Genomic DNA, 47,679 nt, shown 5'->3' with positions numbered 1-47,679 from the left:
ATAAAGGAAATATATGTAATAGAGTCCAATAAGGTGGCTCTGAATTACCGGAATATATGGCTCCCATTCTCCGGAATGGTGGCTCTCAAAGTCCGGACAGGTGGCTCAGAGAGCCCCGGAATAATCAAAACCACATGAATCCGAACGCAGCAGTCACCAGAAAAGAGTTAGTTGTATCAGGCAGTTCGCTCTTTATCTGATATCATCAGGATATGAAGCTTATATACCTATAAATCTTGAATATATCCAACATAGAAAATCAAAATATTCGGCATATATATTCTCCCACGAAGAAATATCTCGGATCTTTAATGCCAGCAATCAGGTTTATCCAAACAGACAGTCAACTATGCATCTGGTAATGCCAGTTTTGATCAGGCTCTTATATTGTACAGGATTGCGAGTAATGGAAGCATTGAAACTTCAACTTAAGAATGTAAATCTGACCGAAGGAACACTGCTTATTGAAAGTGCTAAATTTAACAAAGACAGATTGATCCCTGTTTCCGAAAGCATGCGGGAGATCCTGATACAATACTGTTCTGTGATGCACCCACTATATTCACCGGAAGACTATCTGTTTGTTGGGGTAACAAGAGAGCCTTGTTCGCATCATAACATATATTTACGCTTCCGCGAAATTCTGGTAAGCGCCGGGATTAATCATGCTGGAAGGGGATATGGGCCAAGAATTCATGACATACGGCACACTCATTGTTGTCATGTTTTACAGGCTGCATCTCATAATAAAACAGATCTTACAAATATGCTTCCGGCTTTATCGGTATATATGGGACATGAATCTGTGCTTGCAACCAGTCAGTATTTAAAAATGACAGCTGAGATTTATCCGGATATCCTTCATGCCGTAGAGAGCCTATGTTCACAGGTAATACCAGAGGTACTGTCATGAAACCAACAAATTTTGCCCAATATATGAGCACATATCTTACAGTGTTTTTACCTGGAGTTAAAGGAGTTAGTTATAATACGATTGCATCTAAGCGAGATACATATATGCTTTTGTTTAAATATTTGAAAGAATGTCAGAATCTCAAACCTGAGGCTGTTGACATACCACAGTTAAGTATGGAAGTGATTAATGCTTTCTTAGAGTGGCTTGAGACAACACGTAATTCAAGTGTTTCTACGCGTAATATCAGGTTAGCAGCTATTAAATCACTCTTTTCTTATATACAGATGCAGACACCGGACTATATATACCAATGCCAGCAGATACTATCTATACCTCGCAAGAAAGAGCCGGAACATAACATAGAGTATCTGACAGTAGATGGAATAAAAGCAGTTCTTGATGCCGTAGATACATCCACAAAGCAAGGATTACGAGATCTTGCTTTATTGAGCATTATGTATGACAGTGCTGCACGTGTACAGGAAATAGCAGACTTATGTGTTAATGATTTTCGGATAGAAAAACCGTCAACGCTTCGCCTTACTGGAAAAGGACAAAAAACACGAATTATACCATTGATGGATAACACAGCAGCACTTTTGATAAAATACATTAATCTTTTTCATCCGCATTACAAGGGTGCACATGGTATACCGCTTTTTTCAAACCGCAACGGCAAAAAACTTACCAGAGCAGGTATTTCTTATATACTGAACAAATATGTAGACCTTGCGAAAGAAAAACATCCATCTCTGATACCAGAAACTGTATCACCACACGGTCTACGTCATAGCAAAAGCATGCACATGCTACAAGCAGGAGTTCCATTGATATATATCCGTGACTTTCTCGGACATTCTGAGATTTCTACAACAGAGATTTACGCTCGCTGTGACAGTGAACAAAAAAGAAAAGCTATCGAAGCAGCCTGTCCAAGCATAACCAAAGCAGATGTGCCTCTGTGGCATTCTGATAGTACTCTGATGGAGTGGCTTCAGTCACTGTGATAAAGCAGAATAAAATGTAAAGTCATAGAGACATTATTTTACGTTACAACTTAATGTTTGACTGTGACTTTACATTTTGCCTAACTTTCCATTTCACATATCTGTGGACGGAATGCTATACTCAGTTCCTTATGAATACATCAAAAAGAAAGTTGATGTAAAAGTAACAGATACCACCATTGAAATTTTTTACAACCATAACCGCATTGCATCCCACCGCCGTCTGAAAGGACGGCCTGGAAAGTACAGCACTGTCACGGAACATATGCCGGAAGACCATCAGAAATATCTGGAATGGAACGGCGACCGATTCTGTAAATGGGCAGAGCGGATTGGCATAAATACGTACACTGTGGTCAATGCGATACTGACCTCCAAACGTGTGGAACAACAGACTTATAGGAGTTGCATGGGACTTCTGAAACTTACTGATAAATACTCAGAAGCTTTGCTTGAAGCAGCCTGCAAAAAGGCGTTATCCTAGTAAACGGTAGAACATAAGTACCTTGACAAATAAGGATGGTCACTTTTTTGACCATCCTATTTTTCAGTTCTTTTAACAGGTTTCCGGATATGCTCCGGCAATGTTGCCGACCATGGCAACAAGGCTTCCAGGAAATCTGTGTTTGTATCATCTTCGTGTTTTGGAATCTCTGTAAGCAGATATTCAAAATAATCATACGGTTTCAGATTATTCGCTTTGGCTGTTTCTGCAATACTATAGATGATTGCAGAACTCGTTGCACCGTTAATTGTATCAATCATTTCCCAGTTCTTCTTTCCGATACAGAATCCCCGGATTGCCCGTTCACTGGCATTATTATCTATCGGGACATCTCCGTCTTCCAAAAAGACTCTTAAATACCGCTCATGATTTAGCGCATAGGTGAACGCCTCTTTCACTTTCCCGTTCTGTGGAGTTTTGGAACTGATCTGTTTCAGGTACGCAAAGAAAGCATCTACAAGTGGTTTGACCACTAATTGACGCTGTGTAAGCCGGTCTTCTGATGAAAGATCCGAAAGTTTTCCTTCTTCCCGATAGATTGCACGTATCTGATTCATGATCAAATATAATACGGACTCCTTTTGATGTGCTTTCGGCACCATCTCCAGTGCGTCATGGAACCGTCTCCGACAATGAACCCAACAGCCGGCAATTCTCAGGTCTTCGCGTTCCTTTTCCAAAGTATGATATACCTGATAACCATCTGTAACACAGATTCCGGTATAATCTTTCAAAAATTTCCGCGGATGTGATGCGTTACGGGTTTTCTGATATTCATAAAGAATAATCTGACGTTCCTGTTGCATGAATCCAGAACGATAAACCCACATCCAGCTTTGGCTTCCGGCCGGACGTCCATCTTTGTTGACAAGTACTGGTGTTTCGTCTGCTTGGATTACATGATATTCATACAAAAGACTGTGAAGATAATCGTACATGATTCCCAGATACCCTTCGCCCAGACGAATCATCCAGTTCGCCATGTTCTGTCTTGGAATCGCAAGTCCATATCTCTCAAACTCTTTTTCAAGACGATAGAGCGGAACCGCATTTACATACTTTCCATTTATGATTGCTGCTGCAAGTGAAGGGGATACCAGACTTCCGCGAAGCAGATTCCGCGGATGTGGTGCTTTTACCATATGTTCATCTACTTTGCTGGAATAAACGCCAATGTGATGTTCTTCCACTTCAACCTTTGCCGGAATGAATTGATAGCAGCGGGAAATCATATCCGGGAGTTGTTTCCACCCATTTTTTCCAAACTCTGCTGTCAATTCTTCTTCGGTCAGATAATGTTCAACTCTCTGCACTGGTAGATCTGATAAATCAGCGGTTCGTTTTCCTGCCTGCTTCTTAGGTCTAACCTTTTTTAATTCCAGTTCTTCCGGTTCCGGAGCCTCAAGATCACACACTGCTTCTGCTTCATTGAAAAACACAATCGTTCCATTTACTTCCATAAAACGAATCTGATTTGGATCTTCCAGCTTTTCACTTGACCTGCCAAATCGGTTTTTCTTTGAAAGAATCAATTGTTCCATCATCAGCTGCATCTTTTCATTTAATGCTTCTGTTTGTTTTGTCAGTTCTTCCATCTGATCCTGCATTCCAAGAAAAAGAGAAATCAACAATTCCTTATCAAGTTTATTCAGTTGTTCTTCTGTGTACTTAAATGCCATAATAACCAGAACTCCTGTCTTCATTCTGATTTTAATTATAGCAGATTCGTTGTATTATCGCTAATCCGTGGCATATATCCTTTCGGCATAATGACGGTGGATCATACATCTGGAAAGTCGTATTTTACAACCTTTCAGATCTATTATTCACTTTTCTCAGCCGACCAATTTATTTAGAAACATCAGCTGGCTGAGAGGATTAAGAACGTTTTGAAAGACATGGTATGTACCTGTTTATTCGTCTGCTTTTCTATTTTTATTTTCAGCATTCTGCACAATAACTTTTACATCATGCTTGGAGTTTCCTTTAATTCAGAAATAGGATTCCTTGCGACGATTTCGAACTCCTGCATCAGCATACGATATTGGTCTTCCGTAATAGACAGTGCTTCATCCGTTGACCAGGGCCATCGGAATGCTCCTTTATCCAAGCGTTTATACATTAAAAGAAATCCATCACCTTCCCAAAGTAATGCTTTGATTCGGTCATTCCTCCGTCCACAGAACAGAAACAATGTATTTTTGTCATAAGGATCCAGTTTAAACTGAAAGCGGATAATATTTGCTAATCCATCAATTCCGCGTCTAAGATCTGTAAAGCCGGTTGCCAGATAAACTTTTTTGAATCCGGAAGCGTTTGCATCATTCAGCCTGCGTAATCACCTTTATGAGATATTTCAGTACTTCAGTGGAAGCATTCGAAAATACTTCAAAAGAAACTCCTTCTTTTGTTTTAATACGGATTGCCGGAACAGGATCCGAAACATTCTCAGTATCTACAGCTGTATTTTCTTCTGATGGTATTGGCAGTTCGATAAAATTTGATTGTTCTGTCTGTATTTGATCTAAACATGCTTTTCGAACACGCCGGAGTCGATAATAATAATTGGCTTTTGTAATATTGTTTTGATTACACCATGTTTCAACGTCCATTCCACTCGGACGATTCTTACAATCCCGCACCTGTTCTGCCCACTGTTGGAGCCTGACCTGTTCCGCCATAAGACTGGTTTGTGTAGTCATAACTTACCTCCTGAGTATAGCCGGTCAAAAAAGTTGAGTACTTAACTTTTTTGACTGACTATCTTTGATGAGTGTAATTATGCCATAATAGATTTGAGTATGAAAGGTACTTATGTTTTACCGTTTACTTATCCTATACAGCATCGCCAAGTTACAAGAGCATCAAAAACATCCTTGTAACAGGTTCTGTAAAACAGGAATCAGAAACATCAGATTCCAAGACTACACACAAAGCACACGGCATCACAAGAGGTGCCGACTACTATCGGAGGTAATCATATATGACAAATCAGAGTACAATAGATAAATTAATTGAGCTGCGTCTTACATCAATGGCAGATGCATTCCGCAACCAGCTCAATGATTCTGAATTTAAGGAAGTACCATTTGAAGACCGTTTTGGTATGCTGGTAGATATCGAATACAGCAATCGGAAAAATAACCGTTTGAAACGTTTGATTCATAACGCTGGATTTGATCAGCCAGATGCAAATATCATGGATATCAATTATACTTCCGGACGCAAGCTCAACAAAAATCTCATCAACAGACTTGCTACTTGCGAATATATATCTGAACATCGGAATCTCTTTATTACTGGTGCAACAGGCTGTGGGAAGACCTACATGGCTTGTGCTTTTGGTATGGAAGCGTGTAAACGTTATTTCACTACCAGATATATCCGTCTCCCAGATCTGCTTATTGATCTAGAGATTGCAAGGACGGAAGGAAACTACCGAAAAGTCATGGCTAAATATGCAAATCCACTGATGCTCATTCTCGATGAATGGCTTCTTTTAAAACCAACTGAGATCGAGCAGAAAGACATTTTTGAGCTCCTACATCGGAGACGTAAGAAATCATCTACGATTTTCTGCTCTCAGTATAGATTCGAAGAATGGTATGATCAGCTTGGTGGTGACGACAGTCCATTGGCTGACGCGATTATTGATCGAATCGCACATGACAGCTACCGGATCAATATCACAAGCATTGATGCTGAGCATGATATCTCTATGATAGAGATCTATGGCTTGGATAAAATGTTACGCGAGTAAACTCGCATAAGCGGTTCCCGCATTACCGGACAGACGGTTTCCCGTCTGCCGGATTTGCGGTGTTACCGCACAGGAATATTCAATTATGTATTTTTATAATGATCCCGTTTTTAATACAAGCAATTATAATCATTTTTCCCTATACTTCCTCAAAAAACGTATCCGGTCTTTCAGGATTAAACACCTCATTACAAGTCATCACCGTAACAAGATCCTCCGTATCACTCAGATTAATAATATTATGCGTCCATCCCGGAATCATATGAATTGCCTCAATCTTCTCCCCAGACACTTCAAACTCTACTTTCTCACCCGTATTAATATTACGCTCCTGAATCAGCCCATGTCCAGCAACCACGATAAAAAGTTCCCACTTAGAATTATGCCAGTGCTGTCCCTTCGTAATTCCAGGTTTGCTGATATTAATAGATACCTGTCCACAATCCTCCGTATGTACAAGTTCTGTAAATGAACCTCTGTTATCCACATTCATCTTCAAAGCATATTTGAACTTATCCGTTGGTAAATAGGTAAGATATAAGCTATATAACTTTTTAGCAAATGATCCTTCCGGCATCTTAGGCATCATCAAAGTTGTTGGTTGCTCTTTGAACTGCTGTAATAAATCAACAATCTCACCTAATGTAACCTTATGTGTAACCGGAACATAACAGTAGCGTCCATCTTCTTTTGCAACAGTCTCCACTCCATCGAATTCACAGTGTTGCTCTTTTCCTTCCAGAAGCTCAAACATTCCTTCTACTAAATCATCAATATATAATAATTCCAATTCTGTAGTCGGATCATTCACGATAAATTCTTCGTCATTCGCTACAGCCCAGCAAAATGTAGATACTGCAGAATTATATTTTGGTCTGGAATGTCCCATTAAATTTGGGAAACGATATACTGCAACCTTTGCCCCTGTTTCTTTCGCATAATCAAAGAATAACTCTTCACCAGCCTTTTTAGAACGACCATACTCCGAATTACCAAAACGTCCAGCTAATGTAGCCTGAATAGACGAAGACAGCATAATCGTCGCCTTATTATTATACTTTTTCAGATTATTAAGAAGATCTGAAGCAAAGCCAAAATTTCCTTTCATAAAATCTTCCGGATTCTCAGGACGATTAACACCTGCAAGATTAAATACAAAATCCGCAGTTTCACAATACTTATCCAATTCTTCTGGTGTTGAATTCAGATCATATTCATAAATCTCTCCGATAGAAATATTCGGTCTTGTCCGATTCTTATTGTCTCTGATATTCTTTAAATTATTCACCAGTGCGGTTCCTACCATGCCTTTTGCGCCTGTTACTAAAATATTCATAACTATCTACTCTCTTTCATGTTTTATATAAAAATACTTCCCCTACCTAAATCATCCACTAAAATCTTTTTATAACAAAAGATTTTAGCAAAACAACGCAGCACTACCTGGTACTGCGTTGTCCCTCAAATTAAATATCTTTTCTCCAAACCATCTTGTTAACTACACCAGTGTAACTCTGGATAATCTTAACAACCTTCGTACTTACATTCTCTTCCACATAATCCGGTACTGGAATTCCGTACTCTCCGGCTTTATTCAATTCAACTGCTGTATCTACTGACTGAAGAAGCCCCTTCTCATCAATACCAGACAAGATAAAGCATGCTTTTTCCATAGCTTCCGGACGTTCTGTTGATGTACGAATACATACAGCCGGGAATGGATGTCCAACTGATGTAAAGAAACTACTCTCTTCCGGCAATGTTCCTGAATCAGATACTACTGCAAATGCATTCATCTGCAGGCAGTTATAATCATGGAATCCTAATGGTTCATGTTGAATGACTCTTGGATCTAATTTAAATCCTGTAGCTTCAATTCTTTTCTTACTACGTGGATGGCAAGAATATAAAATAGGCATATTATATTTCTCTGCCATCTTATTAATTGCATTAAACAGAGATAAGAAATTCTTCTCTGTATCAATATTTTCCTCACGATGAGCAGAAAGAAGGATATACTTTCCTTTTTCAAGTCCAAGTCTTTCGTGAATATCAGATGCTTCAATCTCTGCCAAATTATTATGAAGAACTTCTGCCATTGGAGAACCAGTAACATAAGTTCTTTCCTTTGGAAGACCACAATCTGCAAGGTAACGGCGAGCATGTTCTGAATAAGCCATATTCACATCCGAAATAATATCTACAATACGTCTGTTTGTCTCTTCCGGCAGGCACTCATCTTTACAGCGATTTCCTGCTTCCATATGGAAGATTGGAATATGAAGTCTCTTTGCTCCAATAACTGACAGACAACTATTCGTATCACCAAGTACTAATACTGCATCCGGTTTAATCTCTGCCATTAATTTATAGCTCTGAGCAATAATATTACCACAAGTTTCTCCAAGATCAGATCCAACAGCATTCAGATAAACTTCTGGATCATCCAATTTCAGATCTTTAAAGAATACTCCGTTCAAGTTATAGTCATAATTCTGACCTGTATGAGCAAGAACCACATCAAAGTACTGTCGTGTCTTATTAATTACTGCAGCCAGACGAATAATCTCTGGTCTGGTTCCTACAATAATCAAAAGCTTTAACTTTCCATTTTCTTTCCATTTCACATTATCATATGTTCCCATTATTATTTCCCTTTCATATTGCAACTCACTGACATTCCATCTAGAAGGTCTTCGTCTACATCAACTATGCTTTCATTGCAAATTGTAACATTACTTCCGATTCGTACTCTTTTTCCTACTTTTGCATAGGTTCTTACTACAGAATTCGTATAAACAAGTACATAATCGTCTACTGTACTATCATGATGGATTTCAACACCTGGATTCAATAAAACACCATTCCCTATCGATGCTCCATTTTGAATCACTGAATTTTGCAATAATACACATCCCCATCCCATATGGGAATATGGACTGACATATGCGCTTTCACATACAATATTAGGGAAAGTATATCCCAGCTCCATGGCATTTTCATAAATTCGTTCACGTAATTTATTATTGCCAATTGTCACAATTAGTAATGAATACTCTTTGCGAAGTTCTTTTAAATCCGAAATATGCCCTACCACTGGAACATCACAAATATTAGTGCCCACATCAAATCCGTCATCTACAAATGCACATTCATACTTCTGTCTTGCCTGTTCCGAAACGACTCTTCCGAAACCTCCAGATCCAATCAAAAGTAATTTTTCTTTTTTTATCTCTTCGTCCATTTTACATTTCCTTTAATGCCTGCTGTACATAATCTGTTGTCAGAATTTTCTTAACTGTTCCTTCTACATCCAATCTTTCTGTATTATGGCTTGTATAAGATTCATCTGCCATTGTATGTACTTCACCTTTTACAACAAATTTGTCGTAGTTCAAATCACGATTATCTGCTGCAACACGGAAATAATGTCCCATATCTTCGCTACGTAACCGTTCTTCTCGAGTCATTAACGTCTCAAAAAGCTTTTCTCCATGACGTGTTCCAATAATATTAGTACCTGTATCTCCAAACAACTGCTGTACTGCTTTTGCTAAATCTCCAATTGTAGATGCATCCGCTTTCTGAATGAAGAGATCTCCTGGATTCGCATGCTGGAATGCAAACATAACCAAATCAACGGCTTCGTCTAAGTTCATCAAAAAACGTGTCATATTCGGATCTGTAATTGTAATAGGATTACCTGATTTAATTTGGTCAATAAAGAGCGGAATAACACTTCCTCGGCTACACATTACATTACCATAACGTGTACAACAAATGGTTGTCCCACCACGTTCTGCTGCAACACGAGCGTTAGCATAAATAACATGTTCCATCATTGCTTTTGAAATTCCCATAGCGTTAATTGGATAAGCTGCCTTATCTGTTGATAAACACACAACTCTTTTAACACCTGCATCAATCGCTGCATGTAATACATTGTCCGTACCAATTACATTAGTCTGTACTGCCTGCATCGGGAAAAATTCACATGATGGTACCTGTTTTAATGCTGCCGCATGAAAAATATAATCTACCCCTGGCATTGCATCTTTTATTGACTGTGGATTTCGCACATCACCAATATAGAATTTTACTTTATTAGCATGTTCTGGATGTTGCGCCTGTAACTCGTGACGCATATCATCCTGTTTCTTCTCATCACGTGAAAAAATTCTAATTTCCTTTAAATCAGAATCTAAAAAATGTTTCAGAACTGTAGATCCAAAAGATCCTGTCCCTCCTGTAATCATCAATGTTGCGTTATTAAATGCAGACATAATATATTCTCCTTTATTCTTGATGTATTTAAATTATAATTTATTATATATCCTAATTCTTATATGTACACTTATCTTTATCTATATTTTTACACAATAACCATTTATCTACTTCTTCTTATTTTCCATCCAACTAACTATCGGCATTTCAACATATTTAATTCTCAACTGATCAATCACCGTACAAACCACATAGATTCCTAAAACGGATCCCACAGCATGTATAATCAAAAATGATGACTCGAAATATGCTGTATTTTTCAAAAAATCCACCCACAGCCACTGTCGCATCGTATCACTATTGGCATGGATTAACAAAACACCTAACGTAGACGCTGCAACTTTATTAATAAAGTTGCTTTGTAGAATATAAACATTCTTAAAAAACATAAAAGCAAATACGGCCGTCGTTAATGCTAAAATTTTGTTGCAATCATTAACGAAAAAATATGAGAGCCCCTGATATCCTAAACGCTTTCCTAAATAAGTGAGTATTATTACACTCATCCACGATAAAACTAGTGAACCGATTGTCAACCACATCCACAATTTTGTATTTTTAAACCAATGTTTTTCATAAATTCGTAAATAAGCGGCCAATAAATATAAAATGATAAACCAAGTAACATAGTTAAATGAAACCTTTGCCAAAACAAATGACGGTAAAAAAGTGTAAATAAACAAAAATAATCCAACTAGAAGCAAATGCTCTTTTTCAGTTAACGCACCAATTAATTTATTAAGAAATGGAATAAACAAATAAAACAACAAATAACATGCCATAAAATTGTCCTAAACAATAAAAAATGGAAATATCATTTTCAAAAAACTTATTCCTGAAAATTTTGCATATCCAGTTATCAAAAAAACAGCAAACAATATTATTGCATAAAAGTATCTTTCAAAAACTAATTTTAAAAATTTTTTCAGTGTTATGTGGGATTTACACATGAAATATCCTGTTATTAATACAAAACAATTTATTCCCGTCTTTCCTCCCCATCCAAAAAGCAATATAAAAATTAATCTAAAATCTAATTTATCACTATCCATTACTAATTGCATCATCCCTGAATTAACAACATAATGATGCGCTACAATACAAACCATCGTTATAATTCGAAATAATTCGAGGTTAGAAGCCCTCTGCTCCCCCTATTTTTCTGATTTTTTTTACCATCTCACTCATTTTTTTGTTTTTTCCCCCTCTATTTGGCACATTTTAAAACAATTTCACATATCCTATCTACATCTCCCATTGGCAAATCTGCATACAATGGTAATGTCAGTACTCTCTTACTAATATGTAATGCAACAGGTGTCTTATTTGAATCATATTTCCCATGGAAGCAATCGAACGAATTAGTCAATGGGTAAAAATACTTTCTGGCACCTATCCCATGAGCTGCAAGTGCCTCAAAAACTTCATTTCGACTAGCTCCAAATACTTTTTCATCAAAAATTACTGGGAAATACGCATAATTAGGTTCCACATCCTTTTGTTCTGGATTCAATTGAATACCTTCCACTCCTGAAAGATGTTCCACATAACGTTCTACAACAGATTTTCTCTTTGCAATCTCTTCATCTACATGACGCAAATTACAAAGTCCCATAGCTGCACAAAATTCGTTCATTTTTGCATTGGCACCTACACCATCTACTTTTTCTTGACTTCGAATTCCAAAATTTTTCAAACGATACAATTCCAATCCAAAATCTTCATCTTTATAGCAAGCCGCACCACCTTCTACTGTGTTGAACACTTTTGTTGCATGAAAGCTAAAACAAGATACATCTCCATATGCTCCTATTCCTTGTTGTTTATATTTCACACCAAATGTATGAGCTGCATCATAAATCACTTTTAGTCCATATTTATTTGCGATCTTTTGGATTTCCTCAATTTTACAAATGTTTCCATATACATGTACTGGCATAATTGCCACCGTTCGATCTGTAATTAATTCTTCAATCTTTTCCACATCAATTGTAAAATCAATAGGATTAATATCACAAAAAATGGGTTCTAATCCATTTCTTACTATTGCATGAGTTGTTGATGCAAAAGTAAATGGTGTTGTAATCACCTCACTACCTTTTGGAAAACCTAAGGCTTGCAAAGAAAGTTCCAAAGCCATATGTCCATTTGTAAATAAGTCAATCTTACCAACTCCAAGATACTCTATTAATTCTTTCTGAAGCTGTTTATGCTTTGTTCCCATATTAGTAAGCCAATGTGTATCCCATATATCTCTTATCTCTTCTATGTATTCCTCCATACTTGGCATAGAAGAACGTGTAACTAAAATCTGATTCATCAACTTTATCCTCTTTTCTCTTGTTCCATCTCTGCTTTTATATCTTTCAGCATCGAAATGTAATCATATTTAGGCTCATACCCCAATTCCTCTCTAGCTGGTGTTATATCCATAATATACTGAGGTGCATTAGGCTTATCTGGGCGCAAAACAATTGAAGATTTTTTATCATCCTTGCCAAACACCTCTATCATCCCCTTAATTTGGTCAAGTAAACTTGTTCCAACACCTGTTCCAACATTATAATATCCTTTTTCTCGATTGACAAAAAGTGCTTTATACATCATTTGACAAAAGTCTTTGACATAAACCATATCCTTAACTCTTGAAGCGTCTCCCCATACTTCTATTGGTTCTCCTGCTATCGCCTGATCTATTAATAATCGATAACCGATCTTTCTTTTTATTCCATCAACATAATAACAATCTATTGGTGAATATAAATATATTGTCGGTAAGCGAAACACGAATTTCTTTAACCCATACATTTCGTAATAATTTTCCATCATGTCAACCATAAAATTCTTAGTCATTACATATATTGTATGATCAGATTTGAAACTAAAATTGCGGGGCATATCAGCCTTTAATACGAGTTTAGTCTCGCCATAATCTTTTATATCTCCAAAACTCTGTGCAAACAAAATTCTATCTGCTCCATTTTTTCTACAATATTCCAAAATATTTAAATTACCCGTAATATTTACATCAATATAATATTGCGGATCATATCCCTTCATTCTTGCTGGCATAGCCCCCGCCAAATTTACAACCGCATATACATCTTTTGGTAATTTATCAAATTCATCTTTTTTAGTAATATCAACTTGAAAATATTTTACTCCCATTTTTTCAAATTTATCAGTCTGTCGAGTCCCAACCGCTATAACTTCATACTCTCCCCCTTGATAATTCTCCAAAAAATATTTTATAAAATATGTTCCTGTATTTCCACTTGCTCCAAATACTAAAATTTTCATTCTTCTCACTCCAATCAATTAGCAATTATAAATTCTCTAGCAACTTCACTTTGCACCATTCTTCAGAATAATCCATCATATGCAACATTTGTTCCATATTATCAAACTTCATTATCAAACATCCTAAAGTAGTATTCGCTCCTGTAAAAGCCTTAACCTTATCTCCTGCTTTTTTTATTAAATGATTTTCAATAATATGTTTACTTCCTTCTTCTGTAAAGGCTATTTCGTTTAATATCCCATCTTCTAAACTATGTACAGCGAAATAAGAATAATACCCTCTCGGATTTACATCTTTTAATTCAATTTTTTCGCCCATTGCTGCCTTTACTGAACATTCTACCAAATCTATTCCTGTAGCATACTTAATAACATCCGGAATATAATTTCCTCCATCTCGAGGTGCAACTTCCATTAAATATACATTGTAGTCTTTATCAATCCTCATATCAAAATTATAAGTTGTTGTCTGCATATGAAGTAAATCTAATAAGCGTTGAATTTCGCCTTGAATTTTGTCCTGTACTTCTCTTGGCATATTATATGGGAAACTAGCAGATATTGGAACAAATGGATTTACACATTTAGTATTAAAATGATCATTTGCAAAATATCTGAATACCAATTTTCCATCTATCGATAATCCATCACCTGCAATCTGATAGCCAAATTTTTCTACAAATTCTTCAATAATAATCTTTCTCCCTCTTGAGAATGACATTGCATATTCCAATTTAGCATTAGCCTCATCAAAAGTATCAATTCTACTAACACCTTTACTTCCGGATGAATCAACTGGTTTCACAATAATTGGATACTTGAAAATACCATTCTTCAAATCATTTTGTGCCTCTGCAATATCACTGTAACCTTTAGCCTTTGGAGTACAAAAACCATTTTCAGCCAAAAATTCTCTAAATTGATCTTTATTGCACAAAATTTCAACTGATTTATATGGACTCCCTGGTAAGTCTAATCTTTCTGCAACATAGGCCGCTGTTGGCGCAGCTGGATCAGACGCATATGCTAATACTCCGTCAACACTTTCTTTTTCTGCTACTTTTAATACTTCACTTTTATCCGTTGTACTCACTAAATAAAATTTATCTGCGACATATTGTCCCGGATTGTCTGGAAGAAAATCACAAAGTATAGTATAATATCCTAATTTTTTTGCCGTTTTTATCGCTACAATCTGTTGCGCAGATCCACCCAATAAAAGAATTCTTTTTTTTCTCATTTTTTCACCCTCATCTACTTATGTAATATTTTAAGAACATATGGCCGCACCATATTCCACACATAATTGAAAGATTCTAACTTTAATAATACTGAACCTATAATATATACAAACGCTCCCAGCACAACTTGTATACATAAGATAATACTATCTGAAAGACCTATCCATTGTACCGGATAAACACATACTCCCATTACTACGGCTAATACAATTCCTGGTAGAATATCTTTTAACTGTTCTAAATATCCATAATCTAATAACTTACGGTTTGGCCAAGAATTAATAATTTGACTCAAAACACTGCTAACGAGCAAACTATACGCCATCGCCATAACTCCAAACCACATAGTAGAAAGTAAAAGAATTATACCAACTATTTTTTTTAAAATTTCTAATTTTAAAAACAAATCACTTCTTCCCAAAGCCTTTATTGCATTTAAATTTGCAGTATGTATTGGGTAAAACATACTTGTAATACAAAATATTTGCATAAACGGAACACACGCCAGCCATTTTTCCGTTAAAACCAAACGAACAATCGGTATCCCACAAAATGCCAATCCCATCATTAGTGGTGCCATAATATATGTACTCGTTTTGATAGCTCGTCTTGTCATAGCCTTAACTCTTACTTTATCATCTTGTTCTTGTGACATTGTAGGCAAAAGTACACTGTCTATTGAAGTATTTATATTATTGATAATCAAATCCGGAAATTGTTTTCCTCTATTATAAAATGCCAAATCCGAAGATGAATACATCTTACCTATTATTAGCTGCCTGATATTATTATAAACAGTGTCTAACAATGTGGATGCTAATAATTTCCATCCATACGAAAACAATCCTTTTAAGCGCTTAAAGGAAAACTCCCTCGTCGGTCTCCACTTCACCGTAATCCATAATATCAGCGTATCCATCGTTGTATTAAAAATCTGTTGTGCAACTAATGCCCAAACACCATAACCTCTATAGGCCATCCACACACCAATAACTGCTGCTCCAATAGTTCCACCTAATGTAGAAAAGAAAAACCTTTTAAACTGCATTGTCTTAGAAACATATGCTTGTTGAATATTCTTTACTCCAGAGATTACTATTGTTAATCCCAAAACACGAATAACAGGTACTAACGATAGATTTTTATAAAAGCCAGCAATCCACGGTGCACAAATAAACAATCCACTGTATAACAGCACACATACTGCGATATTAAAATAAAAAACCGTTGAAAAATCCAATGTATCTGCATTTTTTTTCTGTATTAATGCATTCCCCATCCCACTATCAACAAAAACATTTAATATAGTTGTAATTACTGTAACAAGAGCAATTGTTCCATAAACTTCTGGCGCTAATAGTCGTGCTAATACGACCGATACTACAAATTGTACGGCCTGTGCACCACACCGCTCAGCAAAACGCCATATAAAATTTGATATTACTTTATTATTTGACATCTTTTCTCCAATCATAAGTAATTGAATTCCATGTATATTCTTCTATGTTTTACATTTTCCTTTTTGAAATCAATCTATTTAATTTTCTTCCATATTACTTTAACCATATAACTCAAACATCCTTTTTGGTGCAACATGACAGAAATTGCATTTTTCAAATTTTCTAATGTTCGTTTATGAAAAAAATCCGAAACAGTTGTTACGGCAGCCATAACTTTTCTATTGTTTAAAGATATTTTTTTTTCATATTTTTCACAAAAAATCTTTTCTAATTCTTGATATGCCATCCAATCTCGATACCCCTTAGCAACTCCAATATTTCTAGATGACCATGAATTACCACCTTTTTTAACTATAAATCTATACGCTGAATATGTCTGTGGTAAACGATAAACCGATCCATGTGCAAGAAGATACAAATATAATTTTATATCCCCTTGTATCTTTACTGTAATAAATTCTTCAGGATACCCTTTTTGAGAATCCATAAAAATATTTCTGCACACAAGACTAGCTAACTGACTTGGTAATTCTTTCATCTCAAAGTCTTCTAATGAATAACGTTCTTCTTTTTCATAGTAACCAAAAGTTTTTATGTTTTGAATCTTTTCATCCTCATCTACAACAATATATTTATGAACACATGCTACATCTTCCAAATGTGACTCTAACCATTCTACCTGGAATTGCAACTTATTTTCATCAATCCAATAATCATCCCCTTCGCAAAACGCAATATACTTTCCCTTTGCTCTGGGATATTGATACGTTTGATTAACATTAATTCCCTTACTCATCTGATTTTCTGATTGTAATATTGGTTTTATAATATCTGGATGTTTTTCTGCGTATCTTTTAATAATATCTGGGGTCGAATCTGTAGATGCATCATCATAAATCAAAATTTCGAACGCAAAGTTTGTTTTTTGCATCAAAAAACTTTCTATTGCATGTGCAACATATCTTTCATGATTGTATGTACTGCAAAGTACACTTACCATTATATTATTTCCCATATATTTATTCATAAGTATCTCTTTCCTTATTCTGATTACTCCAGTTATTTTTAAAGCGAATGTATCTGATTCGAAAATAGCACCCCACTTTTAACTGTCTTTTTATATCTTTCAATTTAAATTGACACACTTTCCTTATTGTCAATTAACTTTCTAGAATAACGTTTTTCATCTTATCATCTATACAAAATTTTCTGATTCAAACCCTCAAACTATATTCTTCATCATTTTATGTATTTTCTACCATAATACCTTGCTTAACATTTCTCATTTTTAATAATTTCTTCATATAGCGTCACATACTTTTGATATGCATCTTCTCTACAATAAAGTTGTGCTCTCTTCTGACATGCTGCCTCCATATTTTTTTTGGCATTTTTCATTTCAATTATCGTTTTTTTCAATGCTTCATAATCTTTATAAGGAACAACTCTTCCACATTCTTTCGTTATGCTTTCAGAGCTTCCACCTGTTTGATATGTGATTACCGGTGTTCCACAAGCTAAAGCCTCCAAATTAACAGTCGGAAAATTATCTTCTAACGTTGGATTAATAAACAAATCAGCCGCTGAGTAAATCTCAGCTAACTCTTCTTGACTTTGTGTACAAGCAATAGGAATTATACGTTCAGGTAACTCCTTAGCAACTGTTTCTGAAACACCTACCAATACAATTGCAAATTCTTTTGGCAATTCTTTAGCTAATCGTTTAAACTCATTAATTCCTTTACGTGGTCCCCAATCAAATGCAACTCCTAATAATATAATCTTATTATTAAGTTTATATTTACCTCGAAATTCACTTAATACAAATTTAAATTTTCCCAAATCAATGCCATTATTAATCACAACTGTCCTATATTTATTTAAATATGACTGATTAGCCAAATTTGCTAACCACTGTGAAGGTGTAACAATAACCATATTAGGAATACCTGTAAAATACCGTTTTTTTATAGTATATTGTTTCTTCGAATCATCTATAAAGCAACCAGGATACAGTTTATACAATGGACATTTGAAACATCCGTTCTTCCACTTTTCACAATTTATCGCCATGAAATGCGGACAGTGTCCAGTAAAGCTCCAACAATCATGTAATGTCCAAACTATTGGTTTTCCCGATGTTTTTAAATACTGAAACAACATCTTCCAATTTAGATACCAACCATGAATATTATGAAGATGAATTATATCAGGATTTACTTCTTTTATTTTTTGAATTAATTTATATGTTGCGAAATGTGAATAACATCCATGATATCCTGTTACTTTAGCTAAAACAATATGCTCTAATTTGCCAATCGGTCCACCAATTCTATAAAATGTATTTGGGAAAATCTCCCCTCTTGGTTTTGTATAGGAAGCCGATGTATATACAGTATCTCCTTTTTTTTCTAAAGTCTCTGCAATCTGGAACATAATTCTTCCTGTACTACCATACGGGACTGAATTAATTTCAAAAATTACCATCTTATTATTTTTATGATAATTAATAATTAATTATCATATTTCTCCTTTCTTTCAATACATTTTATCTTCATACTTTTAGTTAATAACAAAAACTAACAATACGTTATCATCATATATTCTGGAAGCGAAATTCTCAAAACAAATATCAGTCCACAAACTATACTTAATACCATTACTAATTGACGCCACGTATTTATCCTTTTATCATTTCCACACACACTATATAAAACAGGTGTTGAAAGAACACCTAGTACATATAACGGTCTTAATATCATCTCTAAGTAACCCAAATTAAAAACCGAACTTATCACCATCATAATCAAAAAACTTTGTACAGCCACAATTTCCTTCGAATTTTCTATATTGTTTTTTTTCTCTATTAAAAGTGAAATCATTATTCCTATAAGTACAATATAAGCGCCTATTAAATAGTAATTTATTCCACTGCTTCGCTTTTCAGTATAAATTGCAAAACTGCTTGACATTTTACTCAATATTTCATACTTCGAATTTCTAAATGTTCCTGCAATATACGGAATAATATTTGTTCCGAAAAACAGAAGGACTACTGCCAATTTTGTATGTCGCATTTTCGATAATAAGTAAATTATCACAACATATATTACCGAAAAATGAACTGTAAAAGCAAAAAAGAAAAGTATAACAAATTCAATAAATGAATGCTTTTTAATCATATTATTGTATATTGCTAATGCTAAAATTGCTGCTGCCGTCGTATTTCGAAGTCCAGAATTAACAAAAATGAATGGCATAAAAACATTACAGAGCATCATCGAAATAACAATATCATTTCCTGACATATAATGTTCTTTATTCCAATCTATTGTTATATAACACCATATACCATAAGTTATAAACGTCATTATAAAAGGTAACATTCTATTATTTTTCAGTATCACAACAAGATAGCGAATTATATTATAAAAAAATAGTTGTACATAATCCGTCCCACCAATTCTCAATTTATTATTAAAGAGTAAATCTATAAAATCAATACCACTATTTTTTATTTCATTCAAAGCTGCATACTGCCGATATAAATCCCAATATTTCGTTGGATTAACACACATTGTTATTATCGACAACGCAAGTGCAATTATAATAAGTGTTCTTTTATGTATCACATTTGAATATTTTATAAGTACAACTCCACCTATTACTATAACTTCTACAGATAGTAATAAGACCACATTTAATATAAATGCTCCCATTTCCCCCTCACTTTCATTATTGTTTTATTAAGTTTATAATACTCTCAGCCACTGCTGATTGAGATTTTGTTTTTTGCATATAATCAAACATTTTCTCAATCCTTTTTTCATCGTCATCCTTCTTAAGATTCAAAGCTTTTTCTATTGCTAATGCAAGATCTTCAATGCTGTCCGATTCTGGAATAACAAAAAAATTTCTATATATTTCTGGTATTCCATCCAACATATATGCAACAACTGCATTTCCCGTCATCAAATATTCAATATTCTTAGATGGAAACGAATACTTTGTATATTCATCATCATTCTGTCTTGGATTCACGACTACATCCGCTTCAGATAATATTTTATTCGCTTCTTCTGCTGAAACCATACCATAATAATGTATTCGAGTATCTCTTCTACTCATTTCTTTTATATACTCTTTGAGTTCTCCCCCACCACAAATATGAAGAGATGCTTCTGAATCTTCAATTTGTTCAAAAGCTTCAACTAAACGCTTTGCCCCGAAAGCTTCAACCAACTTTCCTGCATAAGCAACTTTTTTTTCATTTTTTTTACTTCTATTATAATTAAAGCTTTTAGTATCTGCAATTCCTTCTACAACTATATATGGTCGATTTTGCACTTTCAATTTTTCTGCCATATAATTTGTCAGGAGCGTAAAAGAATCCACTTCCTTTATAAGCTTTTCCATCTTATAAATATCAATTTTCTTAAAAAAATCATAAATTGGATGCGCTTTTTTACTTAAATTCATATACTGTGGAAGATCCGGCACTATCATATGGATATGAATAGAACTATCCATTTTTTTCCCAAAAACCGCTGCTTCTAAAAAGGGTGTATGCGGACAATATACAATGATTGCTTTTTTTTCTTCCTTTGAATTTTCCACAAATTTTTTCACACATTTCTTCAATGCTATTGTTCTACTAATATTACGATATCCCCATGTATTATCAAAAAATATATACTCGATATTTTCGTCACTCTCTCCTGCTTCAAAGCCTTTAAAAACTCTATCCTTATAAGCTGTAGGCCATGGTCCGATAAAAGGTGCAGACACAACTTTTAAATTATTTTTTTTGTTTTTCAACCCCCAAATTACTCTCTGCTGAAATGTATTTGCTGCATTTTCAACCCATGTTTTTGTTTTCCTTGAAATTTCATCTTGATATTTGGGTTCAAAATAACCACAAAGAAATAATATATTCATAAACACTCTCCAATTATATTATTTTAAATTTCTATATTTCATCAAACTCTTCATTATATAACAGCATTCATAAAAAAAAGTTTCACAAAGACTCAACCCAATGTATTGATATGTATTCCAATTCATTTTAGCTGCTTTTATTTTGTTTCCCGATTTTGATGATTTTGAAATGCGATAAATTAGTAGGGGTTCATCCAATCCGTATGCTTTTCTTCCTTCTTTCAAGATTCTTAACCAAATTGCAAAATCTTCATGCATTTTATCACCCATTACATAATATCTTTCATACAGTTCTTTACGAACCAAAGCTGATGAATTAGAAATCACATTTTGTTTCAGTAATTGGCGATATGTAATCTCTTCCGGAACATGCAAATTCCAATTTATTCGCTTCCCATTTGAATCCATAAATGCCGATCCAGTAAAAATCAAATCTGCATTCCTTCTTCGTTGAAGCGCAATTTGCTTTTCCAATTTTTCTGGCAACCACTCATCATCACTATCCAAAATTGCAATCCACTTTCCCTTAGCTTCATCCAAACCATGTTTCCGAGTGAATGATACTCCTTTATTTTCCTTATTTACCAACAGTCTAACACGACTATCTTTTATCATAAAAGCTTTTATCAACTCTACTGTTCTATCAGTTGAACAATCATCAATAACCAAAAGTTCAAAATTTGAAAACGTCTGATTTAATACAGATTCTATAGCTTGTGCTAACGTTTTCTCAGCATTATATGTTGCCATAATAATACTTACCATTCCAAATTCTTCATGTAGCATTTTATATCCTCATTTTTTATTTTAACTCACGAAAGCATCTTATTTATTAATTAAACATTTTTATTATCTTTTCTAAATTTTAGTTCTTCTTTCCCTTCTCCAACACCTTCCGTACTTTCCTTGCTCGTCAAGATTTTAACCGTAGCAAGCATAATCGTCAAATCCTCCAATATACTCGGATTAGAAATATACATTAAATCCATAAGCAATTTATCATAAAAAGTAGTATTATACTTTCCATATACCTGCGCATATCCTGTAAGTCCAGCCTTCGTCTGTAATCTCAGTCCAAATTCCGGAACTTCCTTCTCAATCTCTTTCTGCAATTCCGGTCTTTCCGGTCTAGGTCCTACCAGACTCATATCACCTTTTAAGATATTGAATAGCTGTGGCAGTTCATCCAATCGACATGCACGAATTACTCTACCAACTTTTGTTATTCGAGGATCGTTTTCACCTGAAGATAATACTGCCCCACTGAATTTTTCAGCATCTACTCGCATACTTCTGAATTTAATAATCTCAAATACTTTTCCATCCTTTGTCAGACGTTTCTGTTTGTAAAAGGCTGGTCCACCATCTGATTTAACAACAATTGCAGTGATTAAAATAATAGGAGAAAGAATCACCAACGCAACACCTGATATAATAATATCCAGTGCTCGTTTTGTAACAATATATTCTGCTGATGGTTTATATCTCTGATTCTTCATAATAGGCAGATGCAACATATGTATCTGTTCTGATCCACGCATCATGACATCTGATATTCTCGGAATCATGAATAACTTTATTCCTTTAAACGTACAATATTTCAAGATAATATTTCTTTGTGTTGAATGAATACCACATAAAAATACTGCATCCATATTATCAATTTTATCTAAATGATCAATAATCTCTTCTATTGCAAATGTACCCTTGATTCGGAATCTTTTCTGAAGACCATATGTGTGAATCAAATTCTCCATTCCAACACGCTCATCATATATAACTATCGTCTTCAAAGGTGGATGATTCGAAAAGTAAGACTTATGCATAACAACTGCCCATATTCCACCTACAATACATTGTACAACCCACGCTACCAGTCCCGGAAGGATATTAGGCAAATGAATGGATAACATCCAGATTAATATGTACATAATTGCATCAGTCACCATAAGCGCTATAACTTGCCCAAAGATTATATCTCGAATCTGTAAGATAGAAACTCTAAAACAATCCAAGCGCTGGCAAAACCAATAACACAAAAAGAAAAACGTAAGCAGTACAAGTACTGTAACTTGTTTTGATCCTACCGTTGAAGTTCTAGGCTCATAATATAATCCCCAACATGCAATGAATGGAATTAAAAGTAATATAATATTAAGCATTTTCACGACTGCAAAAGGAATTTTTTTCATACCTTATCCTCCCTATTCCTATGGTAGTTTATAACTAACTTTTCCCTTTTATCTTATTGCATTACTGCATTTATCTTATTTGAAACTTCTGTTACTACATTTTCATCCGGCCACATTACATACAAAGGCTGTGAACCAGATGAATAGCACGCCTGCGTATCTCCTGTTCCTGATGCTGCCTGCGATTCAACATTCCAGCTTCCACCATCATTCAACTGCATATTAATAAATTTCGCCATTTCATCTTGTGTCATATTGGTTTCTACACAATCGCTTACGCTGGCAAGTATTTCATTTGCACTCTTTAAGATGGCCGGTGACGTTGCTTTATTAATAATCGCTGTCAATACTGCTTCCTGATCTTTTCCACGCTGGTTATCACCTTCCTGGAAGCTGTATCTTTCTCTTGAGAAAGCTAACGCCTGTTTTCCATCCATATGGTTCATACCTTTTGTAAAGCTATAACCCTGTGCTGTAAATTCCACCTCAGAATTCACATCCACCCCACCAAGCGCATCCACAATCGTCTCAAGCGAAGTAAAATTCACTCTCGCATAATAACTGATATCTATTCCATACAGACTCTCCAATGTATTCATCGAAGCATCCACACCATAGATACCGGCATGTGTCAGCTTATCTCTCTGCTCTCCCGACACATTCGGAATCGTCACATAATAATCTCTAGGCGTTGTCGACAGAAGAATCTTTCTTGTCTGCGGATTCACTGTCATGATGATATTCACATCACTCCGACTGTTTGTAGTAATCGGCCCAGCCACATCAATACCACTGATAAATACATTGAACGGCTCGCTTACATCCGCCTGCTTCTCCTGCTTAATCTCCGTCTTAATCCCATACTGATACAAGATTTTCACCTGATCTGAAAACCCTTCAATCGAATCATCGATCATACTCATATATCCTTCATTGAAGATTGCTGCATCGATATTGCCATTCAGAAGTGCATTTGCCTCATCTGTCAGCGATTCATATGTCTCTGCTTTCAGATCCCGTCCGATTACATTGGTCACGTCTTTTACCATCTTTTCAGTATTATCCTGGTCAACAACGGTCTGGTATCCAAAGCGGTAGTTCTGTGCATCAGAAATATTTTCTGCTTTATCATCTTTTTTTACAACTACAACCATGTTGTCGGTCTTATAGGTTGCACCGCCGATTTTCTGCAATACGTCGTCTGTCTTCATCAGCGCTACACTTCCAACTGCCAGTACGATTGTCATCAGAAGACTGATGATCATTCCGACATAGCGTACGACTTTATTTCTTGGATACTGGAGTGCATGTGTTGCCGCGAACAGGACTAATAGTACGATGATAAGTGGTACCATATATTTCACCGGTGCCAGTCCGCTGTTCCAGATCAGCACGATGCAGATCACGGATACCGCAAGCTGGATCAGTGTAACCAGCTTTCCTGCTATATTATGTGTTCCTGTCATCGGATGTCCTGATTTCTTATGTCTTTTGGATTTCATCTTTTTTTCATCCCTTTGTAATCATTTTCTCTACTGTACTGTTAATGTAAATGTAATCGGATCCGATGTATTGCCATCACTGTCCTGTACATAATATGTAAGTTCGTAGGTTCCGCTCTTTGTGGTATCGTAGGTTCCGTCGACATGGAGCTGTCTGAACAGTGTATCTCTGTCGTCTTTGTCATCCACTACGTCTTTTACCATGCTTGTTGCATTGAAGTTAGATCCTCTTGCAATCGTCTCGGACGTTGCTGTCAGGGACATTGCCGGTTTTTCACCATTTGCTTTCAGATCATCTGTAGTTGCGTCCGGCTGATCTGCCTGTTGCTGATCCGGCTGCTGTTTGTCTGCATCTTTTTGTTCCTGATCTGCTGACTGATCCGGCTGTGTGGCATTTTCTGCATCTGCATTATCTGCCGGTGCGATGTCTTCGGCATCGCTTCCCATGTTGTTATCTCCATGGTAGGTTACCGTTTTTCTGGCTGTTCCTACGTTATTGGATTTGTCCATCACGCCATAATATACCACTGCTTTTTTCTTACTGGTCGGCACGACTCTGTCTACGAATACTTCGTCTGTCAGATCACCGTCTTTATTATCGGTAGCAGTGACTCCTTCCAGTAACTGGTCATAAGGATCTCCTGCTGTGTAACTCATTTTCTTATCACTTACTGTTATTACCGGTGCTGTACGGTCCTGCTTTTTGTAGGTAAGCACCCCTACTGCACCGACAGCTACACATCCAAGTAACAGAACAATTGTTATTAATCTTTGTTTCATATGCTCACCTTTTGCTTACCTTTAACTTATTCTACTACTTGTCTTTTATTTATCTTCGTGTCCATATTTGCCGTAATAGTCGCCGTAATATTTATTATAATATTTATTACCATAGTACTTATTCTGCTTCATATCTACTTTGTTGAGTACCACGCCAAGGATCGGACAGCCTGCCTTTTCCAGCTGTTCTTTTACAACTCTTGCAAATTTATAACTGATTGCCTGTGATGCAACAACCAGCACAGATGCATCACAATTCTTTGCGACAACAGCTGCGTCAATAACACTTCCAAGTGGCGGTGCATCGATGATGATGTAATCGTATGCTTTTCTTGCACCATTTAAGAATGCTTCGAACCGGTTATTGCCAAGGAGCTCCGATGGGTTCGGTGGTATCACTCCTGCAAATGTTACGTACAGATTCGGGTTCTGGGTTTTCAGAATGATCTCTCTTACTTCTGCCTGTCCGGACAGGAAGTGGCTGAGTCCTTTGAAGTTACCACTGACTTTGTGTCGTCCCATCAGGACAGATTTACGAAGGTCTGCATCCACGAACAGTACTCTCTTTCCACCTTCTGCAAGAGAATCTGCCAGAGATAAGGATACGGTACTTTTTCCTTCGTTCGGTGTGCAGCTGGTGAATACGATTGCTTTTTTATCGGAACCTGAAAATTCGATGTTCGTACGAAGTGTCTTATATGCTTCGTTACTTCGATAGTCTTTTTCTAAATTTTTTAATACTACGTCTGCCATGTCTGTTCTTATCTCCTCTTCTGAACTTCTTTCTTAGATTTTCTCTGATTCTTTGCTCTCTTCTGTTTTCCGTCCCCATCCGAGATCGGGATAGAAGTAAGTACGTTCAGTCCAAGATAATTTTCTACATCGTCCGGTGTCTTGATGGTGTCATCGAACAGGTAGATCAGTACGATGATTCCGGCTGCGATCACCAGTCCTACGATTCCGCCGAGTGCCATGTTCTTGGTGGTGTTCGGTGAGGATTTTGTTGTTGGAAGGTTTCCTTCTTCTACTGTATTAACTGCGTCTGCGTTCATAATCTCTTTGATCTGTACGCTGACTGCTTCTCTTAATGCATCTGCAATCTCTTTTGACTCTTTCGGACTCGGACTCTCTACGCTGATGGACATGATACGTGTATCTGTCGGAGTAGAGACTGTGATCATACTTGAAAGTGTCGATGGTTCCATCTTAAGATTCAGTACAGAAATTACTTTTTCCAATACCGGACGACTTTTTACTAATTCCATATAGTCCTTTGTCAGCATGCTTCCAGCTGTCAGCTCACTATAATTAGAAGTTGTTCCTGTACTTCCATCATCTTTTGCCAGTACATACATCTTAGTTACTGACGTGTACTTTGGTGTGATGAATAATTTCGTTCCTACGAATGCTACCAGAGCCATCAGTATAGCTGCCAGTATAATAATGTGTGCTTTTGATAACAACACTCCGAATAATTCCCCCAGATCAATGGTAAGCTCGTCGTCTTCCATTCTCTGATTCAGTTTTTCATAATTTTCCTGATTCATCTTTACTCTCTCTTCTTCAGCATCTCTTTTTTAACATTTCTTTTGCGTTGCTGTAGAATATCCTCCTTGTATAGTCTTCTCCGTATTTCTTCTCCACGTGTTTTGCGGCTTTTTTCATCTTTGGCGGGCGTTTCTTTGTGTCATGGGCGTCTGTCCCTACACAGAACACCAGGTCTTGATCCATCAGTCCTTCGATGAATTTTTTGATCTTTCTTCCGGAATCTCCGGTGATGCTGCCTGCGTTGACCTGTAAGTTCACTCCCATGTCGTGTAATTCTTCTGCAAGTTCCGGTTCTTCTACGATGCAGTGATAACGCTCTACGTGAGCGAGGATCACTTCATATCCTGCGAACTGCAGTTGCTGTAAGCCCTGTCTGATATACTGATATGTCTGTGATGGTGGGAATTCCACCAGGACATATTCGCGCCGGTTCATGGATAAGATCTTTCCTTCTTTTAACTTTTGTACAACGTCCTGTCCGAAATATATTTCCGTTCCCAGGAATATCCGGAACCGGCCGTCGATCTCATGGGCTGCCTGTCTGAGGATTGCTGCGCGTTTTTTCAGTGTCTCGACAGGTGCTCTTCCACGGTGCGGATGATGATGCGGGGTGGCTATGATGCAGCGGATTCCCTCATCGTATGCGATCTGAAGCATCTTCTTCATCTCTTCGACGTCCTTTGCCCCATCGTCTACGCCCGGAAGTATATGACTGTGCATATCAATAAAGTAATCATTCATATGTAGTCACTCCTTTTATTCGCTCATATTTTATCCCTTTATATAACGATGTTGGGGTCAAAAGGTATTTTGCCTCCTTGATACACGGATTGCTTCGCATTTCACGCTCTCGCAATCCTAAAACAAATATTCTGGATAGATGCTTATAAATGCTCTTCCGGATATATGGCGATTTTGTGTGCGCATTTTTGCGCACCAAAATACCCCTCCCTGGTATTCTACTCTCTACATACCAATGGAAGGAAGGGTATCTTGTAATTCTGTCTTATATTTATTATTTATGCATGTCTTGTATAGCACAATATCCTGAGCTTTTCCGCTATATACCATGCGGACCTTGATTATGTAAGCTTTTGTCCGATACTTGGGATTTGCTAAAACCATTTTACTTCCCTCATCCATTTATAAACATGTATAATTTTAGCATATCTTATAGTGCGCTTCAAGATAAATGTGGCACTTTATTACAATTAGTGTCTTATTTGTGACATTTTCGACATTTTGTAGCTTTATTTAGCTTTCATTAGTTCAGATTAACTAACTAATTGTTTTGCGTTTGTTCCATACCTGACGGGGAGATCTGCCTGCTATTCTTCCATCTCTTCTTCATAGTATTTGATCAGTGCCTGGGTTCCGAGATCCCCGTATCCTTCTGCCTGAAGGAGTTCATAATTTGCAAGCACCTGGCTTAATACATCAAGGTTCAGATTGCTTCTGTTGGCTTCTGTGAGTGCGAGCTTCATGTCTTTAATGAAGTGTTTCATAAAGAAGCCCGGTGCGTAGTCTCCTGCGAGGATCTTTGGTCCGAATGCGTCTAACTGTTTGCTGCCTGCTGCCCCGGTGGATACGGAGTTTAATACGGTCTGCAGATCCAGCCCTTTGGATTTTGCATAGGTAAGTGCTTCGCATACGCCAGATAAGGTTCCCGCAATCATGATCTGGTTGGCAAGTTTCGCGTGCTGGCCGCTTCCCGCGCCGCCCTGGTAGTTGATGTTGGTTCCCATAGCTTCGAATAATGGCATGCATACTTCGTAGTCTTCTTTAGAACCACCCACCAGAATAGAAAGTGTTCCGGCTTTTGCTCCGGTGTCGCCGCCGGTTACCGGGGCGTCTAATACGTGGAAGCCCCGTTTCGTGCCTTCTTCTGCGATTTTCTGGTCGAGCATCGGGCTTGTGGTGGTCATGTCGATCAGATATGCGCCTTTTTTGGCGCTGTCTAAGATGTTGCCTGCGTCGAAGTAGACTTCTTCTACGTCTGCCGGGAAGCCTACGATGGTGATGACTGCTTCTGCGTCTTTTACGCAGTCGGCAATTGTGTCATGAAAAGTGGCTCCTTCGCTTATGACGTCTTCTACTTTTGATTTTGTTCTGGCGTAGATGTGCAGGTCGAAGCCTGCTTTCATGAGGTTACGGACCATGGATTTGCCCATGATGCCTACGCCGATGAATGCGATTTTGTTCATGCTTTCTTCTCTCCTTTTATATACTGGTTCTTGCGGCTTACTCCTCTACCTTCTCCACTACTTCCCCCTGTTTTTTATAAATGCTGTTGCCTGGTACGAATCCTCTGACACTTGACAGTGGATAAATGTTGCTGTGGCTTCCGATTACGGTTCCCGGGTTTAATACGCTTCCGCATCCGACTTCGACTTCGTCTCCGAGCATGGCCCCGAATTTCTTCAATCCTGTCTCAATCTTTTCGTCACCTGCTTTTACTACGACTAATTTTTTGTCGGATTTTACGTTGGATGTGATGGATCCGGCTCCCATGTGGGATTTGTATCCGAGGATGGAGTCGCCTACATAGTTATAATGTGGTACCTGTACTTTGTTGAACAGGATGACATTCTTAAGTTCTGTGGAGTTACCTACAACTGCGCCTTCGCCTACGATTGCATTTCCACGGATGAATGCGCACTGGCGTACTTCTGCGTTTTTGCCGATGATGGCTGGTCCGTGGATGTATGCTGTCTGGAATACTGTTGCGGATTTGGCGATCCATGCATCTTCGCCGACCTGGTCGTATTCATCTGCCGGAAGGGTTTTTCCCAATTCTTTAATGAAATTGCTGATCTTTGGAAGGATTTCCCATGGATAGGTTGCGCCTTCGAAGATGTCTTTTGCGATGGTTTCTTCCATGTGGTTGTAGAGGTTTTTGATTGTTAATTGTTCTAACATGAGCGGTTCTCCTTTTGCTTAAATTATTTATTGTTTATATTACTTATTTTTTACTTTTCGCAGTGACAGTGATCTTTGCAGGCTTGCTTGTGGTTTTCTTTGCAGGTTTCTTATAAAACTGCGCCGCCTTATCATAACAAGCCCGCATCTGATACTGATTGTTCAGTCCCTTGACCACCATCGTTCTTCTGGATACGAAGTCATCCAGTTTCTTCATATATTCATCCGAGGTGATGTCTCCCTCTGCCACATATGTCAGTCCTTTTTCCCAACTTGCGGTCAGCTCCGGATTCAGGAGTGGACGGATGGAGTGGTCTACGACGTCGTAGATCATCTCGCCAAGCATGGTCGGGGTGACGATCTGGGTCTTTTTGTTCAGTGCCAGATATTTGTTATTGAAAAGTTTCTTTAAGATTTCTCCTCTGGTCGCGCTGGTACCGATGCCGCTTCCTTTGATCTGGGCGCGGAGTTCTTCGTCTTCAATCAGCTGTCCGGCATTTTCCATCGCAAGGATCAGGGAACCGGAGTTGTAGCGCTTCGGCGGTGAGGTCTTGCCTTCTTTGATGTCTAAGGACTGGACCGGAAGGGTCATACCTTTTTTCAGGGCCTGAATTTTCTCAAAGAAATCTTTGTCTGTATCTTTATCGATATCCTTGTCGCCGTCCTGTGTATTGGTAGTGTCATTTCCGTCAGCATCGTTATCTGTGGCACTGCTGGCACTTCCATTGGCTGAATTTGCCGCTGTGTTTCCTTCGGATTTTTTCTTTGGTACGCCTGCGACTTTCAGGTATCCTTCTTCTGCCAACACTTTAAAGCTTGCGAAGAAGGATTCTCCTTTCATCTTCGTTACGATTGCCACTTTCTGGTAGATGGCCGGCGGGTAGAAGATACTTAGGAATCGTCTTACGATTACATCATACACCCTCTGGGAAAGTTTCGGAAGTCCCTTTAACGCACCGAGGCCCTGACCGGTCGGAATGATGGCATAGTGGTCGGTGATCTGTTTGTCGTTGACGTATCTGGTCTTTTCCAGTCCTTTGTGGCTTCCAAATCCTACGATATCCTGCAGGTATGGCTTGGCCGGTTCGTACTGCATCAGGCCGTTTAAGTTCTTATGGATTTCTTTTGCTACTGCGGTTGATAAGACTCTGGCGTCGGTTCTTGGGTAAGTGACCAGTTTTTTCTCGTATAGTTCCTGGATGATCCGCAAGGTTTCATCCGGGCTGATTTTGAACCGCTTGGAGCATTCGTTCTGGATCTCTGCCAGGTTGAATAATAGTGGCGGATTCTTTTTTTCTTTTTTCTTTTCGATCGATACGATCTGGCAGGTCAGCTGTGGCTGCTGACCCGCCCCTTGCGCCGGCAGTTGTCCATTATTGTTCCGATTGTCTGCATTCTGTACGTCTTGCCCATTCTGGCTTTCAGGCTCTTTTAAATACGCGATCAGCTCTTCTGCTTTTTCCCGCTCTTTGAATCCATTTTCCTTATAGAGGTCAAAAGATTCGAACCATTTCGATCCTTTTACAGCTCTCCATTCGCCTTCGAATGTCGAACCCATTTCCCCGATGGTTCCAAGGACGCGGTAGAACGGGGTCTCGACGAATTCGCGGATTTCCCGTTCTCTTCGTACGACCATGCCGAGGACGCAGGTCATGACGCGGCCTACGGATACGACGGAATATTTTGTATTCAGGTAGTTGGATATGCTGTTGCCGTATTTTAATGTTAGGAGCCTTGAGAAGTTGATTCCCATCAGGTAGTCTTCTTTGGCACGCAGGTACGCGGATGCGGCCAGATTGTCGTATTCTTTCAGGTCTTTGGCTTCCCGGATGCCCCGCAGGATCTCTTCTTCTGTCTGTGAATCGATCCAGACGCGGCGTCTGTCTTTGTTCTGTACGCCTGCCTGCTGCTCGACCAGGCGGTAGATGTATTCTCCTTCCCTTCCCGAGTCGGTACAGACGTAGATGGTCTCGACGTCTGGCCGGTTCAGTAGTCCGGATACGATGCGGTATTGCTTGGATACCGCCGGTATGACTTCGTACTTGAACTCCTGCGGGATAAAAGGCAGAGTCTCAAGACTCCACCTTTTTAATGCTGGATCGTATTCTTCCGGATAGCTCATGGTGACCAGGTGACCGACGCACCAGGTGACGATGGCCTCTTCAGATTCCAGGTATCCGTCTTTTCTTTTTGTATTAATATGCAATGCCTTGGCAAACTCCTGTGCGACGCTTGGTTTCTCGGCAATGTATAGTGATTTTCCCATTAATTATGTTACTCTCCTTTGTTGACCCGTGGCCACCTTAGCCCCGCTTCTTCAGCAATCCTTCGAGCACTGTCTCCACTGCTCCCACTGCTTTTTGAATCAGGCCTTTCTTTGGCTGTATCTTTTCTTTCTGTCCGGCTGTTTTTGCTGCTTCGATCGCCTCTTCCATGAATACCGCCTGTGAGTCGATCGCTTTATCTGTGATCTTGCGTTTGGCGTATGTGCCGTCTGGCTGCATGACTCTGGCTTTGACATTATCACTTAACATGATCTTCAGATCATGATTGATCTGGCGTCGGATTCTGTCATCTAATACCGGGCAGGCGACTTCTACTCGTTTTTCTGTATTTCTTGTCATCATGTCGGCGGAACCGATATAGAGCTTCTGTGCAGCTCCGGTTCCGAAGCTGAAGATACGTGGGTGTTCCAGATATCTTCCTACCACGCTCATGACCCGGACATTTTCTGTATAGCCAGGTACTCCCGGTAGTATACAGCAGATTCCGCGAACAATCAAGTCCACCCGCACTCCGGCGCAGGATGCTTCGGATACTTTGCGGATGAAATCTACGTCCGTTACGGAATTCATTTTCATTATGATACGTCCGTTACTTCCTTTTGCGATCTCTTCATCCATCATCTGTAGTATGCTGCTTTTTAAGCTGACTGGGGATACGATCAGGTAATTGTAGCTTCCGTTCAGATTGCCAATGGACATGTTTTTGAAAAATTCTGCGGCGTCCTGTCCGATTCTTGGATCTGCGGTCATCAGGGACAGGTCGGTGTACATCGCTGCGGTCTTTTCGTTGTAGTTACCGGTTCCGACCTGGGTAATGTACTGGATGTCATTGCGGTTCCTGTATGTGATCTGGCAGATCTTGGAATGTACTTTGTAGCCATCGAATCCGTAGATCACGCGGCATCCGGCTTCTTCGAGTCTTTCAGACCAGTCGATGTTATTCTGTTCGTCGAATCTGGCACGGAGTTCAATGAGGACGGTGACTTCTTTGCCATTTTCTGCTGCCGCGCAGAGGTATTCTACCAGTCTTGCTTTCTTTGCCAGCCGGTAGATAGTGATTTTGATGGTTAAGACATTCGGATCTGTCGATGCGTCTTTGATCAGTTTCAGGAATGGATCCATGCTCTCGTATGGATAGAACAGCAGGATATCCTGTTTTTTCACCTGACGCAGCATATTTCCGTCCTGTACGTGTGCTGATTTCTGCGGTGAAAATGGCGAATAGATCAGCGATTTCTTCATGGAATCCGGCAGATTTCCCGCGATGGAGAACATGTAATCCAGCTTCATCGGCATCTTCGTGCGGAAGATCTGTGCCGGTGTGATCTTGAATTTGTCACAGAAATATTCCTGCATCCGTGGGGATAATTTTTCTGCGCTTTCCATTCGTACGACTGCCATTCTGCGGCGTTTGTGCAGTGTCTGCTGCATGAGTCTGCGGAAATCATTGTTGATATCCAGTGCTTCGTCGTCCGGGGATACGTCTGCATTTCTTGTAACACAGATGTAGTTCGGGTCGGAGATCTCGTACTGATTGAACACCAGATGCAGGTATTCAAGGATGACTTTTTCCATACGGATGTAGCGGATGTCGTGTCCCGGGAGCATCAGGATGTCGGATACGTAAGTTGGTACCGGGACGATGCCGAGCATCTGTTCTTCGTTATTTTTTTCGGTCTTACTCTTTTCGATTTTGTTCTTTTTACCTGCTGCCGGGTTCAGGCTTGCGGTGACGTAGATTTCTTTATTTAACAGATGTGGAAATGGATGGCTGCTGTCTACGATCTGTGGCGAGAGAACCGGAAGGATCTGTTCTTTGAAATATTTTTTTACGTATTTTTTCTCATCTGCTTCCAGCTCTTTGAAGTCCAGTCCGCACACGCCGTATGGTGACAGTTCTTTTTTGATGTCGGCGTAGGTCTTGTCGCGTTCTTTGTATAGTGGTGCTACTGCGGCGTAGATGGCGTCTAATTCTTCCTGTGGTGTCATGCCTGAGCGTCTGTCTATGTGATGGGCATCTGTCTGTGCCATATCATAGAGGCTTCCTACCCGGACCATGAAGAATTCGTCGAGGTTGCTGGTGAAGATGGCTACGAATTTCATGCGTTCCAGTAATGGGACGCTTTTGTCACGTGCTTCTTCTAAGACTCTCTGGTCGAATCTAAGCCAGGAGAGTTCTCTGTTTTGTGTGTAGTTGAGTAGTTCTTTGTTCATAGTCTGGCCTCCGTTTCTGATATTGCAAGATAGTTCTATATACTCTGGATTTTTGAAAATATGCTTTGTCATATTTTAACACGGAAGTATAGGCAATCGCAACAAACGCATAAAATTTTGCATAAAAAATACCGGATTACTCATCCGGTATTTTCAATCATTTATTTTGCCTGGATATATCCCTTAGCAGTAAGTGCTTCAGCACAAAGCACAGCTCCACCTGCTGCACCACGGACAGTATTGTGTGACAGTCCGATGAATTTGTAATCATACATGCTGTCTTCTCTCAGACGTCCGATAGATACGCCCATTCCGTTTTCGTAGTTAACATCTGCTTTTACCTGTGGTCTGTCGTCTTCTGACAGGTACTGGATGAACTGCTTTGGAGCGCTTGGAAGTTCTGCTTCCTGCGGGAATCCCTTGAAGCTTTCCAGTTTTTCGATCAGCTGTTCTTTGGTTGGCTTCTTCTCGAAGTTAATGAATACAGCTGCTGTATGTCCGTTCAGAACTGGTACTCTTAAGCACTGGCATGTGATCTTTGGTTCTTCTGCAAGTTTGATCTCGCCGTTTTCAAGTGTTCCGAGTACACGAAGTGGCTCTTTTTCACTCTTTTCTTCTTCTCCGCCGATGTATGGGATGATGTTCTCGATCATTTCCGGCCAGTCTTTGAATGTCTTTCCTGCTCCGGAGATTGCCTGGTATGTTGTTACAACAACTTCTTTTGGTCCGAATTCTTTCCATGCTGCAAGTGCAGGTGTGTAGCTCTGGATTGAGCAGTTTGGTTTTACTGCGATGAATCCACGTGTTGTTCCAAGACGCTCTTTCTGAGTCTTGATCAGGTCGAAGTGCGCTGCGTTAATCTCAGGTACTACCATCGGTACATCTTTTGTCCAGCGGTGTGCGCTGTTGTTTGATACAACCGGTGTCTCTGTCTTTGCATATGCTTCTTCGATTGCTTTGATCTCGTCTTTTGTCATATCTACGGCACTGAATACAAAATCTACAGTAGAAGCTACTTCTTCTACTTCATTTACATTTTTAACGATTAAGTTCTTAACGCCTTCCGGCATTGGTGTATCCATTTTCCAGCGTCCGCCTACTGCTTCTTCGTATGTCTTTCCTGCTGAACGTGGGCTGGCTGCTACTGTTACAACCTCGAACCAAGGGTGATTTTCAAGCAATGAGATAAAACGCTGTCCAACCATTCCTGTTGCTCCTAAAATACCTACTCTTAATTTCTTCTCCATCTTCTTTTCTCTCCCTTTCTTTTTTATCATCCTAAATATAATTTCCATGCTACCTTCATTCATAGATATTATATTGTAAATGTGTTTTCAGATTTTAATACTCAGCCATATATTTCTGATAAGCCGCAATCGATTTCGTCATCGCTTCTTTTCCCGGAGCTCCAATTGTAATACGCTTGTTAACGCATGCCTCAAGATCAATTGCTTCATATATATCTTCTTCAAATACAGGTGAAATCTTCTTATATTCTTCCAGTGGAAGTGCATCCAGCGGAATCTTCTTCTCAATACATGTCAGCACGAGTTTTCCTACGATGCCGTGTGCATCTCTGAATGGTACGCCGTGGTTTACCAGATAATCTGCTGCATCTGTTGCATTGGTAAATCCGTGTTTTGCGCTTTCTTCCATGCGGTCTTTGTTAAACTGCATGGTCTTTAACATTCCGGCAAATAATGTGATACATCCTTTTGCGGTATCCATGGCATCGAATGCCCATTCTTTGTCTTCCTGCATGTCTTTATTGTATGCAAGCGGAATTCCCTTCATAGTAGTAAGGAGTGCATTTAACGCTCCGTATACACGTCCGACCTTACCTCTTACCAGCTCTGCGATGTCCGGATTCTTCTTCTGCGGCATGATACTGCTTCCTGTGCTGTATGCATCGTCGATCTCTACGAACTGATACTCGTTAGAGTTCCAGATGATCACTTCCTCACAGAATCTGCTCAAATGCATCATGATGATGCTGAGTGCGGATAACAGCTCCAGAAGATAATCTCTGTCGGATACACCGTCCATACTGTTAAGTGTCGGTCCGTCGAATCCAAGTAACTGGGCTGTGTACTCGCGGTCCAGCGGATATGTCGTTCCTGCAAGTGCACCGGATCCCAGCGGGCAGGTGTTCATACGTTTTGCGATATCTTTTAATCTCTCGTGGTCTCTGCGGAACATTTCAAAATATGCTCCCATATGATGTGCCAGTGTGATCGGCTGTGCTTTCTGAAGGTGGGTAAATCCTGGCATGTATGTCTCTACATTTTCTTCCATTACATGAAGGATCACTTCCAGAAGCTCTTTTAACTGAGCGTCGATCTCGTGGATCTCATCTCTTGTGAAAAGCTTCATATCTAATGCAACCTGGTCATTTCTGCTTCGTCCTGTGTGAAGCTTCTTTCCAGGATCGCCGATGCGGTCGATCAGTGTTGCCTCTACGAAACTGTGAATGTCTTCGTATTTATCTGAGATCTCTAATTTGCCGGATTCTACATCGGATAAGATGCCTTTTAATCCGTCTGTGATCTGTTCTTTTTCTTCTTCTGTTAAGATTCCCTGCTTTGCAAGCATTGCTACATGTGCAAGACTGCCTTTGATATCCTGCGCATAGAATCTTTTATCAAATGTAATGGACGCATTAAAATTGTATACTAACTGGTCTGTTTCTTTTGTGAAACGACCTCCCCATAACTGTGCCATATGGATTTTCTTCCTTTCATTTTTAGTTTACTGCTACCGATTTTAACACATTTCTGTGTAAAAGCAAATATTATTACAGGAATTTACATATTTATTCACCATAAAATGTATTTCTTTCGGCTTAATCATGCAATTTATTCTTCATTTTTATTCATTTCTTCCGCTGCCTGCTTCGCCTTTTCTTCTTCCTGTCTCTGCCTCATCGAAAATTCACATCCGCAGTAATCCTGTCTGTACAGACCATATTCTGCCGATAATTCGACGGATCTTTTATATCCATTTTTCTTTTTAAAGTCTGATGTCAGATATTGGACACCATACTCTTCTGCAAGTTTTAATCCGATTTCATTCAATTTTGCAGAATTTTTCAGCGGACTGATGCTGAGTGTAGTTGTAAAATAGTCGAATCCATTTGCCTTTGCAATCTCCGCTGTTTCACGCAGCCGGAGTTCATAACATTTAAAACAGCGGACGCCGCCTTCCTTTACTTCTTCCAGGCCTTTTGCCATCTCGTAGAATTTTTCCCTGTCATAATCCCCGGCGATGAACTGTACCGGGTATTTTACATTCATTTCATTGATCAGTTTCTGCTGCTCTATGATACGCTTCCCATATTCATCTTCTGGATAAATATTCGGATTGTAATATAGGACTGTGATGTGGAAATAACTGCTTAAATATTCCAGTACATAACTGCTGCATGGAGCGCAGCAGCTGTGGAGAAGCAGGGTTGGGACTTTTCCTTCTTTTTGCAGGTTTTCGATTCGTTTGTCTAGTTCTTTTTGGTAGTTGATTTTTGGCTGGTTATTCTTTTGCTTGTGTGATTTATCTGGTTGGCTCGTTTTTTTCTGATTTGTTTTTTGCTCCATGATGAAAGCCTTTCTTATTCCTCTTCATAAGTTTTTGCATACTAGCTTCTCAATATAAAAATTTAATTGTCTTCTCTCAAAAATACTTTACATTTCTTTCTATTACAAATAATTGCATATTTTAATACCTTATGAATGTCATCTTCTTCAAATATTTCTTCATAATGTTTCTTCTCTATCTGCGCCAATGCTTTTTTTCCTTCCTTTTCCATCTCATTCCCTTCTGAATATTTCACTTCAATGATGATACCCATCTCATTTTCATCAATTTCAATAGTAACATCACTGAACCCATCTCCGGATTCTTTATTGGAACTAATGATCCAGTTATCTTTAAAGCTAAGTATTCCCAATAAAATGCCATGATAAAAATTCTCCTTTGTAGGTTTCCTTACAAAGTTGTCTCTAATACTGATTGTTTTTTTCATATATTCCGTGAACAACCGCTCTACTGTTTCTGCCTTACCATCCTTTAACGCATCACAGAACTCATCGACCATCTGTCCATCTTTTTTTACATTATCCTTAAACATTTTCATTATCTGCTCAGTAATAATGTTACGAATTTCCCTATTTGGTACTACAAGATTGTAGTAGTCATCCTGGGGTTCTCCTTTCTGAGTCAGATAACCTGTCATAAAAAGAGTACTCCATATATTTTCTGCAGAACTATATAAATCTTTATATGTCAATTCCTGGCTGATTTTTTTCTGAACAGCACCGCCATTTACCAATCTTCCAAGTTCTGTTTTGGTCAATTCCTTTCCTGTATATGTCCCTTCTATAAAATGTCGTATCACATCATTACCGCTCGTATTAATCCAGTAATTCTGTGGGCTTACTTTCGGATTATCCTGATGATCTTCACAATAATTAATCACATCCCACGGACAATATACATCTACATTACCAAACCGGTATCCATCATACCATTCTTTCACCGTGTCGTAATGCTCATCCTGTCCATAATAATGAAGCATGTCTTTTACTTCTTCATCTGTGAAGCCAAAACTCTCATCAAAAGTAACTTTTGTAATCGGATATATTTTAAAATTATTAAGTCCTGTAAATATACTTTCTTTTGCAACACGCAGACATCCGGTAAGCACTGCAAATTTAAGACTGTCATTTGTTTTTAATGCATTTTCAAATAAATTCCGCATTAAAAATACCATCTCATCATAATATCCCTGTTCATTCGCTTTCGCCAGGGGTACATCATATTCATCAATCAGGACAATCACTTTTTCTCCATAATGTTTTTCCAAAAGTTCCGTCAATTCCCTGATACTATACGCAATTACTTCCTCTCCCATTTCTGGCTGGAGCAATTTTTGAAAAATCTGTCTTTCATTATGATCCAAGCGATTACTGGTTTCCAGTATACTTAGTCGTCTTGCCTCTTCACTGATTAGTTTCCCCAACAGTTTTCTTGCCCCTTCGTAAGAGTTTGCACTGATGCCTTTCAAACTGATTGCAACCACGGGAAATTTTCCCATGTACGTCTCACATAATTCTTTGTTATCTGCTATATATAATCCATCAAACAACGTTTTATCTGTTCCGATTTCAAAAAAATGCTTAAGCATACTCATATTCAACGATTTTCCAAAACGTCTCGGACGGGTAAATAAGTTTGCTTCTCCCCATTTATCAAGAAGCTGCTCTATTAATTTCGTTTTATCCACGTAGTAGAAATCATCTTTTCGAATTTTTTCAAAATTATCGATACCTATTGGCAGCTTTTTCTTTTTTTTCATAAAACGTCCCTTCCTACAGTTCACATTTAACTTTTTATATACTAGCATTTTAACACAATGTATTATTTCCAACAACACAGAAGTCTTCGCTCTAAAAACGAGTTCCTCTTTCCAACATATTCACCAATTTCTCTCCCGCTCATACTCTATTATATACCCCACATACAGGAGGTTCCTATGGAACAAGTATTACATCTGCAGCATGTTTCTTATACCTATCATACTCTGGACGGCGAGACGCTCGCTTTATCTGATATCTCATTTTCTCTGAATAAAGGAGAATTCATTGCCATCGTGGGGCCTTCCGGATGTGGCAAGTCTACTCTTTTGTCGCTGATCTGCGGGCTTCTTCCCCTGGAGCAGGGCATGATCCGTATCAATGGGAAAATGCTTCGCGAAAGCACCACAAATGTCGGCTATATGCTCCAGCATGATGAACTGTTTGAATGGCGTACGATCTATAATAATGTCATTCTTGGTCTTGAGGTACAGCATGCTCTAACTGCGAGAACCAGAAAGCATGCACATGAATTACTGGGAATCTACGGTCTCGGGGATTTTGAGAATTCCAGACCGTCTGAATTATCCGGAGGAATGCGGCAACGTGTGGCGCTGATCCGTACACTGGTGCTGGATCCGGAGATTCTGCTTCTGGATGAACCGTTCTCCGCCCTGGATTATCAGACACGCCTGCAGGTCGGGGATGATATCGGGCAGATTCTTAGAAAAGAAGGCAAATCTGCGCTTCTGGTTACGCATGATTTGTCGGAAGCGATTTCTCTTGCAGACCGTGTGATCGTGCTCTCCCGGCGTCCGGCTACGATTAAGCAGACAATCCCGCTTGTCTTTAAACTTGATGAAGATACCCCGATGAATCGCAGAAATGCACCGGAATTTAAGACATATTTTAATCTTGTGTGGAAGGAGTTGAATGAGGATGAAGCGTCAGCACGGGAAAACATCTGATGCAACGATAGATAATGGTATACATTTTACAGCTACTTCTTCTGCTCAACAAATGTTTCTCCGGCATCACAGACATCACCGGCAATTAGTATACGTTCTCCGCCTTCTCTTGCTTTTTGCCTTTCTTACCTTATGGGAACTCACCAGCCGGTATGGCATCATTGATTCTTTCATCTTCAGCAGCCCGGCGAAGATTGGTTACTGCTTTTGGAGTATGTTGATGGATGGTACGATCTTCCTGCATCTCGGTACGACATTATATGAGACTGTCATCAGCTTCTTACTGGTCACTTTATTCAGCGTACTGATTGCGGTCCTCCTCTGGTTCAGCCGCAGGACTTCGGAAGTTCTGGAGCCATATCTGGTTGTTCTGAACAGCCTTCCAAAGTCTGCACTCGCCCCGCTTCTCATCGTATGGCTCGGTGCCACCAAGACGACCATCATCGTAGCTGGTATGTCTGTCGCGATCTTCGGAAGCATCCTGAATCTTTACACCAGTTTCACCACCACCGATCCCGGTAAGATCAAACTGATTTATACGCTCGGTGGCAAACGACGGCACGCACTTACCAAAGTCGTCCTTCCAAGCTCCATCCCGGCGATCATCAGTAATATGAAGGTGAATATCGGTCTATGTCTGGTAGGTGTGATCATCGGGGAATTCCTCGCTGCCAGGGAAGGGCTCGGATATCTCATCATCTATTCAAGCCAGGTGTTTAAGATGGATTGGCTGCTTATGAGTATCTGTATTCTTTGTCTGTTTGCGATGGTTTTGTATGCGGGGATTAATGCGGTGGAGAGGTGGTATTTGAAGCGGTATTGATGCTGAGTTTATATAATATTCTCATACAACTAAATTGAGAGTGCAGAACTTTTTCTACACTCTCCTTTTAATTCTTCTGTATAATTTTCATTTATACCGAATCTTTTTTCTTCCACGTCGTAGGCATCCACCACATTGTTCTTATCTCCTTTTGTGACAAATTTTGCAAAAAGGAGCAGTTTCCTATAATAAAAAAAGTACAGAACAAGTCGAATGTCCGTTCTGTACTTTACTTATCTTTCATCTCACCGTAAAACTGAAAGAATGGTTCTTTTAACTTTTTCTGCATCAACAGGCTTTGCAATATGTCCGTTCATTCCTTTTTCAAATGCCTTTTTTCTATCTTCCTCAAATGCATTGGCTGTCATAGCTATGATCGGAATACCGGCTTTTTTCTTATCTTCCAGCCTTCTGATTGCCTGAGTTGCCTTATAGCCATCCATGTTCGGCATCTGGATATCCATAAGGATCAGATCGTAGGTCCCTGCCGGTTTCTGTTCCATCCTTGCCACGCATTGAATCCCATCCTCAACGCGATCGACCACAAGGCCCATATCCTCCAGGATAAACTCTGCGATTTCCGCATTCAGGTCATTATCCTCAGCCAGCAGAACATGTTTTCCGCTGAGCCTGTCTGTTTCCTCTGTATCCGGGGACGGATCCGTATCCTGCTCGTAGTAACCCTTATCAGCAATCCTGTATTCCATGATAACTGTAAATTTGCTTCCTTCTCCCAGCTTACTTTCTACTTCAATGGTTCCGCCCATCATATCAACATATTTCTTTATAATCGGCATTCCCAGACCTGTTCCTGCAACCTTTGCGGCTGTTGTATTGCGTTCCCGGGCAAAAGCCTCAAACAGGGATGGCAGGAATTCTTCACTCATTCCAATACCGGTATCAATTACCTGAGTCTGTATCCTCACATAGTCTTTCCTGTCACATTCAAGCTCTGTAATCCTTATGGTAACTACTCCCCCTGAAGCTGTATATTTTACCGCATTGCTGATCAGATTGAGGAAAATTTCCTTGTTCTTTGTCTCATCGCAGATTACATGTTCATGCTGCACCTCATATTCCATCTCAAGGTGAATACCCTTTTTCTCCGCTTCTGCCTGGAAAATTTTATAAACCCCCTGATAAACATCTCTGATCTTCACATAATTCTCATCCAGTTCCATCTTACCGCTTTCAATTCTGGCCATGTCCAGCACATTATTGATAATAGACAGCAGCAGATTTCCGGATTGTTCCATCTTCTCCTGATAATCCAGAAGCTTCGGATCTGTCAGTTCCCTTTTCATCAGCTCACTGTATCCCAGCAGGGCATTCATCGGTGTACGGATATCATGTGACATATTGAAAAGAAAATCCGATTTGGCAGCATTAGCCTTTTCTGCCTGAATCTGGGCTTTCCTTGCTTTCATCATCAGGTAAACTATAATCAGTATAATAATCAAAGTCACACTCACAAAACTAATAGAAACTACCCGCAGATTATCCTTTATATAATCTGCCAGAGTCACCTTTCCCGGTGTGTTTTCATATACGGAAAACAAACTTGAAAGTCTGGAAGCAGGCAGAGTCTGAATGGTTTTATTCAGGATATTCATTAATGTTGTATTTTCCCTGGTGACTGCAAAGCAGGAATCGCCGGATTTTGTAAGAAAAACGCTGTGCATTTTGCTGTCCTCCAGCGTCTTTAATGACTGTCCTGCTTTCGCAACAAAGCAGTCTGCCTCACCACTGTGAACCGCCTTCTCAACCTCAGCAAATGAGTCATATTCCTTTATTCTCCAGAAAGGATAATTAAAAGTAATATACCACTTTCCCAGCAGGTTATTCTTGCTCACTGCCACTGTATTCTCCCCATTTTCATCAAACTTCTCAACGCCGGTGAGCACTGCAACATTGACTTCAAAAACAGTATTTGACAATATAATATCGTTCTGCTCAGCTTCATATGGATTCTGGTTCATATGAAAAATCATATCAATCCTGTTTTCCTTTAATGCCTGCAGTTCTTCCTCCTGGGAATCAAAGCCTGTCGTCTGAAATTCTATGCTTTTTTCTCCCATACAATCGGAAGCCAGACTGGTATAATCGTTAATAATTCCTGTCAGTTCCCCTGACTCTGCATCCGCAAGACTGACACCCACATCCTTTTTCAGATATCCAATCCTGACCGCCCCATGCTGTTCCAGCCAGTTCTGCTCCTCATCCGTAAGAGTTTCAAGGGAATTTGCGGAGAGATACCTCTTATAAAGATCTTCTGTATAAAAAGGATTCTCCCTCTGTATTTTCTGCATTGCCTGATCCAATTCTTCTTTCAGATCCGGGCGTTTTTTGCTGACTGCAAAATAATTATAGGAGCTGCCGATCAGAAGCACAGGAGAAATGTTGTCTCTTTCCCACTGTGGAGATTCATTTAAAACAAATCCGTCAATTTCCTGATTTTGCATTTTCTGACGGGCATCATCTGTGCTGGTAATATCAACATGCTGCGTGTTTACTCCATGGCTTTTCTCCCACTCATAGAACCGTCTGGCAGAAAGTGTATCCGGTAGCACCCCGATTCGCTTTTCATTCAATGTAGTCAGATCTGAAGCTGAGATATCTGTATCAGAAGGATTTATATAAAGGTAATACTTATCCTCGCCCATGGGCAGTTCTGAAAAGAGCATGGAAGCGGAACGTTCCTCTGCATAGGACATACCTCCCATCAGATCGATTTCTCCATTTTTCAGCATACTCATCAGTTCTGCCCAGTTTCCCTCCACATATTCATATTTCCATCCTGTATGCGCAGCCACTGCCTGCTGATATTCGTAACTGTAGCCTCTCTTCTCACCGTTTGGTTCTGTGGTATTATAGGTTCCTTCATACCAGCCTACTCTGACTGTCCGGTTTTTTGCTTCCTCTGCTGATACAGGAAAGGGAAACACAGTAATATATAAAATAAGGCATAATAAAATACAGATATATCTCTGTATATTTATCTTAAATTTTTTCATATAATTCTCTCCAAATTAAATCCTACTTTTTCATAACTTCCAAAACTGCCAGGATCACTTTACCATGGATTTGTAATTTTTTCAGGCTGACTGTCTGCTTTTTCAGCGCACTGTGGATATTAATTACAGCCAGTTTTCCAGAACATCATTCAGCTTATTCATATCAAGTGGTTTTGCGATATGTTCATTCATTCCTGTATTTTTTGCCAGCTGTACATCTTCTGCAAAAGCATTGGCAGTCATGGCAACAATAGGCAGTTTTCCCTTTTCATCCGGAAGACTCCTGATTGCTGCGGTTGCCTCATAACCATTCATAACAGGCATTTGGATATCCATAAAAATAAGATCATATGAACCTTTCGGAGAAGCTTCCACTTTCTCAACTGCAATTTTCCCATTTTCTGCCGTTTCCACTTCTGCACCTGTCATCTGCAAAATTTCATCAGCAATTTCTCTGTTTAACTCATTATCCTCGACCAAAAGAATCCTTTTTCCCGTGTAGTCTGATTCTGACAGCTTCTCCAAATAATTTCTTGCTGTTTTTTCTTTTCTTCCTGAAGTAAACTGCCGCAGTGTAGCCGTCAGCCGAGAACGGAACAGCGGTTTTGCAATAAAAGCATCTATGCCCGCTGCCTTTGCTTCTTCTTCAATCTCGCTAAATTCATAGGATGTCAGTACAATGATGGTGATTTCTTTACCTATCCGCTTCCGGATCTGTCTGGCTGTTTCTATGCCATCCATATCCGGCATCTTCCAGTCTAAAATAACAGCAAAATAATCATCTTTCAACTCATGCCGTACATAACAGCGCTCAACGGCTTCCTTGCCAGAAAGAACCCATTCACCCATAATACCGATTTCCTTTAATGTTGCAACTGTACTTTCACAGCATGTCCTATCATCATCCACAACCAGAACCGGCAGATTCATCAGATCTCTGTCCTGTTCTTTTTCTTTTTCCTGAAGCTCCAGATAAATTGTTACTGTAATTTTAGTTCCCTTGTGTAAGGTACTGTCCACTTTAATACTGCCATTCATCAGGTTCACAATATTTCTGCTGATCGCCATTCCCAAACCAGTTCCCTGGACTCTGGTTGTCCGGTGGTCATCCGCACGGCTGAACGGATCAAACATGATTTTCTGGAATTCCGGCGACATACCGATTCCATTATCCTCAATCGTAAATTCATAGCATCCAAGCTCCGAAAATCCATTTGGCTTTTCCTCTATCGAAAAAGTAATATTCCCACCATCCGGTGTATACTTGATCGCATTACTCATCAGATTCACAAATACCTGCTGGATTCTCAGGCTGTCACCACAGACATCCTCATGTTCAATGTGATTGATATGTATATCAAAATTGTGTTTATGTTCATCAAGCACCGGTTTCGTAAGTGTAATAAGATTATCTACCAGCTCTGACAGATTGAAATCTTCCTGTGCCAGTGTCATTTTTCCACTTTCAATACGTGCCATATCCAATACTTCATTGATCAGCCCCAGCAGATGACGGCTTGATTCCGTAATCTTGCCAAGACATTCAATGACTCTGTCCTGGCTCTCAATATTTGCTCCTGCGATTGCCGTCAGACCGACAATGGCATTCATCGGTGTCCGGATATCATGGGACATATTGGAAAGAAATTCTGTCTTCGCACGATTTGCATTTTCTGCTGACCGGTAAGCCTCTTTCAGTGCCTGACGGGATTCAATCTCTGCTTTCTTCTCCTGTGTCACATCCATGGATGCCAGCAATACCTTTACCAGCTTTCCATTCTCCCATTCCAGTGGAATATAAGAAGCAATTTTATAAGTCTTTTCATCCAGACTGCAGTACTCAAATTTATAAATATCATTTTCACTTTTCAGATTCTTCCGGATATTTTCCGGTGCTGTCAGGATATCCATAGCTTCCAATGGTTCCAGTGTCTTATACTTTTCAAGAACCTGCATCTGAAAATCATGATAAAATCCCAGAGGTTTATATATCATCTGTCCATTCAGAGTGTAGAATTCATATCTGTCATTTTCCAAATCACAGACAACAAAGCGGTCAACCAGACGCACAATGCTCTGAATCAGCTGCTCCATGGAAGCATTATCCGCTGCCATCTGCAGATGCCGTGCGCTCTCTACCTTTACCTCTGTGATATCACGCAGAAAGATCATGGCATATTCTGAATCCTCTATCTCGCCACGTATGACCACATTGCGGACCCATCGTTCTTCTCCATTCAGAGTGATACGGCACTCCAAAGCCAATTCTGTTTCCAGGCCCTTCAGCTTTTCTGCAATATAATCACGGTCATAAAAAGCGGATACCGCCTTCTTATCTGTTTCCACAACATAGGAATCCACAAAATGCCGTATCAGTTCATCCCACGTATGACTCTGTTCAAAGACGGTCATCAGGGAAGGTTCAACCTTAAAAGTATCAAAAGTATTCGCTTCCAGATTCACATAATACTCGCACAAATCTGCTTTCGTAAAAGCCCGATGGAAAGCAGCAGACTTCTGTGTCTGCATGATTTCTTTTTTCTCCGCATCAATGTTAATAAAAATCCCGGCAATCCTGCTGGCAGAACCATCCAGACGGCGTATTACTTCTGCCGATGTCCGAAACCACTGGTACTGATTATCCTTCATTCTCAGACGATACTCTACCTGGTATT

General features: G+C 39.1%; 39 protein-coding genes and 1 pseudogene. 6 read left to right on the top strand and 34 right to left on the bottom strand.

Annotated features, from left to right (window positions below; translation table 11 throughout):
* Positions 1-175 precede the first annotated feature (175 nt).
* The 3 genes and pseudogenes from ACWJAF_RS10835 to ACWJAF_RS10825 form a co-directional block, all read left to right on the top strand.
* Positions 176-913 (top strand): tyrosine-type recombinase/integrase, encoded by a 738-nt coding sequence (locus tag ACWJAF_RS10835; RefSeq protein ID WP_448863877.1) that lies wholly within the window; start codon positions 176-178, stop codon positions 911-913.
* Positions 910-1,923 carry a tyrosine-type recombinase/integrase gene (locus ACWJAF_RS10830; protein ID WP_448863871.1) on the top strand — a complete coding sequence of 338 codons (1,014 nt, stop codon included), beginning with the start codon at positions 910-912 and terminating at the stop codon, positions 1,921-1,923. Before ACWJAF_RS10835 ends, ACWJAF_RS10830 begins: the two co-directional genes overlap by 4 nt.
* Before the next feature lie 85 nt (positions 1,924-2,008).
* A pseudogene (locus ACWJAF_RS10825) lies at positions 2,009-2,404 on the top strand (Mu transposase domain-containing protein); the annotation flags it as partial.
* 59 nt (positions 2,405-2,463) lie between these two features.
* On the opposite strand, the gene tnpC reads toward ACWJAF_RS10825, so the two are convergent.
* The 3 genes from tnpC to tnpA form a co-directional block, all read right to left on the bottom strand.
* Positions 2,464-4,107 carry an IS66 family transposase gene (gene tnpC, locus ACWJAF_RS10820; RefSeq protein WP_448863869.1) on the bottom strand — a complete coding sequence of 548 codons (1,644 nt, stop codon included), beginning with the start codon at positions 4,105-4,107 and terminating at the stop codon, positions 2,464-2,466.
* A 284-nt stretch (positions 4,108-4,391) separates the two neighbouring features.
* Entirely contained in the window at positions 4,392-4,718 is a 327-nt protein-coding gene (gene tnpB, locus ACWJAF_RS10815) for an IS66 family insertion sequence element accessory protein TnpB (protein WP_448863875.1), read from the bottom strand.
* Between the two features lie 31 nt (positions 4,719-4,749).
* A complete protein-coding gene (gene tnpA, locus ACWJAF_RS10810; RefSeq protein WP_448863867.1) occupies positions 4,750-5,130 on the bottom strand; it encodes an IS66 family insertion sequence element accessory protein TnpA in 381 nt (126 codons plus the stop codon).
* A gap of 281 nt (positions 5,131-5,411) precedes the next feature.
* On the opposite strand from tnpA, the gene istB reads away from it, so the two are divergent.
* Positions 5,412-6,188 (top strand): IS21-like element helper ATPase IstB, encoded by a 777-nt coding sequence (istB, locus tag ACWJAF_RS10805; RefSeq protein WP_448863865.1) that lies wholly within the window; start codon positions 5,412-5,414, stop codon positions 6,186-6,188.
* A 139-nt stretch (positions 6,189-6,327) separates the two neighbouring features.
* Here istB and ACWJAF_RS10800 read toward each other — a convergent pair whose 3' ends face one another.
* From ACWJAF_RS10800 to ACWJAF_RS10660, 29 genes are all read right to left on the bottom strand, one after another.
* A complete protein-coding gene (locus ACWJAF_RS10800) occupies positions 6,328-7,524 on the bottom strand; it encodes a polysaccharide biosynthesis C-terminal domain-containing protein (protein WP_448863863.1) in 1,197 nt (398 codons plus the stop codon).
* Positions 7,525-7,654: 130 nt separating this feature from the next.
* On the bottom strand, positions 7,655-8,833 hold the full coding sequence (gene wecB / locus ACWJAF_RS10795) for a non-hydrolyzing UDP-N-acetylglucosamine 2-epimerase (protein WP_448863861.1): 1,179 nt from the start codon (positions 8,831-8,833) through the stop codon (positions 7,655-7,657).
* A 2-nt stretch (positions 8,834-8,835) separates the two neighbouring features.
* Positions 8,836-9,432, bottom strand: a complete 597-nt coding sequence (locus tag ACWJAF_RS10790) for a PglD-related sugar-binding protein (protein ID WP_448863859.1) — start codon at positions 9,430-9,432, stop codon at positions 8,836-8,838.
* Between the two features lies 1 nt (position 9,433).
* On the bottom strand, positions 9,434-10,471 hold the full coding sequence (locus ACWJAF_RS10785) for a polysaccharide biosynthesis protein (protein WP_448863857.1): 1,038 nt from the start codon (positions 10,469-10,471) through the stop codon (positions 9,434-9,436).
* Between the two features lie 108 nt (positions 10,472-10,579).
* The gene (locus ACWJAF_RS10780) at positions 10,580-11,254 is read right to left on the bottom strand and encodes an acyltransferase family protein (RefSeq protein ID WP_448863855.1); all 675 of its coding nucleotides are present in this window, start codon (positions 11,252-11,254) and stop codon (positions 10,580-10,582) included.
* A 9-nt stretch (positions 11,255-11,263) separates the two neighbouring features.
* A complete protein-coding gene (locus ACWJAF_RS10775; RefSeq protein WP_448863853.1) occupies positions 11,264-11,524 on the bottom strand; it encodes a hypothetical protein in 261 nt (86 codons plus the stop codon).
* Positions 11,525-11,679: 155 nt separating this feature from the next.
* The gene (locus ACWJAF_RS10770; protein WP_448863851.1) at positions 11,680-12,792 is read right to left on the bottom strand and encodes a DegT/DnrJ/EryC1/StrS family aminotransferase; all 1,113 of its coding nucleotides are present in this window, start codon (positions 12,790-12,792) and stop codon (positions 11,680-11,682) included.
* A 5-nt stretch (positions 12,793-12,797) separates the two neighbouring features.
* Complete coding sequence (locus ACWJAF_RS10765; RefSeq protein ID WP_448863849.1) at positions 12,798-13,772, bottom strand: NAD-dependent epimerase/dehydratase family protein; 975 nt, start codon at positions 13,770-13,772, stop codon at positions 12,798-12,800.
* 25 nt (positions 13,773-13,797) lie between these two features.
* Entirely contained in the window at positions 13,798-15,012 is a 1,215-nt protein-coding gene (locus ACWJAF_RS10760) for an ATP-grasp domain-containing protein (RefSeq protein WP_448863847.1), read from the bottom strand.
* A gap of 14 nt (positions 15,013-15,026) precedes the next feature.
* Positions 15,027-16,487, bottom strand: a complete 1,461-nt coding sequence (locus tag ACWJAF_RS10755) for a lipopolysaccharide biosynthesis protein (protein WP_448863845.1) — start codon at positions 16,485-16,487, stop codon at positions 15,027-15,029.
* A gap of 59 nt (positions 16,488-16,546) precedes the next feature.
* Complete coding sequence (locus ACWJAF_RS10750) at positions 16,547-17,500, bottom strand: glycosyltransferase family 2 protein (protein WP_448863843.1); 954 nt, start codon at positions 17,498-17,500, stop codon at positions 16,547-16,549.
* 245 nt (positions 17,501-17,745) lie between these two features.
* Entirely contained in the window at positions 17,746-18,909 is a 1,164-nt protein-coding gene (locus ACWJAF_RS10745; RefSeq protein WP_448863842.1) for a glycosyltransferase, read from the bottom strand.
* Positions 18,910-19,052: 143 nt separating this feature from the next.
* Positions 19,053-20,192, bottom strand: a complete 1,140-nt coding sequence (locus ACWJAF_RS10740; protein ID WP_448863840.1) for an EpsG family protein — start codon at positions 20,190-20,192, stop codon at positions 19,053-19,055.
* Positions 20,193-20,208: 16 nt separating this feature from the next.
* Positions 20,209-21,411, bottom strand: coding sequence for a glycosyltransferase (locus ACWJAF_RS10735; RefSeq protein WP_448863838.1), 1,203 nt, complete (start codon positions 21,409-21,411; stop codon positions 20,209-20,211).
* Positions 21,412-21,429: 18 nt separating this feature from the next.
* On the bottom strand, positions 21,430-22,197 hold the full coding sequence (locus tag ACWJAF_RS10730) for a glycosyltransferase family 2 protein (RefSeq protein ID WP_448863835.1): 768 nt from the start codon (positions 22,195-22,197) through the stop codon (positions 21,430-21,432).
* Positions 22,198-22,247: 50 nt separating this feature from the next.
* On the bottom strand, positions 22,248-23,603 hold the full coding sequence (locus tag ACWJAF_RS10725; RefSeq protein WP_448863833.1) for a sugar transferase: 1,356 nt from the start codon (positions 23,601-23,603) through the stop codon (positions 22,248-22,250).
* 53 nt (positions 23,604-23,656) lie between these two features.
* The gene (locus tag ACWJAF_RS10720) at positions 23,657-25,105 is read right to left on the bottom strand and encodes an LCP family glycopolymer transferase (protein ID WP_448863831.1); all 1,449 of its coding nucleotides are present in this window, start codon (positions 25,103-25,105) and stop codon (positions 23,657-23,659) included.
* 30 nt (positions 25,106-25,135) lie between these two features.
* Positions 25,136-25,885: an immunoglobulin-like domain-containing protein gene (locus ACWJAF_RS10715; protein WP_448863829.1), complete on the bottom strand. Its 750-nt coding sequence runs from the start codon at positions 25,883-25,885 to the stop codon at positions 25,136-25,138.
* Between the two features lie 45 nt (positions 25,886-25,930).
* Entirely contained in the window at positions 25,931-26,638 is a 708-nt protein-coding gene (locus tag ACWJAF_RS10710) for a CpsD/CapB family tyrosine-protein kinase (protein ID WP_448863827.1), read from the bottom strand.
* 8 nt (positions 26,639-26,646) lie between these two features.
* Positions 26,647-27,432, bottom strand: coding sequence for a YveK family protein (locus ACWJAF_RS10705; protein WP_448863825.1), 786 nt, complete (start codon positions 27,430-27,432; stop codon positions 26,647-26,649).
* Between the two features lie 16 nt (positions 27,433-27,448).
* Positions 27,449-28,174: a CpsB/CapC family capsule biosynthesis tyrosine phosphatase gene (locus ACWJAF_RS10700; protein WP_448863823.1), complete on the bottom strand. Its 726-nt coding sequence runs from the start codon at positions 28,172-28,174 to the stop codon at positions 27,449-27,451.
* Positions 28,175-28,761: 587 nt separating this feature from the next.
* Positions 28,762-29,637, bottom strand: coding sequence for an NAD(P)-dependent oxidoreductase (locus ACWJAF_RS10695; RefSeq protein WP_448863821.1), 876 nt, complete (start codon positions 29,635-29,637; stop codon positions 28,762-28,764).
* A 37-nt stretch (positions 29,638-29,674) separates the two neighbouring features.
* Positions 29,675-30,352 (bottom strand): acyltransferase, encoded by a 678-nt coding sequence (locus tag ACWJAF_RS10690; RefSeq protein ID WP_448863819.1) that lies wholly within the window; start codon positions 30,350-30,352, stop codon positions 29,675-29,677.
* A gap of 43 nt (positions 30,353-30,395) precedes the next feature.
* Positions 30,396-32,618, bottom strand: coding sequence for a DNA topoisomerase (locus ACWJAF_RS10685; RefSeq protein WP_448863817.1), 2,223 nt, complete (start codon positions 32,616-32,618; stop codon positions 30,396-30,398).
* Between the two features lie 37 nt (positions 32,619-32,655).
* Complete coding sequence (ppk1, locus tag ACWJAF_RS10680; protein ID WP_448863814.1) at positions 32,656-34,851, bottom strand: polyphosphate kinase 1; 2,196 nt, start codon at positions 34,849-34,851, stop codon at positions 32,656-32,658.
* Positions 34,852-35,012: 161 nt separating this feature from the next.
* Complete coding sequence (gene asd / locus ACWJAF_RS10675; protein ID WP_448863811.1) at positions 35,013-36,098, bottom strand: aspartate-semialdehyde dehydrogenase; 1,086 nt, start codon at positions 36,096-36,098, stop codon at positions 35,013-35,015.
* A 94-nt stretch (positions 36,099-36,192) separates the two neighbouring features.
* Entirely contained in the window at positions 36,193-37,572 is a 1,380-nt protein-coding gene (gene argH, locus ACWJAF_RS10670; RefSeq protein ID WP_448863809.1) for an argininosuccinate lyase, read from the bottom strand.
* A gap of 134 nt (positions 37,573-37,706) precedes the next feature.
* Complete coding sequence (locus tag ACWJAF_RS10665) at positions 37,707-38,366, bottom strand: epoxyqueuosine reductase QueH (protein ID WP_448863874.1); 660 nt, start codon at positions 38,364-38,366, stop codon at positions 37,707-37,709.
* A gap of 137 nt (positions 38,367-38,503) precedes the next feature.
* Positions 38,504-40,201 carry an AAA family ATPase gene (locus tag ACWJAF_RS10660; protein WP_448863806.1) on the bottom strand — a complete coding sequence of 566 codons (1,698 nt, stop codon included), beginning with the start codon at positions 40,199-40,201 and terminating at the stop codon, positions 38,504-38,506.
* 177 nt (positions 40,202-40,378) lie between these two features.
* Between ACWJAF_RS10660 and ACWJAF_RS10655 the strand changes: the two genes are divergently transcribed.
* Positions 40,379-41,167, top strand: coding sequence for an ABC transporter ATP-binding protein (locus ACWJAF_RS10655; RefSeq protein ID WP_296034135.1), 789 nt, complete (start codon positions 40,379-40,381; stop codon positions 41,165-41,167).
* Positions 41,168-41,219: 52 nt separating this feature from the next.
* A complete protein-coding gene (locus ACWJAF_RS10650) occupies positions 41,220-41,990 on the top strand; it encodes an ABC transporter permease (protein WP_448863872.1) in 771 nt (256 codons plus the stop codon).
* Between the two features lie 245 nt (positions 41,991-42,235).
* Here ACWJAF_RS10650 and ACWJAF_RS10645 read toward each other — a convergent pair whose 3' ends face one another.
* Positions 42,236-45,004 (bottom strand): transporter substrate-binding domain-containing protein, encoded by a 2,769-nt coding sequence (locus ACWJAF_RS10645; protein ID WP_448863803.1) that lies wholly within the window; start codon positions 45,002-45,004, stop codon positions 42,236-42,238.
* 123 nt (positions 45,005-45,127) lie between these two features.
* Positions 45,128-47,679: response regulator (locus tag ACWJAF_RS10640; RefSeq protein WP_448863801.1), on the bottom strand; the 2,552-nt coding region annotated here is incomplete at its 5' end.

Source organism: Dorea sp. (assembly GCF_977044405.1).
Note: the sequence above shows the minus strand (reverse complement) of the source record. Positions and strands in the feature narration are given on the sequence as shown.

Coding starts and splice junctions, on each gene's coding strand:
- ACWJAF_RS10830 (WP_448863871.1), top strand. CDS start 910: ATGAAACCAACAAATTTTGCCCAATATATGAGCACATATCTTACAGTG.
- tnpC (WP_448863869.1), bottom strand. CDS start 4,107: ATGGCATTTAAGTACACAGAAGAACAACTGAATAAACTTGATAAGGAA.
- tnpA (WP_448863867.1), bottom strand. CDS start 5,130: ATGACTACACAAACCAGTCTTATGGCGGAACAGGTCAGGCTCCAACAG.
- istB (WP_448863865.1), top strand. CDS start 5,412: ATGACAAATCAGAGTACAATAGATAAATTAATTGAGCTGCGTCTTACA.
- ACWJAF_RS10800 (WP_448863863.1), bottom strand. CDS start 7,524: ATGAATATTTTAGTAACAGGCGCAAAAGGCATGGTAGGAACCGCACTG.
- wecB (WP_448863861.1), bottom strand. CDS start 8,833: ATGGGAACATATGATAATGTGAAATGGAAAGAAAATGGAAAGTTAAAG.
- ACWJAF_RS10790 (WP_448863859.1), bottom strand. CDS start 9,432: ATGGACGAAGAGATAAAAAAAGAAAAATTACTTTTGATTGGATCTGGA.
- ACWJAF_RS10785 (WP_448863857.1), bottom strand. CDS start 10,471: ATGTCTGCATTTAATAACGCAACATTGATGATTACAGGAGGGACAGGA.
- ACWJAF_RS10780 (WP_448863855.1), bottom strand. CDS start 11,254: ATGGCATGTTATTTGTTGTTTTATTTGTTTATTCCATTTCTTAATAAA.
- ACWJAF_RS10775 (WP_448863853.1), bottom strand. CDS start 11,524: ATGGATAGTGATAAATTAGATTTTAGATTAATTTTTATATTGCTTTTT.
- ACWJAF_RS10770 (WP_448863851.1), bottom strand. CDS start 12,792: ATGAATCAGATTTTAGTTACACGTTCTTCTATGCCAAGTATGGAGGAA.
- ACWJAF_RS10765 (WP_448863849.1), bottom strand. CDS start 13,772: ATGAAAATTTTAGTATTTGGAGCAAGTGGAAATACAGGAACATATTTT.
- ACWJAF_RS10760 (WP_448863847.1), bottom strand. CDS start 15,012: ATGAGAAAAAAAAGAATTCTTTTATTGGGTGGATCTGCGCAACAGATT.
- ACWJAF_RS10755 (WP_448863845.1), bottom strand. CDS start 16,487: ATGATTGGAGAAAAGATGTCAAATAATAAAGTAATATCAAATTTTATA.
- ACWJAF_RS10750 (WP_448863843.1), bottom strand. CDS start 17,500: ATGAATAAATATATGGGAAATAATATAATGGTAAGTGTACTTTGCAGT.
- ACWJAF_RS10745 (WP_448863842.1), bottom strand. CDS start 18,909: ATGTTCCAGATTGCAGAGACTTTAGAAAAAAAAGGAGATACTGTATAT.
- ACWJAF_RS10740 (WP_448863840.1), bottom strand. CDS start 20,192: ATGGGAGCATTTATATTAAATGTGGTCTTATTACTATCTGTAGAAGTT.
- ACWJAF_RS10735 (WP_448863838.1), bottom strand. CDS start 21,411: ATGAATATATTATTTCTTTGTGGTTATTTTGAACCCAAATATCAAGAT.
- ACWJAF_RS10730 (WP_448863835.1), bottom strand. CDS start 22,197: ATGCTACATGAAGAATTTGGAATGGTAAGTATTATTATGGCAACATAT.
- ACWJAF_RS10725 (WP_448863833.1), bottom strand. CDS start 23,603: ATGAAAAAAATTCCTTTTGCAGTCGTGAAAATGCTTAATATTATATTA.
- ACWJAF_RS10720 (WP_448863831.1), bottom strand. CDS start 25,105: ATGAAATCCAAAAGACATAAGAAATCAGGACATCCGATGACAGGAACA.
- ACWJAF_RS10715 (WP_448863829.1), bottom strand. CDS start 25,885: ATGAAACAAAGATTAATAACAATTGTTCTGTTACTTGGATGTGTAGCT.
- ACWJAF_RS10710 (WP_448863827.1), bottom strand. CDS start 26,638: ATGGCAGACGTAGTATTAAAAAATTTAGAAAAAGACTATCGAAGTAAC.
- ACWJAF_RS10705 (WP_448863825.1), bottom strand. CDS start 27,432: ATGAATCAGGAAAATTATGAAAAACTGAATCAGAGAATGGAAGACGAC.
- ACWJAF_RS10700 (WP_448863823.1), bottom strand. CDS start 28,174: ATGAATGATTACTTTATTGATATGCACAGTCATATACTTCCGGGCGTA.
- ACWJAF_RS10695 (WP_448863821.1), bottom strand. CDS start 29,637: ATGAACAAAATCGCATTCATCGGCGTAGGCATCATGGGCAAATCCATG.
- ACWJAF_RS10690 (WP_448863819.1), bottom strand. CDS start 30,352: ATGTTAGAACAATTAACAATCAAAAACCTCTACAACCACATGGAAGAA.
- ACWJAF_RS10685 (WP_448863817.1), bottom strand. CDS start 32,618: ATGGGAAAATCACTATACATTGCCGAGAAACCAAGCGTCGCACAGGAG.
- ppk1 (WP_448863814.1), bottom strand. CDS start 34,851: ATGAACAAAGAACTACTCAACTACACACAAAACAGAGAACTCTCCTGG.
- asd (WP_448863811.1), bottom strand. CDS start 36,098: ATGGAGAAGAAATTAAGAGTAGGTATTTTAGGAGCAACAGGAATGGTT.
- argH (WP_448863809.1), bottom strand. CDS start 37,572: ATGGCACAGTTATGGGGAGGTCGTTTCACAAAAGAAACAGACCAGTTA.
- ACWJAF_RS10660 (WP_448863806.1), bottom strand. CDS start 40,201: ATGAAAAAAAAGAAAAAGCTGCCAATAGGTATCGATAATTTTGAAAAA.
- ACWJAF_RS10655 (WP_296034135.1), top strand. CDS start 40,379: ATGGAACAAGTATTACATCTGCAGCATGTTTCTTATACCTATCATACT.
- ACWJAF_RS10650 (WP_448863872.1), top strand. CDS start 41,220: ATGTTTCTCCGGCATCACAGACATCACCGGCAATTAGTATACGTTCTC.
- ACWJAF_RS10645 (WP_448863803.1), bottom strand. CDS start 45,004: ATGAAAAAATTTAAGATAAATATACAGAGATATATCTGTATTTTATTA.